Origin of the sequence: Cohnella sp. CFH 77786 (genome assembly GCF_019400745.1) — a bacterium.
Classification (GTDB): Bacteria; Bacillota; Bacilli; order Paenibacillales; family Paenibacillaceae; genus Cohnella.
Genome location: NZ_WJIB01000023.1, coordinates 1 through 57,671, shown reverse-complemented (window position 1 = coordinate 57,671; position 57,671 = coordinate 1). Strand labels below are relative to the sequence as shown.

Here is a 57,671-nt window from a genome sequence, read left to right as displayed (position 1 = left end):
GGTAATTGCGCGCGAAGAACAACTGGCTGGCGCTCAGGCTGAACATATAAAGAAGCATCGAGATTTTGATGAAGATTCCGAGAATCCAGATGGTAATGGCGATCGTCTCGAGCCTTTCCAGCGAACCGAGGATCCCGATATACTGGATAACCTTGAAGAACGCGAATTTCAAACGCGGCGTGATCGGTCCGAACACCGTTATCGTGATGATGTCGATCGTCATGACCAGCAAGACGACTCCGCCCCAGGAAACGGTCAAATGCTTTCGGATTCTATGCGGCTGCTCGTTTAAGTGGGGGAGAAACCAGCCCAAGAAAAAGAACTGGCTCATCCAGGCCGACGGTACGACCGAGCCTTTCAGGACCGGCAAGATGCCTTCCGCCAAAATCGGCGTCAAACGGGCGGGGTCCATGTCCCGCAAGGAGAGAAGGAACATGGGCACGAGCAGGAGGATGATCACGGGAAGGATGACCTCATTGCATCTGGCGATGGCTTCGACTCCGGCCAGTACGACAAAACCGCACAAAACAAGCATCGTAGCCATCGAGACGAGAGGAGGGGTATTCATCAGGAGAATGATATTGATAAAACCGGCATGCTCGTTCACGGTGCTGGAGATGAAGAAAAACAAATAATAGGTCAAGTAGAATCCGATGATCGTTCCGATCCATTTCCCGCAAATGCTGGAGGCGTATTCGATGATCGATTTGCCGGGATGGCGTTTGGACAGGGAGGTAAGCACCCAGATATTCACGATTCCCGTAAGGGAAGCAGGCAAAATGGAAAGCCAGGCGTTTTGTTTCGCGAAAGCGACCATGATTCCGGGCACGGATAAAATGAGCGTGGAAACGATAAACGTAAACAGAAGCAGGCTTAGCTGATATCCCGATATTTTTTCGTCGGCGTGCACTTTGATCACATCGTTTCTTGAACGGAGTTTGTTTTTTAATTTTGATCTTCGGCATCCGTCTTTAAACATCGACTCAAGGGAGCGGTACGGAGTTATGTTATCAGGCGGAATAATTTACAAAGCCATAACAAATTCAGGTATGGTGCTTGACGCGAGACTGATAGCTTGGATGCATAACGTAAACCACCGGATCGAGGTTGAAGCCCATGAGTCTGAGCGTTATGGAACGGCCCGTCATCACCATCCCCGAACCGCAAGATTGGCAGCAGCCGATCGCCGTCCGAGAGTGGCTAAGAAATTGTCCCGTCGTGGAGCCGAGCATGCCTTGCAGTGAACTGGTCGAGCTATTCCGCCGCAGAAGCGAACTGGAATGCGTCGTCGTCTGCGATGAGCGGCGCCGGCCGATCGGGCTTCTGATGAAGCATCGGTTCTTCCGGTCGTTAGGCTCTCATTTCGGCATGTCGCTCTTCGGAAACAAAGAAATCTCCCATTTGATGCTGCGGAACCCGTATATCGCGGAAGCGGACGTCCTCCCCCGCGAATTGATCGACGGCGCGCTGTCTAGGAGCGAGGAGACGTTCTACGACGTTGTCATCATTACCGAACGGGGCGCGCTGGCGGGCATCCTCACGGTGAGCGATTTGCTTCACCTGTCGCGGCTGCTGCAGCGGGAAGCCGCCGAACGGCAACTCCGCACCATTCGCGGGACGGAAGAAATGCTGCGTCAAATCCATCAATCTCTGGATAAAGTGACGTCCGCCACGGAAGAAGCCCGGGATTACGGCGTACGAATCTCGGAGGCGACCAATAGCGGCCGTCAGGACTTGGACCACATGTTGAAGCTGTTCCGGCAGTGGTCCGAGCATGCCCGGCTGCAGGAAGCGGCCATGCGGGAATTGACGGAGAGGGCTTCCGCGGCGAATCAGATCGTGAAGATGATCGCCGAATTGGCCGAGCAATGCAACCTGCTCGCCGTCAACGCAGCGATAGAAGCGGCCCGCGCGGGCAGCCACGGGCGCGGCTTCGGCGTGGTTGCGCAGGAAATCAGCGATCTGGCTTACGGAACGAAACGCTCCGCAGCGGAGATCCACCGGGTGCTGCTGACGATGTCCGAGGCGGTGGAACGGACGGTTCTGCTCGTGAAGGAAGGCAAGCAAAGCGCGGATCTGGGCATTGGCCAGGTGAACCGTTCCGAAGAAACGTTCTCCAGACTGTGGGATATCGCCGCCCGGAATGGGGAAGCGGCGCAACGGCTGGGACAAGCTTCCCGGGAGGCGGCAGGCACGTCCCGCCAGATCCGCGGCGAGATCGGACGGCTTATGGAGCAGATGAACGGCGGACATCCATATTAACGGAGGAAAAATTAACAAGGAAATGCTGCCCATTTTACGGTCTGCAAATAAACGGGCTCTATGATGATTCTAGTAAGCGAACCGCTCTGTACATAGAGAAGGTCACATTCCAAACAAAGGGTGAATCGTCAATGGCTCTGAAGAAGATGATGGTTGCAGCTTCTCTCGCGACTGCGGTCGCAGCAACCGCCGGTACCGTGGTATTCGCCGCGGACGCGGCAAAAACGGATTTGCTTGCGAACGTGGATCACGTGCAGTGGCTCGACATCAACCGCTTGATCGCCTCCCAAGAAACGGATGCCGGACGTGTCGACTATCTGGTCGACGTAAACAGCGGCAAATACGAAAAACTGCTGGATGCACAGAACGCATCCGAGCTTGCCGTATCTCCCGACGGAAGCAAAGCCGCTTATACCGATACCAGCGGCGCGATTTTCGTGCTTGATTTGGTTGCGAAAACTTCCAAATCGATCGCTTCCAACTCCGAAATCAAGCCGGAGCTGGTATGGTCGAGTGACGGATCGGCTCTGTACTTCCTGCAAGGCGACAAAGGCTCCTTGGTCAACAAGCTGGATCTGGCCAGCGGCGCTATCACGAAAGTGCTTGAAGACAAGAAAGATTACAAAGCCAACCTGAGCGTTTCCGCGACCGGCAAATGGGTGACCTATACGTTGACGGTTCCGCCGGTTGTCACGGCGCCCTCCGACAAAGCGGTTGAAGAGGATGCGGTAACGATCGACGATTCCTCCGCCGCCATGAACGTTTACCAATACGATACTTCTGTAAGTGACAACAAAGCGGTGCAACTTAGCAAATCGACCGATGACAAAGTGTTCGTCGGCACCGATCCTTCCGGCGCAGCCAGCTACTATATCGACATCCCTGCCGGCGATGCGAAGGCGAAGCTCGTGGCCGTCACGGCAGCGGGAGCGGAAAAAACGCTGTTCGCCGATCAAGACGTCTATCAAGCCAAATACGCAGGCGGAGTCCTGTACGCGCTCACTTCGGGTCCTGCCGGGAAAAACCAGATTTACGCTGTAAGCCCGACCGGAGCAAGCACGCTTCTGTATACGGTTGACGAGAATACGACCGGCATCGAAGTCAGCAAGAGCGGCCTTATCGCCATCGAAGCGGACGGCAAGACTTATGTGGAAAAGAACGGCCAATGGGTGCAAGTGACGCAATAATTTCAACCAAACGAGAGGGGAAACGAAAGACATGAAAAAATGGTTCAAAACACTCGGCATCGCCGCAATGGCGGTCGCACTCACCACGGCGGGAGTTTCCGCTGCCGGAGCTGCCAGCTCCCTGAGCGGCAAAATCGTCATCAACGGCTCTTCCGCGCTTCTGCCGCTTACGCTGCAGGCGGCGAACGAATTCAAGAAGCTGAACCCGAAAGTGAAAATTTCGGCATCCGCCGCCGGTTCCGTCACAGGACCGCAAGCGGTCCGCAAAGGCATCGCCGATATCGGAGCTTGCGACTGGGACGCTTCGATGGACGTACCGGGCTTCAAGAAATTCGAAGGTCAAGTGGCCAACAAAGTCGCAGTCATTCCGTTCGCGGCCGTCGTGAACAAGAACGTGAAGGTCGACAGCCTGACGAACAAGCAGCTGGCCGACATTTTCTCCGGCAAAATCACGAACTGGAAAGACGTAGGCGGAGACGATGCGGATATCGTGGTGGTCAACCGCGCATTCGGTTCCGGCACGCGCGTCAACTTCCAAATGAAAGCCTTGAACGGCGCCGATTTCATGACCAAAGGAAGCAACTATAAAGAAGTGAAATCGAGCGGCGACATGAAAACGGCCGTCGATACGACTCCGAACGCGATCGGCTACCTGGATCTCGTCTATGTGTCCGGCAGCATCAAAGCGCTCAAGATCAACGGCGTGGCGGCGACGGAAGCGAACGTCATCAACGGCACCTATAAAGTATGGGGCTACGGCTACTACATGACGAAGGGTCAACCGACGGGCGCGACGAAAGCGTTCATCGAATACGTGCAAAGCTCCAAGTTCCAGAACGGCTCCCTTAAGAAATTAAAATTCATTCCGGTTTCCGCAATGAAATAAGGTTTGTCCCTGCATGACGGGCAAGCAAAGATAACGGAAGCGGCCAGCTTCGAGCGTGCAAGACGCCGAAGCTGGTTTCTTCGATCAATCAGGTATTATGAGCATCACGGATCATCTCTGATTGATTTCGATAAAAACGACATTCTCAGTCTCAGAAAGACGACGAAGTCGTTTTTACTTATGGGGAAGGGAGTTCCGCCATGATCGACACGACATCGACCCATTCGCTCGCCGCGGCGGGCGAGCTGGGTCAGAGCATCCGGACCAGCTCCGGCCGCTGGAAGGACCGCAAGAACCGCCTTCGGTTCTACAACCGCGCTTTCCGGGTGATATGCATCGCCAGCGCGATTTTCGTCTGTATGATTCTCCTGTCCATTTTGTTTTTCATGTTCCGGACGGGAGTGCTGACTTTTGAGACGGTATCCCCGGCAACTTTCTTCTTCTCGGCGGACTGGTCCCCCGAGAACGAGTCGTACGGAGCGTTCGTCTTTATTTTCGGCACTGTCGCCCTTACGGCGCTAACGCTTCTCATTTCGGTTCCGATTTCCATTTTCGTGGCGGTTTTCCTCGCGGAGGTCGCGCCGGCATGGCTTCGGAACGCGCTTCGGCCCGTTCTCGACCTGCTCGTCGGCATTCCGTCCGTCGTATACGGATTCCTCGGGCTTACGCTCCTGATTCCGCTTCTGCGCCAAATGACCGGCTATGATTTGGCCGACGGCATCTTGGCGGCCGCGATCGTGCTGAGCATCATGGTGCTGCCTACGATCAGCCGGATCAGCGACGATTCGATCAGCGCGGTTCCCCGCAAGTTCCGGGACGCTTCTTACGCCCTTGGCGCCACGCGTTTCCAAACGGTATTCCGGGTCGTCCTTCCCTCCGCGCGCAGCGGAATTCTGTACGGCGTCATCCTCGGGATGGCCCGGGCGATCGGCGAAACGATGGCGGTCGTCATGGTTATCGGCAACACGCCGCAACTGGCCGACGCCCTGTTCAAGCCGACGTCCGTCCTGACGAGCAACATCGTCATGCAAATTCCGAACGTGCCTTTCGATTCGACGTGGAACTACGCGCTGTACATGATGGGCTTCCTGCTGCTCGTCATTTCGCTGGTCATGATCGTCGTGATCCGGGTGCTGCAGAAGAGGGGGGCCAAAGCGTGAGCCGCGTGAATCAGGTGAAAAACCGCCTTTTTACCATATCCGTTTGGGTCGTGGCCGCTTGCGTCATTCTTTTCGTATTCGGACTCCTGTTCCTGATTTTGCAGCGGGGCTTGCCTTCGCTCACTTGGGATTTCATTTTCGGGCTTCCCAGCGAAATCGAAGAGGGCGGCGGCATCGGTCCGGCGCTGTTCAACTCCTTTTATATGCTCTTTCTCTCCATGGCCATCGCGGTCCCGCTCGGCCTTGCGTCCGGCATTTACTTGGCCGAATTCGCTCCGGAGAACAAGCTGATCGGATTCGTGCGAATTTGCGTGGAAGGACTCGCTTCCGTGCCTTCCATTATTTTCGGTCTGTTCGGTATCGCGTTATTCGTCGAAATGTTCCAGCTCGGGCTTACGATTATCGGAGGAGCAGTCAGTCTGGCTTTCCTCAACCTGCCGGTGATTACCCGCGTCACCGAGGAAGCGATCCGGTCTGTGCCTGGAGAACTCAAAAACGCTTCTTTCGCGCTGGGAGCCACCCATCTGCAAACGATTCGCCGCGTGCTGATTCCCTCTTCCATCAACGGCATCGTGACCGGTATTTGCCTTGCTTCCGGCAGGGCCTTCGGCGAGAGCGCCGTTATCATCCTGACCGCCGGCGTCACGACGTCGGGCGTCATGTGGGATTTCAATCTCATGTCCCCTGGAGAAACGCTGGCCGTTCATCTCTGGTATGTCCAATCGGAAGCGATCGTTCCGGATGCCCAGCAAATCTCGCAGAAGGCGGCCGCGGTGCTGCTGTTCGTCGTGCTGGCCATCAATGTCGTGTTCCGGATTCCGCTTTGGATCCGGGAGCGCAGGTTCCGTTAACGGACATTACATTTTACACCGATTTTACAAATCGCGCATGAACGTTTTACAAATGGCGCGTATAATTCGCGGATAGGCATCGGATATTTTACGGATCATTTACTCAATCGTTCGAGCGGAGGAACCCATATGCAAGCGCTGATCGAGATCGATCGCTTGAATTTGTTTTACGGCACGTTTCACGCGCTCAAAAACGTATCCATGAATATTCCCGAGAAAGCGATCACGGCGTTCATCGGTCCTTCGGGCTGCGGCAAATCGACGCTTCTGCGCTCGTTGAACCGAATGAACGACATGATTCCCGGGACCAACATAGAAGGAACGATCCGAATTTCGGGGGCGGATATCTACGGCAAAGATATCGACGTGGAGACGCTGCGCAAAAAAGTGGGCATGGTGTTCCAGCAGCCGAATCCGTTTCCGAAATCGATTTACGATAACGTAGCGTACGGGCCCCGTCTGCACGGCATCACGAACCGCCAGAAGCTGGACGAAATCGTCGAATCCAGCTTGCGGGGCGCCGCCTTGTGGCAGGAAGTGAAGGACCATTTGAAGCGCTCGGCGCTGAGCCTTTCCGGCGGCCAGCAGCAGCGGCTCTGCATCGCGAGGGCGCTGGCGGTGGAGCCCGACATCCTGCTCATGGACGAAGCGACTTCCGCCTTGGACCCGATTTCCACGCTGAAAATCGAGGAGTTGGCGCAGGAGCTCAAGAGCCGCTACACGATCGTCATGGTGACGCACAACATGCACCAGGCCGCCCGGGTTTCAAACCAAACCGTCTTCTTCTTGAACGGCGAGGTCGTGGAATACGCGGAAACCGAGAAGCTGTTCTCCAATCCGGAAGACCAGCGCACGGAAGACTACATCAGCGGACGTTTCGGATAAAATTCCTACACTAGCATCGGATGCGGAGGAAACCGTACAAATGGTCAAACGCAGAGAGCTTGACCAAGGGCTCGAGGAAATGCAGCACCTGCTTGTCGAAATGGGAAAGCTCGTGGAGACGGCGCTGACCGATTCGATGGAAGCTTTGAGAACGCTCAATATACCGGAAGCCCGGCGCGTGATCAGCCAAGATCAGCAGCTCAACGCCCTGGAAATGCAGATCACCGAAATCGGGGCCAAGCTGATGGCGACGCAGCAGCCGGTGGCCAAGGACTTGCGCAATATATTGGCGTGTCTCAAGATCAGCGGCGATCTGGAGCGGATGGGGGATTTGGCGGTCGACATCGCCAAGGCGGCCTTGCGGCTGGAGGGCCAGCAGCTGATCAAGCCGCTCATTGACTTGCCGCGGCTGGCCGAGATGACGAGGGCCATGGTCGCGGACTCGGTCCGCTCTTACATGGAGCAGAACGTGGACCTTGCCTATAAGCTGGATCAGGATGACCACGAAGTGGACGCGCTGTACAGCCAAATCCTGTACGAGCTGTTCGCTTTGATGGCGGATAACCCCGGGACGATCTCCCAAGCGATGCTTCTCAGCTTCGTGGGCCGTTACATCGAACGGATCGGGGACCATGCCACGAATATCGGAGAGAGCACCGTGTATCTCGTCACGGGAAAACGCCCCGATTTGAATACGTAAATGAGAAAACAGCCCGAATGGGCTGTTTTTTCATTTGTAAACGGCGGGTATGAATCGGGTCGGGAATTCGAATGCGAAGAGGAAAGCGGGCGAACGCCATGAAAACGGTTTATTAACGAGAATTATAATTTACACAGAGTTTACAAAACGAATACACGAATTTGAAGGAGGGGAGATAGAATCATATCTGTAAGAAGGAGACGGGGCACAAGCCCGGCTCCCGAACACAAATAAAGAAAGCGAACAAGAGGAAGGGGAAATTACGAAACATGAAGAAATCGCTCGTCCTGGTCCTGACATTGATCGTCGCCCTGACTTTGGCAGCATGCGGCAAGAGCAACAATGAAGGCACGGCAAGCAGCCCGAGCGCTTCTGCTTCCGAATCGGCACCTGCAAGCTCCGCCGCGGGCGAAGCGCTGAGCGGAACGATTCTGGCGGCAGGTTCTACCGCTCTCCAGCCTCTCGTCGAACAAGTTGCAACGAAGTTCATGGCAGACAGCAAATATAGCGGCATCAGCGTTACCGTTCAAGGCGGCGGCAGCGGCGGCGGTTTGACGCAAGTACAAGCCGGCCAAGTCGACATTGGCAACTCCGACATTTTCGCGGAAGAGAAGTTCAAGGACGCCGACGCCGACAAGGCGAAGGAATTGGTTGACCACCAAGTAGCCGTTGTGGCGATCGCTACCGTTGCCAACCCGAAAGTGGGCGTGGACAACCTGACGAAGCAGCAGCTGGTCGACATCTTCTCCGGCAAAGTGAAGAACTGGAAAGAAGTAGGCGGCGCCGATCAGAAAATCGTCATCGTCAACCGTCCGAGCAGCTCCGGCACGCGCAAGACGTTCGAAAACCTGGCGCTGGGCGGTCCTTCCCAAGACCTTCCGGGTTCGATCCAGGAAGACTCCTCCGGCACGGTTAAGAAATTGGTCGGCGAAACGCCGGGAGCGATCGGCTATCTTGCCCTGTCCTACCTCGACGACAGCGTGAAAGCCCTGAAATATGAAGGCGCAGACGCTTCCGTAGAAAACGTCACGACGGGCAAATATCCGGTCTGGGCTTACGAGCACATGTATACCAAAGGCGAACCGACGCCGGTTGTCAAAGCGCTCATCGACTACATCCTGTCGGATGAAATCCAGAAGTCGGACGTCACCGAAATGGGTTATATCCCGATCGGCGACATGAAAGTCGCCCGCGACGTGAACGGAAACGTCACGAACAAATAGGTTTCATCTGAACGCCAAGGTTGGACAACAAACCAAGCGGAAAGGGGCTGACATTCTGTCGGCCTCTGTCTGCTGTTAAAGGAGAGGCCTTATGAATACCCCTGTCAAGGAAGATCGAACGGCAGGCGACCGATTGACCCGTTATCCTAAACATATCCGCGAAGATTGGTTCGGCAGGGTGTATGTCTATCTGTGCGTCGCCCTGATGGTCGTGACGATTTTCTCCATCGTGTGGTTTATCGCGTCGAAGGGCTTGAATCCTTTCGTATCGGGAGCGATCGGGATTCCGGACCTGCTGCTCGGCCACGTTTGGAAGCCGGAGGGCGAGCCTCCGCTCTTCGGTGCTCTGCCGTTTCTGGCCGGTTCCGCATCCGTGTCGTTCATCGCGGCGGCGATCGCGGCGCCCTTCGGCTTCTGCGCGGCCGTGTTCATGACGCAAATCGCGCCCAAACTCGGTCGGACCGTGCTCCAGCCGGCGATCGAGCTGCTTGCGGGCATTCCTTCGGTCGTTTACGGCTTCGTGGGCCTGTCCGTCATCGTGCCGTTTCTGCGCGACAACTTCCCGGGCCAGGGCTTCGGCATCCTGGCCGGCGCGATCGTCCTGTCCATTATGATCCTGCCCACGGTCACCTCGATCGCCACGGATGCGCTGAGCACGCTGCCCGCCGGATTGCGGGAAGGTTCCTTCGCGCTGGGCGCAACCCGCTGGCAAACCATTTATCGTCTGATCCTCCCGACGACGCTTCCTTCCTTGCTGACAGGGATCGTGCTCGGGATTTCCCGCGCGTTCGGGGAGGCGCTGGCCGTGCAGATGGTCATCGGCAACGCGCCTCACGTCCCGCGGTCCCTGCTGGAATCGGCGGCGACCCTGACCAGTATCATTACGCTGGAGATGGGCAATACCGTCGGAGGCTCTCTGCACAACAACGTGCTGTGGAGTCTGGCGCTCATTCTGCTGCTCATGACGTTCCTGTTCGTCTTTATCGTCCGCATGCTCGAGAGGAGGGCCAAACGATGAAAGCCAAACTGGCAGACCGCATTGCGACGGGCGCCATCATCGCCATCGCGGGTTTGATCATGGCCATTCTCGCCGGACTGATCGCCTATTTGCTGTTCCGCGGACTCAGCCACGTCAGCTGGCATTTCCTGACGTCCCCGCCCCAGTCGTTCAAGAAAGGCGGCGGCATCGGTCCGCAGCTGTTCAATTCGTTGTACCTGCTTGTCTTAACGATGATGATCACAATCCCGCTCGGCATCGGCGCGGGCATCTACATGAGCGAATATGCCAAGGCAAACCGGGTAACCGACTTTATCCGTCTCGTGGTGGAGGTGCTTTCTTCCTTCCCGTCGATCGTCATCGGGTTGTTCGGACTGCTCGTTTTCGTAAACCTCTTCCAAATGAAATACTCGCTCGCGGCGGGTGCGCTGGCGCTCACGGTATTCAACCTGCCGCTGATGGTGCGCATCACGGAGCAGGCGCTGCGCGGCGTTCCCCGCGAGCAGAAGGAAGCAGGACTTGCGCTCGGCCTGTCGAAATGGAAAACGATCTGGTCCGTCATGCTGCCCATGGCGTTTCCCGCGATCATGACGGGTACGATTCTGGCGTCGGGCCGCGTGTTCGGCGAAGCGGCCGCCCTGCTGTTCACGGCCGGCATGACCACGCCGAAGCTGGATTTCACGAACTGGAATCCGACCGACCCGCAATCGCCGCTCAACCCGTTCCGTCCGGCGGAGACGCTGGCGGTGCACATCTGGAAAATCAACAGCGAAGGGCGCGCGCCCGACGCTCCCGAAATCGCGGCCGGCGCTTCGGCCGTGCTCATCATCATCGTGCTGCTGTTCAACTTAGGTGCCCGCACGCTCGGCCGTGCGATTTACCGCAAGTTCACGGCGACGAAGTAGGGGGACACCATGGGCGAGAAAGCATTCTTTACGAAAGACTTGTCCGTCTACTATGGAGAGAAGCAAGCCATTAAGAAAATCAGCATGGACTTTCCCTCCCGGGAGGTTATCGCGCTCATCGGTCCTTCCGGCTGCGGCAAATCCACCTTCCTCCGGTCGCTGAACCGGATGAACGACGTCATCCCGGGAGCCCGCGTCGAAGGGCAAATCTGGATCGACGGCCGGGATATCAACGATCCGGCGACGGACGTCGTCCTGCTCCGGCAGAAGATCGGCATGGTGTGGCAGAAGCCGAATCCGTTCCACAAATCGATCTACGAGAATATCGCCTTCGGACCGAGATACCACGGGATTCGCGACAAGAAGAAGCTGGACGAAATCGTGGAAAGCAGCCTGCGGAAAACCGCGCTGTGGGACGAGGTGAAGGACCGGCTGCACCGTTCGGCCCTCGCGTTGTCCGGCGGCCAGCAGCAGCGGCTGTGCATCGCCCGTTCGGTCGCCGTGCAGCCCAGCATCCTGCTCATGGACGAGCCGGCTTCCGCGCTTGACCCGGTATCGACGGCCAAAGTGGAAGAGCTGATCGCGGAGCTGAAACGGGAATACTGCATCGTGATCGTCACGCATAACATGTATCAAGCCGCGCGGGTTTCCGACAAAACGGCCTTTTTCCTAATGGGCGATCTCGTCGAATACGACACGACCCAGAAGATCTTTACGAATCCGTCGCATAGGTCGACGGACGATTATATTTCCGGCCGATTCGGGTGATCGGGGCGGAAGCGACAAGGGAGGAAGCCGTTATGGTGACGCGCAGGGAATTGGACGAAGGATTGAAGCAACTGCAGGATATGTTGATCCACATGGGAGATATCGTTGAAAAAGCGCTGGAGGAGGCCATGGCTTCCCTCGTGAATTTGGACGCGGACGAAGCGAGACGCATCGTCGCGGAGGATCCCGCGCTGAACCGGATCGAGGAGCAAATTTCCGAATCGGGGGCCAGGCTCATCGCGACCCAGCAGCCCGTCGCCAAGGATCTGAGGAAGATTCTGGCGGCGCTGAAGATCGCTTCGGACCTCGAGCGCATGGGAGACCTGGCGGTCGATATCGCCAAAGCGGCCATCCGGCTGGAAGGCCAGACCTTGATCAAGCCGCTCATCGATTTGCCGCGGATGGCAGACTTGGTGAAGACGATGATTTCGGAGTCGATCCGCTCTTACGTGGAGGAGAACGTCGATTTGGCCTACAAAATGGCCAAGGACGACGATCAGGTCGATACGCTGTTCGGCGTCGTCTTCATGGATCTTGCCGCGATCATGGTAGAAAATCCGAAATCGATCAACCAGTCGATGCTGCTGTCGTTCGTGGCACGATACATCGAACGAATCGCGGACCACGCGACCAACATCGGGGAAAGCGTCGTCTATTTGGTCACGGGAAAGCGGCCGGATCTCAATTGATCCGGCGGTTGCCGCAGCCTTTGCCGCAGGCGCGAAGCGCCTGCGGCTTTTTGTATGATAATTGGATTTTTACCCAGCGTTTACACGGCATCGACATAGTACGGACAAGCTTGTGATAATTTAGTCCTATCTAGGTATATCGTACCAAATGCCGCAGAAAATTTCGGGATTTTGGTCGGAGGCGAACGGGGATGGATGAGCTCGGCAATCGGTTGGGCGAACAATTGGAGGTACGGTCGGCGATGGAGAAGGTCCAGCAGCGGAGAGGCATGTCGGCGGGCGATAGAATCGCGGTCCGGTACGCGCCCATCGTATCGCTGTCGGACGGCACGCTATACGGATACGAGGCGATCCCATTCGACGCCGAGGCGAACGCGTCATGGGATTCCAGCCTGTTCTACGCCGAATCCGAAGCGGAGGGGAATTTGTACGACAACGACAGACGGTTTCGGGAGCTGGCGATCCGCGGCGTTCCCGCGGGTCCGCGAGCGGTCAAGCTGTTTTTGCCTGTGCCGGCTCGAATCGTTTACGATCCACGCCTCTATCCCGGAAGCACGCTGGGCCGGATCGAAGCCGCCGGACTGCGGCCGGATCACGTCGTGCTCCTTCTGTCGGACGAGAGTGACGGGCACCCGGGAACGCTGCATGCCGCCATCCGCCATTACCGGACGCAAGGCTTCCGCATCGCCTTTTCCGGCCTGAAAACCGGGAGGACGGCTTTGGAGCGGATGGTGGACCTTAAGCCCGATTACGTCCGGATCGGTACGGAGTGGTTTCCCCGGACCTTACGGGATCCCGCCGGCGAAAGCCTGCTGCAGGCCATCTCCGCGCTTGCCCGCAAAGAGAAAATCGTACTGCTCGCGGACGGGTTGGAGCGGGAGGAACAAATCCGGCCGCTGATGACTTACGGAGTGGGGTACGGGGAGGGACTTTGGCTCGGCGTCCCTTCGGAAACGCCGCGGTCCGTCGACCCTTCCGTCACGGACCGGATCCGGCAGGAAATGAGGCGCCGATTCCGCGGAGCGGCCGGAGCGCTTCTCGAGCTGACGGAGCCCGCGGTTACGTTCCCCAGCTCGACGCCGGTCACGGAGATCGCACGATTCTTCGAGATCCATCGGGAGGCGCCGGGTTTCGTTATCCTCAAGGACGGGAAACCGGTCGGCATGCTGATGAAGGAGAAGCTTCATCAGACGCTGGCCAGACAGTTCGGGCTTCCCCTTTACGGCAACCGTCCCGTGTCCAAAATCATGGATGCCCAGCCCCTGATCGTGGACGAATCGACACCGGTGGAGCAGCTGTCCCAGACGGCGATGGCCCGCGAGCCGGACAAGCTTTACGATGCCGTCATCGTGACGCGCAAAGGCGAGGTGTCCGGCATCGTCTCGATCCGGGCGCTGCTGGAGTGGGTCACCACGATGCGAATGTCGAACGCCCAATGGGCCAATCCGCTCACGGGGCTGCCCGGCAACGAGCCCATTCGCCGCGAGCTGTCCCGCCGGCTGGACGAAGGAAGGCCTTTTTCGGTGCTGTACGCGGATCTCGACTATTTCAAATGGTATAACGACCAATACGGCTTCCACCGCGGAGACGACGTCATCCGGTATACGTCGGAGTCGCTGCAGGCGGCGGTGCGCAAATACAGCCCGGACGACAGCTTCGTCGGGCATATCGGAGGCGACGATTTCATCGTTATCTTCGATTACGGCAATCCGGTCCGGATCGGCGAAGAGATGCTGGCGGAATTCGAACGGGGCATCTCCTCCTTCCTCGACCGGACGCACGGTCCGGTACGGGACCGATCGGGAACGCCGGTGGAAGGGGCAAGTCTTTCGCTGTCCCTTGCGGTGCTCTCGTGCCAAGTGACGGAAGGGTGGACGCCCGAACGGCTGGCCGAATACTCGGCGCTGCTCAAGAAAGCGGCGAAAACCAGGCTCGGAAGCGCGCTGGAGTGGGAGACGCTGGAGGAGTTCCATGCGTTCGCGGAGAGAAAAGGTTTAACCGTCCGTTAACGCTCTTCGACACGGGCGTTTACAGTGAATTGATATGATGGGACGGCATTTAAGGCGGTGTCGGCGGTTCCGTCTGCCGTGATTTTGTCGAATAATGGAGGATTGGCTCCTATGAATATGTCTTCCCAAGAGTCGGGCGGCGCGGAGACGTTCGGAGGCTTTCCCTTCCGGGACCCCCGGGAAGGGCAGCAGAAGGCGGGCCCCATCGGTTTGATCGGGCTGGACTTGTCCGAAATCGGGATCGAGCGGATCGCGGTGCCGGAATCGCAGGAATCCGAACTGTGGAACGCTTGGCTGGCCCGGATTCTTCCTGGGGAATCCGTCCGCTTCGGCGACCGGATCGGGTCGCATCTGTGGATGATCGCGGACATTCCGGATTCGTGGATCGGTTCCTCCGAGCGGTATGCGGAGGGGTTGGCCAGACGGATCCGCGAGCTCATGCAGGCGGAAACGGAAGCTTTCTTCGGCTCGCATTCGGTTGCCGGGACCGGCCGGGATCATATGGGATACGGAGCCGCGGTCGTAACCGGCTCGTTAGGCCGTACATACAAAGAACAGCTGTACGAAGCGTTCCTCGCGGCCGCTTCCCGGCTGCACGGATGGGGACGTACGGAAACGGACACGAAGCAGGGGATCGAAATGGAACGGATTCTGCGCGACGGAGATATCCGCAGCGCCTACCAGCCCCTCTTCCATTTGCGCGGAGGCTGCTTGTTCGGCTACGAGGCGCTCACGCGCTGTCCGCCCGGCAGTCCGTTCGAGGGGCCCCTTCCGCTGTTCCGCTTCGCGGAGCGGGAGGGTTATGCGTTCGCGCTCGACCGGCTGGCGCGCGAGAAGGCGATCCGTTCCTGTCCTTCTCTCGGCACGGAACAGAAAATTTTCATCAACGTCAATTCCGGGATCATGAAAGACCCGCACTTCGTATCCGGCCAGACGAGGCAATGGCTCGCGGCCCGCGGCTTGAAGCCGGAGCAGGTGGTGCTGGAGCTGACGGAGCGGGATTCGATCGACGATTTCGAGGAAGCGAAGATGATGCTGGACCATTACCGGAACCAGGGATACAAAATCGCCATCGACGACGCGGGCGCCGGCTATTCTTCCCTTCAGGCGATCGTGGAGCTGAAGCCGGATTTCATCAAGTTGGACAAATCCCTCGTCCAGAACGCCGACCGCGACGAAATGAAGCTCCAAATGCTGCGAACGTTCGTCCGCTTCGCGAAACGGATGAAAATCCTCACGGTCGCGGAAGGGATCGAAACGCCGGAAGAGCTTCATCTGGTCCGGAAAATGGGGATCGATTACGGCCAGGGTTATTTGATCGGCCGTCCCAGCGAGAAACCGGTGCTTACCTATCCTTATGGCATCGGTTGATGCGGGACGCCCAACATCGCACAGGAACCGGCCCCGCCTTTGCGCGGCGGCCGGTTTTTCGCCGTCCGGATGCGGCCCGCTCCCCCGTATGGTATGATAAACCATAGGAAGCAACCAGTCGGTGAGGTGGTTACGGCTCATGGCGAATGGAACGGACAAGCTGATGCTGATCGACGGCAACAGCATCATTTATCGCGCGTTTTTCGCGATTCCGCCGCTGACGAACAGCAGCGGACTGCAGACGAACGCGGTGTACGGCTTTACGACGATGCTCCTCAAGGTGCTCGAGGAAGAGAAGCCGACCCACATCCTCGTCGCCTTCGACGCGGGCAAAACGACGTTCCGCCACGAAGGTTACGCGGAATACAAAGGCGGCCGAGAGAAAACGCCGCCCGAGCTCTCGCAGCAGTTTCCCGTGCTGAAGGAGCTCATCCGGTCGTTCTCGATTTCCCAGTACGAGCTGCCGGGATACGAGGCGGACGATATCATCGGAACGCTGTCCCGCTTGGCGGAGGAAGAGGGCCGTCAAGTGGTCGTCGTGTCCGGCGACAAGGATTTGCTGCAGCTCGCCTCGGACAAGGTGACGGTGCTCCTCACCCGCAAAGGCGTCAGCGAGGTGGAGAAGTACGCCCCGGAGGACGTAAACGAGAGATACGGCCTTACGCCGGAGCAGATCATCGATCTGAAAGGCCTCATGGGCGATCCGAGCGACAACATCCCGGGCGTGCCCGGCGTCGGCGAGAAAACCGCGGTCAAACTTCTGCAGGAATACGGCTCGGTCGAGAACGTGCTGGACAACATTCCGAATTTGAAGGGCAAGCTGCGCGAAAATATCGAAAACAACGTAGAGAACGCGAGAATGAGCAAACGTCTGGCGACGATTTTCCGGGAAGTGCCGTTGGACCGGACGGTCGACGACGTCGCCTGGAACGGTTACGATGCCGCGGCTTTGGCGGCCGCCCTTCGCAAGCTGGAGTTCAAGTCGCTGATGGAACGGCTCGATCTCGGCGGCGCGGATGGCGCCGTCCGGGACGGCCGGGAGGCGGCTGAGGTCTCCTACGAAACGGTCATCCTCGGCGACGGCGCGGACGGCTGGGACGAGTTGGCCTCGGCGCTTCCCGCCGCCGAAGCGCTGTTCGTCGAATCCTCCGGCGACAATCCGCACCAGAGCGAAGGCATCGGACTCGCGATCGCGGCGGGTTCGCGCTGCTTCGTGCTGGCTTACTCGCAACTCAAATCGCCGCAAGCCGAAGCGCTTCTCGCCTGGCTGTCCGATCCGGAGGCGCCCAAAACCGGATATGACATGCACCGCGCGGAACTCGTGCTCGCGTTTGACGGCGTCAAGCTGGGCGGCCAGTCCTTCGACGTGCAGCTCGCCGCTTATTTGCTCGACCCGACCGAGGCGGATCCTTCGCTCGGGGGATTGCTCCAGCGGCACGGGATGCCGTCCGTTCCGTCGGACGAGTCCGTCTACGGCAAAGGCGCGAAATTCCGCGTACCGCCGATGGAGGAGCTGGCCGCCCATCTCGCGGCCAAAGCGGATGCCGTCCGCCGGCTGAAGCCGCTGCTTACGGAAGAGCTGGAGAAGCTGAACATGCGCGAGCTCTATTACGAGCTGGAGCAGCCGCTCGCCAAAGTGCTCGCGGGCATGGAGCTGCAAGGGATCAAGTGCGACGCAAGCACGCTACGGGAGCTGGGCCATGATTTCCAGAACCGGATAGAAGGAATCATGGCGGACATCTACCGCCAAGCCGGAACGGAATTTAACATCGGTTCGCCCAAGCAGCTCGGGGAAATCCTGTTCGAGAAGCTCGGCTTGCCCGTCATCAAGAAGAACAAAACCGGCTATTCCACCGACGCCGAGGTGCTGGAGAAGCTGGAGCCCTATCACGAAGTCGTCCGGCTCATCCTGCACTACCGCCAGCTGGCGAAGCTGCAATCGACGTATATCGAAGGGCTGCTGAAGGAGATCCGCGAAGAGACGGGCGGCAAGATCCACACCTATTACCGTCAGACGATCGCCGCCACGGGACGCTTGTCCAGCCAATATCCGAATCTGCAGAACATCCCGATCCGCCTTGAGGAAGGCCGTCAGATCCGCAAGGCGTTCGTACCCTCGGAGCCGGGCTGGCGCATTCTGGGCGCGGACTATTCGCAGATCGAGCTTCGCGTGCTCGCGCACATTTCCGGAGACGAGAGGCTGAAGGAAGCGTTCCTGCAGGAGATGGACATCCATACGAAAACCGCGATGGACGTCTTCGGCGTGCCCAAGGATCAGGTCGACGCGAACATGCGCCGTTCCGCCAAAGCCGTTAATTTCGGCATCGTCTATGGCATCAGCGATTACGGGCTTTCCCAGAACCTGAACATCACGCGCAAGGAAGCCGCCGCCTTTATCGAGCAATATTTCAGCGTATTCCAGGGAGTCCGCAGGTACATGGACACGATCGTGGAGCAAGCCAAGCAGGACGGCTACGTGACGACCTTGCTCGGACGCCGCCGTTATCTGCCGGATATCCGCGCCTCGAACTTCAACTTGCGTTCGTTCGCGGAACGGACGGCGATGAACACGCCGATCCAGGGAACGGCCGCCGACATCATCAAGCTGGCCATGGTCCGCATGGACGAGGCGCTGCGCGAGAGAGGGCTTCGGAGCCGCATGCTGCTTCAGGTTCACGACGAATTGGTGTTCGAGGTGCCGGAGGAGGAGCTCGAGACGATGAAGGTACTCGTCCCCCGGGTGATGGAATCGGCTTTGGAGCTGGACGTTCCTCTCAAAGCGGACGTAAGCTTCGGCACGAACTGGTACGAAGCGAAATAACCCATACGCGCAAGCGATCGCCCGATCCCCGCCGTACCGGCCGCGAATCGGGCGATTTTTCTGCCGGCCTGTCGGTTACTCGATCATCGATCATACGTTTCCGTTCATTTTTTGCCAACCATGCAACCTTTGCCCATTCGTTCCCGTCAAAAAGACGTGGATTTGTACAGAAGAAGGGAGAGGTTTTCAGGGTGAAAACAAGCAAATCGTTCGGAGCGGACAAGAAACGCACGCTGCTCGCGCTGTCGGCTGCCGCCTTGCTGATGGTGTCTGCGCCTGCCGCGGCATTCGCGGAGACGTCCGCGGGCACCGCGGCGGCAGCGGAAAGCGCCTCGGGGCAAGACCCGGCGAAAGCGGTGACGGTCAATACCGCGGTAACCAAGGAGAAAGCCGAGTCGCTCGCCCGCGGTTACGTGAGCATTCCGAAGGATTTCAAGCTGCAGAACGTCAACTTGTACACGCAGCTAGACTTGACCAACCGCCGCAACGTCTGGAATTTGAACTTCAATAAGACCGTGAACGGCACGGCCAAGGGGAACATCAGCGTCAGCATCGACGCGGACAACGGGGATCTGCTCTCTTACCAAGCGTTCATCGACAACCCGAACGCCAAGCCTTCTTACCCGCTCAAAGTCAACCGGGATGCGGCGAAGCAAGCGGCACTCTCGTTCATCGGCCAAGTTTCGCCCAAGTACAAAGATCAGATCCGTTTCGACGAAGATTTCGGCGCCGACGCGAAGCCCCCGTTAACCGGACTCATTCGCCATTCCCTGCGGTTCGACCGCGTCGTCGGCGATATTGCTTACATGGACAACTACATCGATGTCGAAGTCGACAGCGAAGGGCATGTGCTGAGCTACAACGTCGTTTGGGACGGAACGATCGATTTCGGACCGCTGAAGCCCTCCTTCCCCTTGCAGGAAGCGACGGCCAAATTGCGCGCGGCCGCCGTTCCGGAGCTCGCGTACGTCGTTCCTTACCGGTCGAATTCGCCGATTCAACCTCTTCTTGTCTACACCATGAACCCCGTGACGATCGATGCCGTTTCCGGCGAGACGGTCGCTCCTCCGGTTTCGCAGAGCACGGCTGACGCTCCTCTGGCTGATCGGCCTTTATCCGCCGAGCCGGCCGGGGGGCTTAATCTGACCCGCGAAAAAGCCGAACAAGCGGTCAGGGCAGCGTTTCCGATTCCGGACAACGCGACGCTTGCGAACGCCAGCTATAACGAAAACAAGGACGAGAGGTCGGGGACGGTATCTTCTTCGTGGAACCTGGCGTGGACGCTGAAGGATGGGGATAAGGAAGTCGGAAACCTTTACGCCGCCGTCGACAGTGAAACCGGAACCGTTCGCAATTTCGGACAATACCGGTATCAACCGTTAAGCGGGCAAAACGCGGGAAGCCGGACCTCCTATTCGGATGCAAAGGCCAAAGCCGCGGACGTCGCCAAGAAGCAGCTGCCTTGGCTGGCCGACCAATGGTATGCCGTGGAGCCTGACGCGAAAGAAATCGAGCAAATGGACAAAAATCCGGATCTGAACGCCTACTCGTTCGGCTTCGTGCGCAAAGCCGGGGGAGCCCGGATCGCTTCCGACAATCTGCGCATCGACATCGACGCCCATACCGGCAACGTGCAGAATTACTGGGCGGAAGTTTCCTCCATCGACTATCCGGAGCAAACGCCCGCAGTCATCAGCAAAGAGCGCGCTCTCGACGCTTGGATGAAAGCCTACAAAACGGAATTGACCTACGTGACGGAAACGTCCTACCTCTACGGCGGCAAACCGATTCCGATCGACAAATACAAGCTGATGCTCGCTTCCGGCGAATTGTCGGGCGAAGGACAGGTGAAGACCGAGCAATCGGTGAAGCTCGTCTACCGGCTGGTGCCCAAACCGTTGGAAGAATCGCTCCTGGTTGACGCCCGGACGGGTCAATGGCTCAACGCGGAGACGGGCGAGGTTACCGAGCTCGTCAAGGCGAAGCCGACCGATATCGAAGGGCACTGGGCCCAGCGCGAGCTCGAGCTCATGGTTGCTTATCACGCCCTTGACGTCGCGGACGGCAAAGTGCGGCCGAATCAGGTGATCACGCGGGGAGAATTGATCAAAATGCTCGTGCTCGCCATCAACAGCGGTCGTCCTCCGATCGTCTTCACCTCCGGGTCCGCGTCCGCCGCTTTCGCCGACGTTGCCAAGGAATCCGCGTACTATCCGTACGTGCAGAACGCGCTCTCGCAGAACTTGATCGATATCGGCGACGGCACGTTCAATCCAAACGGTAAAGTGGATCGCGAAGAGATGGCCGAACTTATCGCGAGGGCACTGGGCTACAATTCGCTCGCCGAGCACGATAACCTGTTCAACGTGACGTTCCGCGACGCGGCCGAGACGAAGCAAAAAGGGCAAGCGGCGATTGCGGTGGGGCTCGGCATCATGACGTTAAGCGGAGGCAAATTCCAGCCTGCCCGCGAAGTGACGCGCGCGGAAGCGGCATCCGCGTTCTCCCGGTTCCTGTCCGTGCGCGCGGAGCTTCAGGAAGCGCCCCTTCGCAACGGCTGATCGCCCGCAAAACGACAATCGCGGCGGATGCTATCCGATTGGAAGTATGGATTCTGTATAACCTTTAATCTCCGAACGGCCGGGACAAGGTGGTCCCGGCCTTTGTCATCCGCTATAATGGAACCATTGCAGACTTGAGAGAAGGTGTATGACGTTGCCGGAACTGCCGGAGGTGGAAACGGTCCGCCGCACGCTGGATACGCTGATTCGCGGAAAAACGATCGAGCGGGTGACGGCGAGCCTTCCCCGCATTTTGCAAAAACCGGACGATCCCGCCGCGTTCGCGGCGATGCTGGAAGGACGGACGTTCCGTTCGGTCGAACGGCGGGGGAAATTCCTGCGCCTGCTGATGGACGGGCTGACGCTCGTCTCCCACCTCCGCATGGAAGGAAGGTATGGCTTGTATCGACGGGAAGACCCGGTGGAGCCCCACACGCACGTCATCTTCCATTTCACCGACGGTACGGAGCTGAGATACAAGGACGTCCGCCAATTCGGCACGATGCACCTGTTCGCTCCGGGAGAAGAATGGACCGCGCCGCCGCTGAATAAACTGGGACAAGAGCCGCTCTCGGACGATTTCACGCCGGAGTCGTTCGCGAAGGCAATCAGCCGCCGAACGACCAAAATCAAACCGTTGCTGCTGAACCAGGAAGTGATCGTCGGCCTCGGGAACATCTATGTGGACGAAGCTTTGCATGCCGCCGGCATCCATCCCGAACGTTCGGCGGAGTCATTGTCCCGCAAGGAGAAGGATCGGCTTTACTATGCCATCGTGGATACGCTAAGCGCGGCCGTCGAAGCGGGGGGCTCCTCCGTGAAATCGTACGTGAACGGCCAAGGCGAGATGGGCATGTTCCAGCATCGGCTGAAGGCGTACGGCCGGACGGGCGAACCTTGCCTGACTTGCGGGCGGCCCATCGAGAAATCGGCGGTGGGCGGCCGGGGCACGCATGTGTGCCCGTCGTGCCAACGCGCTCCGCGCGGCACGCGCCCCGTTCCGCAAGCGGACCGGCGGAATGCGGTCAAACGCCGTCTGGACGGACAAGGCTGAGCGCGCTTGCCGTTGTCCCCCTGGGGAGAACGGGGCATTCGCCCGATTCCCTGCATAGGATGGTTTAGAACATCATCCGGGGGGTAACGGCATGCTGGCTTCGATCTCTTCGCTGATTCTGCTTTCCTTCGCCGTCAGTCTCGACGGCTTCGGGGTCGGCATCACGTACGGCGTACGCAAAATCAGGATCCCGCTCCCGTCCGTCTGGATCATCTCGATCTGTTCCGGATTCGTCATCCTGCTCTCGATGGTGGCTGGCACGCTGCTCGCCCGATGGCTTCCGCCTCACGGGGCGTCGGCCGTCGGAGCCGTGATTCTGATCGGAATCGGCGTCTGGGCGCTGGTCCAGTTCGTCCGGGGCGGAGAATCGGACGATTCCGGGACTGACGCCTCCGGGCCGAAGACGGGGAGAACGGGGAAGACAGGGGTAGCGGAAACGCCGGAGAATAGGCAGGGTCAGGTTCCCGTACGGCGGGAGCTCTGGACGCTCGAAATCCGGCAATGGGGCATCATCATCCAGATTCTCCGCACTCCTTCGGCGGCCGATATGGACCGTTCAGGCACGATTTCCGCCGGCGAAGCTTTCCTTCTCGGCACGGCCTTGTCGCTTGACGCTTTCGGGGCGGGAATCGGCGCCGCGATGGTCGGTTTTCCTCCTCTGCTTACTGCGGCGCTCATCGCCTTTTCAAGCGGTTCCTTCCTCTGGGTCGGCACCCGTGTCGGATTCCGCGTTTCCGGTTGGAAATGGGTGCGGCAGCTGACCGTGCTGCCCGGCCTGATCTTGATCGCCATGGGACTATTCAAATTGTTATAGAGGAAGATGGACATGAACATCGGACTTACGGGAGGGATCGCCACCGGGAAGAGCACCGTGGCGAACCTGCTCGCCCGCCGGGGCGCGCTGCTCATCGATCTGGACCGGATTGCCCGGGAAATCGTGGAGCCGGGCATGCCGGCGCTGGACGCGATCGCCCGGCATTACGGACAAGCCATTCTTCAGCCAGACGGTACGCTCGACCGCAAGAAGCTGGGCGCCATCGTGTTCGCGGATCCCGCTCAGCGGAAAGCGCTCGAGCAGATCACCCATCCCGCCATCCGCGCGGTGATGAAAGAGCGGATGGATTCGAGCGAACGGCAGCATCCGGAGCGGCTGACGGTCGTCGACGTCCCCCTCCTCTACGAATCCAATCTCGTGTCTTATTTCGAGCGGGTAATGGTCGTTTACGTCCCGCGCCGCGAGCAGCTCCGGCGGCTCATGGAGCGGGACAAGCTTGCGGCCGAAGAAGCGGAGAAGAGGCTGGCTGCCCAAATGGATATCGAGGACAAGAAGGTTCGCGCGGATTACGTCATCGACAACAGCGGCAGCTTGGAGGAAACGGAGCGTCAAGTCGACCGGTTTTGGCGGGAAATGGGGCTCGCATGAGCAAGCGGAAGAAATCGGTTTGGAATCGCAAACGCTTGTTTCTGCTTGGCCTGATTGTCGTGCTGGCCGCTTTGTTCATCCGTTCGGAATGGATCGGCCGGTTGATTTACCCGGTGTCGTACGCCGAAGAGATCCGGCAGAATGCGCGGCTTTACGGGCTCGATCCGCTGCTGATCGCCGCGATCATCCGCGTGGAGTCGAATTACAAGGAAAACGCGGTTTCGCCGAAAGGCGCGATCGGGATCATGCAGCTCATGCCCGATACGGCGGCCTGGATCCTGAAGCAGGATCGGTTCGGGGATTTGACGGTGGCGGATGCGGGAAGCCGCGCCGATGCAGGCATCCGGCTGGGCTCTTGGTACGTGAAGGAGCTGAGGCGACAGTTCGGGGACAACCTCCCCGCCGTGCTGGCCGCTTACAACGCGGGTCCCAACCGCGTCAGAAAGTGGATGGAGGACAAGGTATGGGACGGCAACGAAAGCACCGTGCAGAACATTCCTTACGGAGAGACTAGACATTACGTCCAGCGTGTGATGTATTATTATAGGAAATACCAAGAGATCTACGATGAATGGGACCGAACGGACTAAGCGCCGTTCTTTTCGGACGGATAGACGTTTCATGGAATGGTCGGAGATAAACTTCTGCCGAGGCCTCTCGGGGACAAACGAAGAGGAAGCCTTGAAGCGGCAGGCTCCAAAGCTTCCCTTTATCTAAGCCTTATAGCAAGCGTTAGCGGTTGGCACCGAATTGACCGGCAAGTTGCTGCTCCGCGATTTGGACCAATTGGCGGGTGATGTTACCCCCGATTCGGCCAGCGTCTTTCGTTAAGATGTTTCCGTAGTAGCCATCCTGAGATAGCGTGACGCCGAGGGATTGCGCCACTTCATACTTCAGTTGGTCCAGCGCTTGGTTTGCCTGCGGCACAACCAGCTGGTTATTGCGGCGGTTCGACATGTCTCTTCACCTCCTTGCGGTTGGTAGTCGTATTGTGTCCGTTTCCGCAAGTTTCATGATAGGAGAGAACTGGTAACCCAAAATATTTTTCTTATGCATGCAAGCTTTGCGAAAGGAGTTCCTTCCATCCATGAAATGTCCTTACTGCGATTACAGCGGAACCAAAGTGCTCGATTCCCGGCCGGCCAACGACAACAAGTCGATCCGCCGGCGCCGCGAGTGCGAGAAATGCAGCCGCCGCTTCACCACGTTCGAGACGGTGGAGGAAACCCCCTTGGTCGTCATCAAGAAGGACGGAAGCCGGGAGGAATTCAGCCGGGACAAAATCCTGCGCGGCTTGCTTCGGGCCTGCGAAAAAAGGCCCGTTTCCGTCGGACAGTTGGAGGTCATCGTCTCCGACGTGGAGCGGGAGGTGCGCAATACCGCCTTGGCGGAGGTGGAAAGCCGGGTGATCGGGGAGCTCGTCATGGAGATGCTCTATCCGGTCGATGAGGTCGCCTATGTACGCTTTGCCTCCGTGTACCGGCAATTCAAGGACATCAACATGTTCCTGAAGGAACTGAACGGACTCATCAACAAACACGGCATGTGAATTCCGCACGTTTAGAATAACCGGTGTTTGTTGCGTTCATGCATGTGCCACGGCCGTTTCCGCGAGGGAACGGCTTTTTTCAATGAATAACGGGAACCTTGTTGCAGCGACGCGCCGTCGACGAAACCCGTAAGGAAAAAATTACGAACAAGAAAACGCTTGCAAGACAGGATTCGACATGCTATATTGGCATCAGAAACCGATTTCTTTTTTTTCGATGATTCAGAAACCGGTTTCTGCAACTGAGATTGAAGGTGAATTCATGAAGCCGACGATTATGCAGGTGGCGGAGCGGGCGCAGGTGTCCAAAGCGACAGTATCCCGCGTGCTCAACCGCAATCCCCAGGTGAAGGAGGACATCAAGGAGAGGGTCCTGAAAGCGATCGAGGAGCTGGGTTACCGGCCCAGTGCCATTGCGAGAAATTTGGCGACCAGCAGGTCCAATATGATCGGCCTCATTCTTCCCGATATCACCAACCCCTACTTCCCGGTTCTCGCCAGGGGGATCGAGGATGCTGCGCATCGGCTCGGCTACGCCCTTTTCATCAGCAACACCGACAACGATCCGAAGCTGGAGCTGGAGTACATCCACAAAATGGTGGAGCAGCAAGTCGGCGGCATTGTGCTCATTTCCGCAAGTTTGGATGAAGAGGCCGTACACGATTTGACCAGCTTGAAGACGCCCATCGTCCTTTGCGACCGGTTGATCGATGGCGCGCCTTTCGACGCGGTACTCATCGACGACTACAGAGCCGCATACGAGGCTGTACGCTTCCTATCGTCACAAGGGCATGTCCGGATCGCCCATATGGCCGGACCGAAGAACATCCAATCGGCTGAAAACCGTAAACGGGGTTACCTGGATGCGATGAGGGATGCCGGGCTGGAGCCTTTCGTCAGCGCGGGTTCGTTCCATTACGAATCCGGCTTGCACCAAATGGACGCGGTCATCGAAGAATACAGGCCGACGGCGCTGTTCGCGGCGAACGACCTGGTCGCGCTAGGGGCGATTCAACAAGCCCAGCGAAGAGGATTGCGGGTGCCGGACGATATCGCGGTAATCGGATGCGACGACATTCCGTTCGGCCAGATGTCGAGTCCCGCGCTAAGTACGATTTCCATTCCCGTTTACCAGATCGGCGTTACCGCGGTACAACTGCTGGAGGACAGAATGAAGGGGGGGAAGCCCGGCACGAGAAACGTGATATTGGAACATAGGCTCATACACAGAGAATCGTGTGGCGGGGTGGAGCGAAAATGAGTGCTGAGATCGTAGTGGTGGGCAGCTTAAATATGGATATGGTGGTCAGCCTGGACCGCCGACCGGAACGCGGAGAGACCGTTCTGGGTTCCGATTTCTTCATGAACGCAGGCGGCAAAGGGGCCAATCAGGCGGTTGCCGCACGGAAGCTGGGCGCGACCGTGGCCATGATCGGCAAAGTCGGCTCCGATGTGTTCGCGGATCAGCTTTTGGCCGGCTTGGAATCGACGGGCGTCGACTGCAGCCAGATCGAGAAGGTGCCTGGAGCAGCGACGGGCGTGGCTTTCGTCACGCTGGATCCGGAAGGAGACAACAGCATCGTCGTCGCGCCGGGCGCCAACCGCTTGCTTAAGCCGGAGGATATCCGCGCGCGGGAGGAAATTATCCGGCAGGCCAAGGTGCTCATGGTTCAGCTGGAGGTTCCGCTTGAGACGGTCAAAGAAGCGATCGTCATCGCCAAGCGGCACGGCGTGCTGGTCCTGCTGGATCCCGCGCCGGCGCAGCCGCTCCCAGCCGAGCTCCTCGGCATGGTCGATTATATCGTGCCGAACGAGAAGGAAATCGTCCAGCTGACCGGCGTACGCGTGACCGATCAAGTCACGGCGAAAATCGCGGCCGTGGAGCTGCTGAGGAAAGGCGTTTCGACGGTCTTCGCCAAACTCGGGGAGAAGGGAGTCGTCGTCGTTGGCGCGAACCGGACCTTCTTCGTCGAGCCCTACGAAGTGGAGGCGGTAGATTCCACCGCGGCGGGCGACGCGTTTGCCGGCGCTGTGGGAACCGCGATTGCCGGCGGCAAGGACGTTTGGTCGGCGGCGAAATTCGCTTCGGCGATCGGCGCGATCACGGTCACGCGCAAAGGAGCGCAAGCTTCCATGCCGGACTTGGCGGAAGCCGAGCTTTTTATGAAGAAGCAAGCGCATCATCAAGGATAAATCAGAGGAGGACTTTGCCATGTCAACCAAAAAGCTCAGCGTATTCGGGATTCTCATGCTCTCCATTGCCTTGATTCTTGCCGCTTGCGGCAAATCCGGCGACTCCGGCAAATCCGGCGGTTCCGGCAATTCAAGCGATATCAGCGCGCTATATTACGTGAATGGCACGCTCGGCGACAAAGGCTTCTTCGACTCGGCCGAAGCCGGTGTCCAGAAGGCCGTCAAGGAGCTCGGCATCCAGGCCAAAACCGTCGAGGGCGGCAACAATCAAGCCGATTGGGCGTCGGGACTGGAATCGCTGGTTGCCAGCAAGAAATACAATGTCGTCGTCGTAGGTACGAGCCAAATGGTCGATATCGTGAAGGATTTGGCTAAACGTTATCCCGACGTGAAATTCATTTTCTTCGACGACACGATCAAGGACGTACCGAACGTTTACTCCATGTTGTATTCCCAGAGCGAGGGCTCGTTCCTTGCGGGCGCATTCGCCGCCTTGGTCACGACCAGCACGGAGCTTAAAGGCGCGAATCCGGACAAAGTGATCGGTTTCGTGGGCGGCATGGATATCCCGATCATCAACGACTTCAAGGCCGGCTATGAGCAAGGCGCCCAATACGTAGATAAGGATGTCAAGGTTGTCGCTTCCTACGTCGGCGATTTCGCCAATGCGCCGAAAGCGAAGGAACTGACGCTGGCCCAGATCAATTCGCAGAAAGTGGACATCTCGTTCAACGTGGCCGGAGGCGCCGGTTTGGGCCTGCTTGAAGCGGCCAACGAGAAGGGCGTCTATTCCATCGGGGTCGACATGAACCAGAACCCCCTCTATCCGGGCAGCGTGCTCACTTCGATGCTGAAGAACGTCGACGTTTCCATCTTCCGCGCCTTCGATCTGATGAAGAAGGGCGAATTGAAGTTCGGAACCACCGAAGTGCTCGGCCTTAAGGAAGGCGGCGTCGGTTTGGCCAAGGACGACCTCTATCAGAAATACGTTCCGAAATCGATCCAAGACAAAATGAAAGAAATCGAGGACAAGCTGTCGAGCGGCGAGATCAAAGTCAAATCGATCCTGTAAACAACCGGCAGAGGGGCGGGGCCAACCTCGCCCCTTTTAGCCCGAAAAGTTTGAATGGGGGCTCCCCCAAAAGTAATCGGAATCAACGCCGGAGCATCACGTCACTTTTGGGGGGAATAGGAAAAGTCACTTTTCGGGGAATATCTCAATTTTTTCCGCGGCAGGGGGGATGGATATGCCGATATTGCTAGAGATGAAAGACATCCACAAAGTGTATCCCAATGGAACCGCAGCCAACCGGGGAGTCGATTTAACCGTTCACGAAGGCGAAATCCATGCCTTGGTAGGCGAGAACGGGGCCGGCAAATCCACTTTGATGAAAATCTTGTTCGGGCTCGAAGCTCCGACGAGCGGAACGATCGAATACAAAGGAAAACCGATGGTCTTTAACGGGCCGAGGGATGCCATCAAGCAAGGGATGGGCATGGTTCACCAGCATTTCATGCTGGCGCCTTCCCTGACCGTGTCGGAAAACATCGTGCTCGGCGAAGAGCCGAAGAAGGGCCCGTTGTCGCTCTTCCGGGACCGGGTGAAGGAACGCGCGGAGGTTGACCGCCTGATTCAGGCATACGGCCTGAAGGTCGATCCGCATGCGAAAGTCGAGACGATCCCGGTCGGGCAGAAGCAGAGGGTCGAAATCCTGAAAGTGCTGTACCGGGGAGCCAAGCTCATCATTCTCGACGAGCCGACGGCCGTCCTTACGCGAGGGACATACCATCATCTTCATTACGCATAAGCTGCGCGAGGTCATGGAAATTTCCAACCGCGTGACCGTGCTGCGCGCCGGGAAGTCAATCGCTACGCTGCTCACGAAGGAGACGAACCGGGAAGAGATCTCCAGGCTGATGGTCGGCCGGGACGTTCTGTTCCGCGTGGACAAGCGGCCGGCGGAGCCCGGGGAGACCGTGCTCTCCGTGCGGGGTCTTCGCGCGGCGGACGATAAAGGCTCGCCCGCTCTGAAGGGGGTTTCCTTCGAAATCAGGGCGGGAGAAGTGCTCGGCATCGCCGGCGTCGAAGGCAACGGCCAGACGGAGCTGGTCGAGACGCTGACCGGACTCCGGAAGGCGGATTCGGGAGAAATCCGATACCTGGGCGGGGATTTGATCGGCCGAAGCGTGGCGCAAATCCGCCGCATGCAAATCGGACATGTCCCGGAAGACCGGCAAACCTCGGGGGCTTGTCTCACGTCCACGATCGCGGAAAACCTGATTTTGGACCATTATCGGAATCCCGATTTTAGGTGGGGACCCTTTCTTCATAAAAAGAAAATCAAGAAGTTCGCCCAAACGATGATGGCAACGTTCGACGTCCGGGCGCAGAGCGAGGAGACGCTCGCCGGCGCCTTGTCCGGGGGCAACCTGCAGAAGGTCGTCGTGGCGCGCGAGCTGTCGAAAAACCCGAAGCTGCTCATCGCCTCGCAGCCGACCCGCGGGGTCGACATCGGCGCGATCGAGTTCATCCACCGCGAAGTGATCAAACGCCGGGACGCAGGAGCGGCCGTGCTGGTCGTCTCCGCGGAGTTGTCCGAGGTGATGGCGCTCAGCGACCGGATCGCCGTTTTCTACAACGGGGAAATCGCCGCCGTCCTGGACAATACGCCCGACCTGACGGAACAGGAGATCGGCTATTACATGCTCGGCATTAAGAAACAAGGGCAGGAGGCGGCAGCGCAGTGAAAACGTCCAAGGCACTGTATTTGGAAGTGGGAGGCATCGTCGCTGCCGTTGCGGCGGCGCTCGTCTGCGGGTTCATCGTCATTCTGCTGACCAGCAGCGAACCGTTTGCGGCCATCGGCTCTTTCCTGATCGATCCGTTGTCGAACCCGTTCAATATCGGAACCATTCTGAACAAAGCGGTTCCCCTCATCTTGACCGGCCTTTCGATGTCCGTCGTTTTCCAATCCGGAGTGTTCAGCATGGGGGCGGAAGGACAGCTGTACGTCGGAGCGTTCGTCGGCTCGCTCGCGGCCGTGTATTTGCCGGGTCTGAATCCTTGGATCCACCTCCCGCTCGTTCTCGTCTGCGCGATTCTGGGGGGAGCGTTGTTCGCGGCGATTCCGGGACTTATGAAAGCCTACCTGAACGCAAACGAAATCGTCACCACGCTGATGCTGAATTTCGTGGCGATCCTGACCACTTCGTATTTGGTCAACAACCCTTTCAAATCGCCGGACGGCGGAGGCTACGCGAGAATGGAGCTGATCGGCAAGGACATCCTGCTGGGCAAATTCATTCCGGGCATGCCGGTGCACGCCGGTTTCCTGATCGCGCTTGCTGCCGTTGCCGCGGTATTCGTCCTGATGTACAAAACGCCGCTCGGCTACGAGCTGAGGCTGGTCGGGAAGAACGGCCAATTCGCCCGGTACGGCGGCATCGCGACCCGCAAAATCGTCGTGCTGACGATCATGATCAGCGGAGCCTTGGCGGGCCTTGCCGGCATCGTCGAAATTCTCGGCATTCATCAGACGTATAAGGACAATTTCTCGGCCGGCCTCGGCTTCGACGGGATCATCATCGCGCTGCTCGCCCGCAACCATCCGATCGGGGTGCTGATCTCGGCTCTGTTGTACGCCTACATCCAGGTAGGCGCGCAAACGATGCAGGCAGGCAGCGACATGCCGAGGGAAGTGGCGGTCATCATCCAGGTCATGCTGGTGCTGCTCGTGACCGCGCAGGCGATTTTCGCTTACATCAGACAAAGATACGCGCATTCCGGAACGAAGGCGGTGAAGTAGATGGTATGGCAGACCGTTTGGAACCAGATAGCGGACCTTTCGCTCATAGCGGTGCTTCTCCGCTTGATGACGCCGATCTTGCTGTCCGCATTGGGTGGATTGATCTCGGATATCGGGGGCGTCATCAACATCGGCCTGGAGGGGCTGATGCTGCTGTCCGCATTCACCTCGATCGCCGTCGGCGCGGGGACGGGCAGTTGGGTGCTCGGCGTGTTGGCCGGCGTAGGGGTGTCCGTGCTCGTCAGCTACGGAATGGGCTTCTTTTCCTTGAAGCTGAAGGTCGATATCATCATTGCCGGCTTCGCGGTAAACATTTTCGGATCGGGCTTTACCATCTTTCTGATGAGCAAGCTATACGGTTTGACGGGCAACTACACGCCGATCGGCGCGCCGAAAATCCCGGTGATCGACATTCCGGTATTGGAAGGCGTCCCGGTGCTTGGTCCCTTGCTGAGCGGTCATAGTCTGATGGTATGGATCGCGCTGCTGTCCGTTGTCTTCTGCGTTATCCTCATCTACCGCACGCCTTACGGAGTCCATCTCCGCTCGGTGGGCGAGGCGCCCTATGCCGCCCAGTCGCTCGGCATCCCGGTCAAACGCGTGCAATATTCCGCGCTGGCTTGGAGCGGCGCGTTCGCCGGCCTGGCGGGAGCGTTCCTGTCTAACGGTCTCACGAACATGTTCGTCAAAGACATGACCGCAGGCACCGGTTTCCTGGCCCTGGCCGTCGTGCTGCTCGGCAACCGGAATCCGGTGGGCATTCTCATCGGGTCGCTCATTTTCGGTCTGGCCAGCGCGCTGTCCACGATCGTGCAGACGGTACCGGATTCGCCGGTTCCGAGCCAGTTCATTCAAATGATCCCCTACGTGGTGACGATTGCCGCGCTTGTCTTTTTCGCCTGGAGGAACAAACGTAAATTCGCTGCAACGGTATAGGTGACGGGGAGGAAACGTTAGCATGGGGACGGATGACAGAAGGAAAATCATCATCGATTGCGATCCGGGACACGACGACGCCATCGCGATCCTGCTGGCCGTCGCCAGTCCCAAGATCGAGCTGGTCGGCATCACGACCGTGGCTGGGAACGCCGAAGTGGACAAAACGACGATGAACGCGCTCAAAGTATGCGAAATCGCCGGATTGCGGGATGTGCCCGTGGCGAAGGGCGCGGGGCAGCCGCTGGTCAGGAGGCGGGAAACGGCCTCCGATATCCATGGCGATACGGGAATGGACGGTCCCGAGCTGCCGGCTCCGACGAAGACGGCCGTCAGCGAACACGCCGTCGATTTTCTCATCCGGGAGCTTCTGGCTTCGGACGGGGATATCACGCTCGTACCGGTCGGGCCGCTGACCAATATCGCGATGGCGATGCGCAAGGAGCCGGCCATTCTGCCTAAAATCCGGGAAGTCGTCATTATGGGCGGGGGGACGTTCGGGAATTGGACGCCCGCTGCGGAGTTCAACATCTACGTCGACGCCGAGGCCGCCAAAATCGTGTTCGAAAGCGGGGTTCCGATCACGATGTTCGGTCTAGACCTGACCCATCAGGCGCTCGCCACGGAAGAGGTGCAGGCTCGGATCAAAGGAATCGGGAACCGGGTATCGGATTTCGTCGTCGAGCTGCTGCAGTTTTTCATGCAGACGTACAAAGAAGTGTTCGGTTTTGACGGAGCACCGATCCATGATGCTTGCTGCGTCGCTTATTGCATCGATCCGACCTTGTTCGGCTGCCGCAAGCTCCGCGTCGATATCGAGACGAAGGGCGAGTTTTCATACGGAATGACCGTCGTGGACATGCTTGGCGTCACGGGCAAGGAACCGAACGCGAACGTCGCTCTGCAACTGGATAGGGACAGGTTCTGGACGATGATGGTGGACACGCTGAACAACTATGCGAAGAAGGTGTGAAGATGGCTGCCGCCAAAATGATTCTCGACGTGGACACCGGTATTGACGATGCGCTGGCTCTGCTGTTCGCCCTTAAATCGGACGAGATCGGCCTGGAAGGCATTACGACCGTATTCGGCAACGTAAGCGCGGAGCAAGCCACCCGAAATACGCTGGCGGTCCTGGAATTGTCCGGAGCGGCGGAGGATATTCCGGTCGCCATGGGCGCCGCCGGTCCCCTCTTCGGGGAATGGGGCGGCACCGTGGAATCGATCCACGATCGCAACGGGATCGGGGGCTACGAGCTCCCGGAGCCGAAGAAGCAAGCGATCGCCGAGTTCGCGCCGGACTTCATCGTCCGCAAGCTGAACGAGCAGCCCGGCGAAATTACGCTCGTGTTCGTTGGCCGGCTGACGAATCTCGCGATCGCCCTGGCGAAGGATCCGACGATCGCTTCGAAAGCGAAACGCCTCGTCCTCATGGGCGGAGCGCTCTACGCGCCGGGCAACGTCACCCCGGTAGCGGAGGCCAACATCTGGGGCGACCCGGAAGCCGCGCACCGGGTGTTCGAATCCGGCATCCCGATCACGATGGTCGGTCTGGACGTGACGATGGAGGCCGTCCTGCGGGACGAGGACGTCAGGAGATTCAAGGAACTGGCGGCCGGTCCCGGGCAGGAGCCGCTCGTCCGGTTCGTCGATGCGATCTTGAAGTACTACTTCGAGGCTTACGAGCAATATAACGGCTGCGTAGGCCGGATTCCGATGCACGATCCGCTTGCCGTGGCGGTCGCCGAGGATCCGAGTCTGGTCGATACGGAGCCGCATTACATCGCGATCGAAACGAAGGGCCGTCTATCGGCGGGCGCTACTTTAAGCGACCGCAGGAAGGCAAGCGCCTTTACCGAGATCAACGCTTCCGTATGCGTGCGTGTCGATCGGGACAGGTTCGTGGACCGATTGTTGAAGGTGCTGGCAGCACAGCCATTATCCGCGCAGATGAGGGGGACCGATTGATGAAACCGATTATTCTGGATGTCGATACCGGGGTCGACGATTCGCTCGCCATCGCGTATGCCGCACATTCGCCGGAGCTTCGGCTGCTCGGCCTCACAACCTGCTTCGGGAACGTCTCCGTAGAGGAAGCCACCCGCAACTCCTTGTACGTGCTGGAGCAGTTGGGACGCGAAGACGTTCCCGTCCATGCGGGCGCCGGCAAGCCGTTTTTCCGCCACAACTTCAAGGGCTATGCCAAGCATGTCCATGGCGAAGACGGATTGGGCGGCGCGCTTGGAGACGCCATGCCGAAAGGAAAGGCAGCCCCGCTTGGCGCGTCCCGCTTCATGGTGGAGCAAGCGAGGCAGTTGCCGGGGGAATTGACCATCATCGCTGTCGGTCCGTTGACCAACCTGGCGCTGGCGGTCATGATGGACCCGGATTTCGCGAGTTTGGTGGGCCGGGTCGTGATCATGGGCGGTGCCGTCACGGTGCCGGGCAACGTGACCGGCCAGGCGGAAGCCAACATCCTCAGCGATCCGGAGGCGGCAGAATTCGTATTCCGCTCCGGCCTTCCGATCACGATGGTCGGGCTCGACGTGACGATGAAGACGCTGCTGCCGCGGAGCCGGCTGCGGGAGTGGCGGGATAAGGACACCAAGCTTTCCCGTTTCCTCGCGGACGCCGCGGATTTCTACATCGACTTCTACGAGCGCGCCAATCCCGGCATCGGCGGCTGTGCCTTGCATGATCCGCTGGCGGTCGGCGTCGTCATCGACCCCACGTTCTGCCGGACGGAAGAGATGCATGTGCAGGTGGACACGGAAGGGCTGCTGTCGACCGGCAGGACGATCGCAGACCGGCGGGCCAAACCGGCCCATCCTCCGAACGCGAAAGTGTGCCTTGAAGTCGACGCGGATCGGTTCCTGGCGCATTTTATGAGCCGAGTCGTATAGGCGTAGGCCGATTTAGAATAAAACGCAGTCAGCATCCCTGGATGCCGGCTGTTTTTTATTTGCGATCCGCCGGACGGAAAGAGCGATTCCGATTGCGTGAAACCGGAGGTAGGGATGGACGGACAAGCCCCGCTTCACCGATGCGTTCGAGAAAGTGGAAGAAGCGAGATGGAAGCTGCACCGGCTGGACGTCCGCCAATGGGAGGCGGACGCGCTTCATTCATGGCAATGGTGGCTGCTTATCGGGCTCACGATCGTTCCCTTGATCGTATGGTGGATCTTCCTCGATAAGAAGAGGGCTTATGAAATCGCCTTGTCTGGCTGCCTGCTCCCGACGGCTGTCCATTTGTGGTATCCTTTTGACAGATGGAATGAGGCCCGTCTTTCGGGTCGGTCGGGAGGCGGCTCATGCTTTTTCGGATGGAAGGGGCGAAGGACGCCGAGTACCACCCGCGCGTCTACGCTTACTATTTCAAGCAATGGAACGGGTTCCGCATGTCGTTTCACCGGCATGATTATACGGAGATCATGTATGTCATCAGCGGCACGTGCCGCGTCGAAACGGAAGCGGAATCGATCGCGCTCAAAAAAGGAGAGTTCATCGTCGTCGGTTACGGAGTCGCTCACCGGCTGCTTGTGGACGATTCCTGCAGGATGCTGAACGTGGAGTTCGGTTTCGTTCCCGGGACGGGAGAGTTTCCGTCGTTGACGGAGCTGGGCGCGGGAGAACGGGCTTTGGGTTCTCTGCTCGCTTCCGCGTCTCCGTATCTGGTGCTCAAAGATCCTGACGAGGTATACCATTCGCTCAGGAGTCTCGTGCTGGAGCTGGACAGCCGGGGCAAGCAGGGCAGTCCCCTGGCGCGGATTCTACTGGCCCAGCTGCTGATCCGGATCGCCAGGCTGCGGGAGGAAACGGCGGCCAGCGGCCTCCAGGCGGATGATCGGTACGTCAGGAAAAGCCTGGAATTTCTGAGGCAAAACTACGATCGCGACATTCGGGTCGGAGACGTTGCCGCGGCGGTGAATTTGCACCCGGGGTATTTGCAGCGGCTATTCAAATCGGCAACCGGGCGAACGCTGGTGGATATGCTGACGTCGATCCGGATGGACAAAGCGAAAATGCTGCTCAAGCAAACCGATATCCCCGTGACGGACGTGTACGAATACGTGGGCATCGGCAGCCGGCAATATTTTCATGCCCTGTTCAAGAAGCATACGGGTCTTACGCCGCTCGAATACCGGGAATCGCCGGAAGCGGAGCTGTGGAATTTCGAATAAGTGAGGATTTTTGACAGCTTGCCGGACAGGAAGTCAGGTTTTTGATAACGCTTCCCCCTTTTCCGCTGTTACAATGGATCTGCAAGCGTGATTGCGGACAGTTAAGGGAAATGGAGGATGGAACATGTCATTCAAAATCGCTTTTATCGGTGCGGGCAGCATCGGGTTTACCCGAGGGCTTCTCCGTGATTTGCTCAGCGTACCGGAATTCCATGGCATCGAAGTTGCTTTTACGGACATCAATGCGCATAACCTGGAAATGGTGACGGAGCTGTGTCGGCGGGACATCCGCGAGAACGGGCTTTCGGTGCCCATTACGGCGACCACGGACCGCCGCGAAGCGCTGCAGGGGGCCAAGTACGTCATTTGCACGATCCGGGTCGGCGGCTTGGAAGCTTTTGCGACGGACGTGGACATTCCGCTGCAATACGGAGTGGACCAATGCGTGGGGGATACGCTCTCCGCAGGCGGCATCATGTACGGCCAGCGGGGCATCGCCGCGATGCTCGACATTTGCAAGGACATCCGCGAGGTCGCGCGGGAGGACGTGCTGCTTCTGAACTACGCGAATCCGATGGCCATGCTGACCTGGGCTTGCAACAAGTACGGCGGCGTCCGCACGGTGGGCTTGTGCCACGGGGTGCAGCACGGGCATGAGCAAATCGCCGAAGTTTACGGTTTGAAGAAAGAAGAAGTCGACATCATTTGCGCGGGGATCAACCACCAAACGTGGTACGTGCAAATCCGCCATAACGGCCGGGATTTGACGGACGGCTTGCTCGAGGCATTCGAACGCCATCCGGATTTCAGCCGGACGGAGAAGGTGCGCATCGACATGCTGCGCCGGTTCGGCTATTACAGCACGGAATCGAACGGCCATTTGAGCGAATACGTGCCGTGGTACCGCAAGCGGCCCGACGAAATCCAAGACTGGATCGACCTCGGAAGCTGGATCAACGGGGAGACCGGCGGATACCTCCGCGTTTGCACGGAAGGACGCAACTGGTTCGAGACCGATTTCCCGAACTGGATGAAGGACCCGGCCCTCAAATACGAGGCAAGCGAGCGCAGCCACGAGCACGGCTCCTATATTATCGAAGGTTTGGAAACCGGACGGGTGTACCGGGGGCATTTCAACACGGTGAACAACGGCGTCATCACCAACCTGCCGAACGACGCGATCATCGAAGCGCCGGGGTACGCCGACCGCAACGGGATTTCGATGCCGGTCGTCGGCGACCTTCCGCTCGGACCGGCCGCGGTGTGCAACGTCAGCATCAGCGTGCAGCGGCTGGCCGTTGAGGCGGCCGTGCGAGGGGACGACTTCCTGCTGCGCCAGGCGTTCATGATGGATCCGCTCGTCGGGGCCGTCTGCAACCCGAAGGAAATTTGGCAGATGGTCGACGACATGCTGATCGCCCAAGAGCGCTGGCTGCCCCAGTACGGCGACGCGATCGCCGCCGCGAAGAAACGCCAGGCCGAAGGGTCGCGTTTGCCGACGCGCGAAGGTTACCGGGGCGCCGCGCGGCTAGCCGTCAAGACGGTGGAAGAAATGCAGCTTGACCGGGAAGCTTCGAACAAAAACGCGGGCGAAGCCGACAAAGGCAAAGAACGCGCGAAGGTTTGACGGGGTTGAAGTGATGTGAAGAAGGCCGGTCCGGCGGAAATTCCGTCGGTACCGGCCTTCTTGGTGCGTTGGCGCGCCTACGGCGAACAGCCAACGCGCAACCTCGCAACCTCGCATGCGCACAACCGCGCAACCTCGCATGCGCACAACCGGGCAACCTCGCATGCGCACAACCGGGCAACCTCGCAACGCAAACCCGCAAACCCCCGCAAACCCGCAAACCCGCAAACCCGCAAAGGTCAAGTCCAATATTGTGTGTAAAATCCCCGGCGGGTTGTCTAACGGATAGATACAACCTTGCTGGTTTGTTTTTCCTTAGCTCTCTTTTGTTCGTAGTAGTCGTTCATTTCAATGTACTTCTTCTGAGAAGCCCACTTCTCGTCCATATCCATCAGTAGAGCTCCGAATAGTCGAAACACCGATGCTCGGTTAGGAAAAATACGGACGACACGTTCTCTACGACGAAGCTCGGCATTCAACCGCTCAACGGCGTTGGTCGTTCTTGTGCGCTTTCGGCAAACAGCGGGCAGCGCCAATACCGCTGTCGCGTCTTCAAAGCCTTCCTCAAGCACTTTCCGAGGATTTTGACTATGGCTCTCCTATTTCTCACCATAGCTTTTTACACAAGTATACGGACTCAACTATTTTTTGGGGTAGATGGAGAGTTATTAATTGTATTTTGGCCTTTAGTTCATGAAAATGAAGCGTATTTGAAAGAAATAACTGTATTTTTGCATTTCGTGCGGCCGAGGCAACATTACTCACCAATCTATCGCGAATAACCCACCACTCACCGACCACCACCGACCAACCACCGACCAACCACCGACCAACGCCGACCAACCACACACCAACGAACGCCCCTTGCTTCTGCATCCCGCGGTATGCGCCGCAACGCCCTTCACCGCGGAGCTTTCCGCTCTTCCCGCTTGTAGGCGGCGGGGGTGACGCCGGTGAGCGACTTAAATACGCGGTGGAAGTGGGGCAGGCTCTCGAAGCCGCATCGCTCGGCGATCAGTCCGACGCTGTCCTCCGTCTCGAGCAGCAGTTCCTTGGCGAGGACGATCCGCTTGGCATTCACGTAATCGGTCACGTTCATGCCCGTCAGCCGCTTGAATACCCTCGAAAAATGCGGAGGACTCACGGAAGCGCGTTCCGCCAGCTCGGACAGGCCGATTCCCCGGCCGGGGAACTCGTCGATTTCCCGCAACGCGAGCTGCATCCAGGCCGGCCCGATCCGGCGGTCGCCGGCGTCTCCCGGTATGGCCGACGCCGCGTAGCGGTTCACCTGCAAGAGCAGCTGCTGAAGCAGGAGACGAACCGCATGGCGGTAACCGTTCCGCTGCAGCCGGAGCTCCTCTTCCATCCCGTCCAGCACCGTTTCCAACGGCTTCCGCAGCTCGTCCGGCAGTTCGATTTTGAAGCTTTTTCGATTGCGCGCGAGCTCGAAACACCGAAGGCCGGAGTAGCCCTCGTCGAACGTCCCGGCCTGCGCCAATGCCGGCGCGAAGAACACGGCAGTGGACACGATCGGATCGTCAGGATCGGGAAACGAACGGTGGATCGTGTTGCCGGGAATGACGAACAAGTCGCCCGGCGTTTTCTCGTAGAACGTCTTGTCTATGAAAAAGGTGCCTTTGCCTGCATACACGTACACGAGCTCGAACCGGTCGTGGAGGTGGTCGGGAAGCTCCTGCTGCGGGCTCTTGATATCCTTGTAATTGATGTCGAACGGAAACAGCGGATCTCCGAAAAACGGCTTGCGGTAAGGGGTCATGGAATACACTCCCTGGTCTGAAGATGATATCGCTTTCAGAATATCAAAAAAAGCTACATTTCGGCAATCATGCGGTATTTGAATATCGTTTCGCGCCGTTACAATGAAAGTAATGACAATCGAAAAGGAGGGCAAGCCCCTATGCGGATTGACGCCCACCAGCACTATTGGAAAATCAGCCGGGGCGATTACGGCTGGATCACGCCGGAGATTCCGGTGTTGTACCGGGATTTTCTGCCCCGCGACCTGGTGCCGAATCTCAAAAGACACCGGTTGGACGGCAGCATTGTCGTGCAGGCAGCGCCCACGTGGGAAGAGACGGATTACCTGCTGTCGCTTGCCGAAAGGGAGGAGACGATTTTCGGCGTCGTGGGATTTCTGGATCCGTTCGATCCGCGGCACCGCGAACATTACGAAAGGTTCCGCGAACATCCGAAGTTCGCCGGCTTCCGCGTCATGATCCAGGAAATGCAGGATGCGGAAAGGATTTTGGAGCCCGACTATGTAAGCGCTTTGCGGGAGTACGCCGAGGAAGGCGTGCCGATGGACCTGCTCGTACGGAGTCATCAACTTGAGCCTCTGGCCAGGCTTCTGGACCGTTTGCCGGATTTGCGGGGCGTCATCGACCATATCGGCAAACCCCGCATCGCGGACGGAGAATGGGAGCCATGGAGCGGCCTTATGAAGGAAATCGCCGGGCACCGCAATATCTATTGCAAGCTGTCCGGCATGGTGACGGAAGCCGCGCCTGACCTATGGAAGCCTGAAGATTTCGCCGTCTATATCGAACATATCCTCGAATGGTTCGGGCCGGACCGGGTGATGTTCGGCAGCGATTGGCCGGTCTGCCTGCTGGCCGCGGAGTACGAACAGGTGGTGGACGTGCTGGAGCGCTCGCTGCCCCCCGAATGGAACGAGAGCGAGCGGGCCAGGTTGTTCGGGTTAAACGCGAAGGAGTTCTACCGCCTATGAAAACGTTGAATCGAGGAGTGCTGCAAGAGGCGGAGAGACGGCAGCTGGATGCCGCGTTAAGCAGTCCCGTGAAAATCCTGCAAATCGGCGAAGGGAACTTTCTCCGCGGGTTCGCGGATTGGATGGTCCAGGTCTGCCGTAATCGGGGGTTGTTCGACGGCAGCGTCGCGGTGACCCAGCCGCGTCCTTCCGGCCGGGGGAACATCGTTAAGCTGGCCGCCCAGGAAGGGATCTATACGCTCGTCACCCGCGGGCTGGAGAACGGGGCGCCGGTGGAGCGGAAGGAAATCGTGTCCGTTTTCTCCGAGGTGTTCGATCCGTACTCGGAATGGGAGAGGTTGGTCTCCATCGCCCTGAGCGCCGATTTGAGGTTCGTGATCTCGAACACGACGGAGGCGGGCCTCGCTTACGTCCCCGAGCCGCTGACGGGCGGCCCGATCGCCTCGTTCCCCGGCAAAATCGCTTACCTGCTGCATCGTCGATTTACGGCCCGCGAAGGAGCATCCGGCGGCGGATTGATTTTCCTGCCGTGCGAGCTGCTGGAGCGCAACGGCGACGCGCTTCGGGACGCCGTTCTCCGGTACGCCTCCGACTGGGGCTTCGGTGAGGCATTCGAAACTTGGGTGGTGGAGCATAACCGATTCCTCAATTCGCTGGTGGACAGGATCGTGACGGGATATCCGGACGAAGCGCAGGCAGAGGCTTGGTTCGCCGAATGGGGTTACCGCGACGCCATGCTCAATACGGCGGAACCGTACCATCTGTGGGCGATCGAGGGGGAGCCGGAGCTGGACGCACTGCTCCCGTTCCGCCAGGCCGGGCTTAACGTCGTCTGGACGGACGACCTGACGCCTTATCAGCGGCGCAAGGTGAGGATTCTGAACGGAGCCCATACATGGATGGCACCGCTCGGCCTGCTGCACGGCGTGGAGCATGTCCGGGAGCTGCTGGAGCATGCCGAGCTGGGACCGAAGGTGCGGGAGACGGTGTTTGGGGAGATCGTCCCGACGCTTCCGGATTCCAGGCAGGAAATGGAGGCATACGCGGCGACCGTCTTCGAACGTTTCGGGAACCCGTATATCCGCCACCGGCTCGCGGACATCGCGATGAACAGCCTCAGCAAGTTCCGGACGCGGCTGCTTCCGACTTTCGCCTCCTACGCGGAACGCGGCGAAGCGATCCCCGCGAGGCTGGCGCTCGGGCTTTCCGGGCTGCTGCGCTATTACCGAGTGGAGCGGGACGAATCCGGCCGCTACTCCGGTGTCACTCTCCGCGGCGAACGTTACGCGGTCCGGGACGATGCCGCGTCGCTGGATAGAATCGCCGGCGTCTGGGAGGAAGCGGGCCGATCCGGAGAGACGATCGCATGGGCGGTCCGGAAGCTTCTGTCGGACGAACGGTTGTGGGGACGGGAGTTGTCCGCTTGGAACGGGCTCGCGGAAGCCGTGGCCGAGCAATTGGCCGAATGGGAAAGGGGAGCTGGCAAGTGAGCGATTGGATCCGGTTATCGGCGAACGATCAGGTAATCGTCGCGCTTCGGCCTTTCGCGGCCGGTGAACTGCTGACGTTGGAAGACGGCGAGCGGCTGACGGTGGCGGACGAGGTTCCGCGAGGGCACAAAATATTGACCCGTCCCGTCGCTCGGGGCCAAGACATCCTCAAGTTCGGCTATTCGATCGGCAAAGCGACGGAAGATCTGAAGCCCGGTGTTTGGGTGCATACGCACAATCTCGCGACGGGACTCAGCGGCCTGCTGGATTACCGTTACGAGCCGGAGCCCGGATTGCCGTTTGCCGCAGAGAAGCATCAGGAAACCCGCACGTTCCAAGGATACGTCCGCACGGACGGGGAAGTCGGTATCCGCAACGAAATCTGGATCATCAACACCGTCGGCTGCATCAACAAAACTTGCGAAATCTTGGCCAAACGGGCCAGCGATATCCATTCCGGGAGGGTGGACGGCGTTTATCATTTCGCCCATCCGTTCGGCTGCTCGCAGCTCGGCGACGACTTGTCGCATACGCAGAAGCTGCTCGCCTCCCTCGTCCGCCATCCGAACGCGGCAGGCGTTCTGGTCGTGGGTCTGGGCTGCGAGAACAACCAAATCGAGTCGTTCCGCCAGGCAATCGGCGATGTCGATCCCAGACGGGTCAAGTTCATGAAAGCCCAAGACGAGGACGACGAGCTGGAAGCCGGCCTCGCCCTGATCGAAGAACTCGCAGCCTATGCCGAGACGTTCGAACGCGTACCCGTTCCCGTGTCGAAGCTCAAGCTCGGCCTCAAGTGCGGCGGGTCGGACGGCTTGTCCGGCATTACGGCCAATCCGCTCGTCGGAGCGGTGTCCGACCGCTTGATCGCGTCCGGAGGAACGGCGATCCTGACCGAGGTGCCCGAAATGTTCGGGGCCGAGACGATCCTGATGAACCGAGCGGATAGCGAGCGGGTGTTCGGACAAATCGTGGACCTGATCAACGGATTCAAGGAATACTTCATCCGTCACGGCCAGGATATCTACGAGAATCCGTCTCCGGGCAACAAAGCGGGCGGCATCACGACGCTCGAGGAGAAGTCGCTGGGCTGTACTCAGAAAGGCGGGCATGCGGCCGTGACCGACGTCGTGCCCTATGGCGGCAGGGTCAGCCGCATCGGTCTGAACCTGCTCGAAGCGCCGGGCAACGACCTCGTGTCCGTTACGGCACTGGCGGCGGGGGGCGCTCATATCGTCCTGTTTACGACGGGACGCGGCACGCCTTTCGGCGGACCGGTTCCGACGGTGAAAATTTCGACGAACTCGGATCTGGCCGCGCGCAAGAAAAATTGGATCGATTTCAACGCGGGGCGCCTTCTGGAAGGACGGACGATGCAAGAGCTCGCGGACGAACTCTGGGACGATCTGATCGCGCTCGCTTCCGGGGAAACCCGGACTCGGAGCGAAACGAACGGGTTCCGCGAGATCGCCATTTTCAAGGATGGAGTGATTCTGTAATGAAATACCGCAAACTGGGCCGTACGGGGCTCGACGTCTCGATCCTCGGCTTCGGCGCTTCCTCCCTCGGGTCGGTGTTCCGCGAGACGGACGATCGCGAAGGGATCCGCGCCGTCCATGCCGCTCTGGACGCCGGCATCAATTACATCGACGTTTCGCCCTACTATGGTCTGACCAAAGCCGAAACCGTGCTCGGAGAAGCGCTCCGTCAGTTGCCGCGAGACAAATTCCTGTTATCCACCAAGGCGGGGCGGTATGGAGCGGATTCGTTCGACTTCACCGCCAAACGGATCGAGAGCAGCCTGGAGGAAAGCTTGGCGCGGCTCCATACGGATTACTTGGACATTCTGTTTCTGCACGATATCGAATTCGTTCCCGCCGCCATTATCCTTGAAGAAGCCATCCCCGCGCTTAACCGGTTGAAGGAGCAAGGAAAAATCCGGTTCGGCGGCATTTGCGGGCTACCTCTGCAGTTGTTCGAGATTCTGCTCCCTCAGGTAGATGTGGACGCCATCATCTCGTATTGCCATTATTCGTTGAACGACACGACGCTGATGCGGCTGCTCCCGATGCTTGAATCGAGAGGCATCGGGCTCGTGAACGCATCACCGCTGTCGATGGGGCTGCTGAGCACGCGCGGCACGCCGGATTGGCATCCGGCCAGCCCGACGCTTAAGGCGGCCTGCAAGCAAGCCGCGGACTACTGCGCGTCCGTCGGCGCCGATATCGCCAAGCTGGCCGTGCAGTTCTCCACCGCGGAAGAACGGATTCCGACGACGCTCGTCAGCACGGCGAATCCGGACAACATCGTCAAAAATGCCAAATGGACGGAGGAGCCGATCGACGAAGCGCTGCTGCAAGAAGTGCTGAGCCTTCTCGCTCCGGTTCTGGACGAGACCTGGGTGAGCGGAAGGCCGGAATATAACGAAAACATCCATCGGTCGGGAAGCGGGTGGTCCGAATGAAAGGCATCGTGTGCGAAACCGTCGAATCGTTCCGTTACCGCGCGGATTTGCCGGAACCGGAGATGGGACCGGGCGAGGCGATCGTCGGCATCCGCAGGATCGGCATCTGCGGTACCGATCTGCACGCTTACAAGGGCAACCAGCCTTTTTTCGAATATCCGCGCATTCTCGGCCATGAGCTGGCTGGCGTCATCGAGCGGATCAGCCCGAACGCCGCGGGACTCCAAGCGGGGGACCAGGTCGGCATCGTGCCGTACTTGCACTGCGGGAGCTGCATCGCCTGCCGGAACGGCAAAACGAATTGCTGCACGTCCATGAAGGTACTCGGCGTCCACGTCGACGGCGGCATGCGAGAGCGGATCGCGGTGCCGGTCACCCATTTGATCCGGACGGAAGGGTTGTCGCTCGATGAAGCCGCGATGCTGGAGCCGCTGGCGATCGGCGCCCATGCGGTTCGCCGGTCGGACATCCGGCCGGGAGAGACGGCGCTTGTCATCGGAGGCGGTCCGATCGGGCTCGGCGTGATGGCCTTCGCCAAACACCGGGGCGCCAAAGTGATCGCCATGGATCTGAACGAGGAGCGGCTCGAGTTCTGCCGTTCGTGGGCGGGCGCGGATCTGAAGGTGAACGCGGCGGAGGATCCGATGGGGACCCTGTTGGCCGGCAACGGCTCCGAGCTTCCGTCGGTCGTGTTCGATGCGACCGGCAGCGCCCGCTCGATGGCGCAGGCTTTCGACTATGTCTCCCATGGCGGCAAGCTGGTGTACGTCGGGCTGGTCAAAGCGGATATTACGTTTCACGACCCGGATTTTCACAAGAAAGAAATGACGCTCATGGGGAGCCGGAATGCCGTCCGGGAAGATTTCGAAAACGTCATGGCCTTGGTGCGGGCGGGAGGGGTCGACATCAACCGCTACATCACCCACCGCGCAACGCTGGACCAAATGATCGGCCGATTCGCCGATTGGCTGATGCCGGAATCGAAGGTCATCAAGGCGATGGTGGAGCTGGCGTAAGGCTTAGGTCGACCGCGCCCTTCTTTCCTGACGGTAGAGGCTTAATTCAATAGGAAAATAGATCAAAAAGCCCCGCTGCCGATTCGGCGTGACAGCGGGGCGAACGCGTTACAGGATCCTTTGCGACAACTCCAGCTCGATTACCGTATCGCGCGGATCCGGGAGCGGGTAGGATAGATGCTCCGGGCGAGCGAAGCTCACGCAGGCGTCATCCGGAAACATGGCCGCGTTCCAGGGACGGGACAGGAACAATTCGGAGCCGTCCGCCAGCAAGCGCGCTTTGCGCACCTTGCCCGCCAGTCCGGGCAGGAGGATCGGGCCGACGTTTTCTTCGAAAACATGCGCGTAAAGCGTTTTGCCATTCTGGGTATACCGTCCCCATTCGCTTCGGGAACTCCGTTTGACCGGACGAAGGTGGAAGGATTCCGCTTGTAAGCTTCGTTGTCGCGCATCGGGTGGATCTTGTCCCCGTAAGCCGGATAATCATCGTGGTCGCGGATACGAATCACTTCGCGAAAGCGTTCCGCCGCGAAACCGGCTTCAGCCCGTCCGCGTTCCGGATGAACGTGGCGCCGCGAACGTCTTTTTCTGAGGAATCGGATTGACGAACGGTTAAGTAACTGATATGGTACGGATAGACAGGCATCGCCCATAACCGAATATCCCGCTGAAATGGCAAACTTGTTGAAAAACAAGGACGCAAAGCTATGGGTCTAAGGTTCGCCGGAACTATGACTGCCAAGCTGCCAAGGGGTTCGCGCTAACCCTCATTGGCTTAATGGAGGGTTTTTACCGTGCAACTGATCGGAAACAAGAACACGGATGCCTTGCACGTCAGCGTCCGCCGCGACATCCCGGCTGTCACGGACCGCGATTTGGAACGGTTGGTCCGCGACACCTTGGAGAAGATGAAGGATAGAGACATTCGGGAACTGTGCCGGGCGCTCGAAATCATTTGCTGTTACCGCAATCCGACGATCTACCATTAATCGTTGGCCGGTTTTGGATGCATGAACGGACAGGCATGGAGCTCAAGGCTCCATGCCTGTTTTCGTCAAGTGATTCAGAAAGTATTCAATTCGTTACTTGCCTGAACGGTACTCGCGCGGCGTCAGCCCGGTCGTTCTCTTGAACAGCTCCAGAAAATGCTTCTTGTCCTGATAACCGACGGCTTCGGCGATTTCCTGAACCGACAGGCGCGTACCCGTCAGCAGCTCGCGGCTTTTCTCGATCCGAAGCTTCTGCAGGAATTCCGAAAACGTGCTCCCGGTTTCCCGGACAAACAAGCGGTGAAAATGTCTCGTGCTGACCCCGGCTTCCGCAGCCGCTTGCCGGGCCGTGATCCGGTCCGCATAGGAGCTTTCGACGAAGGCCATCGCTTGCGCCCACCCGGAGCGTTCCGCGCGGGCGTCGGACGATTCGGCGCGCAGCGTTCTTTCGATCTCCGCGATCAGAGACAGAAACAGTCCATAGACGCGGGGAATGAAGCCGGTTTGGCGGCGATGCAGCTCCCGGTGCGCTTGCTCGAAGAAGGAGCGGAACGCCCCGGCCCGGTCGCGGAGCTTGCGCCAGGTCGGCCGGCCGGGAGCCAGATTCAGAAGACCCAGCGTTTCCGGCATCTCTTCCAGGAACGGGACGTGTCGGATCGCGTCCGCCACCCGGTCGGGGACGAAAATGAAATTGTAGATCACGAGCGGGTCCCGGGCATCCGCAGAGCGCGGCCGATACACGTGAGAGGTGCCGAGCGGCAGGATGAACAGTTCTCCTTGGGTGACGGACACGGTTTCGTCGCCGACATAGTGGAAACCGGTCCCTTCGGCGACATAGTTGATTTCGGTGAATTCATGATCATGGTAATGGAGCTCGAACGATTCCTCGACCCGGTTCGCGTAGAACGGAAGGCTATCGTCGAAGAACAGGCGTGCCGCCGTCGTTTCCTTCGCTTTGCGTGCCACTCGACCGCTCTCCTCCTTTCATTTGATGTCATCATACCCCCCTATAATGGCAGGATCAACCCTTTTATGGCGGAAACGTTCCCTTACAATGAGAATAGAAATACCGATTTGAAGGGGGAACGGGAATGGATCGGAAATGGAGCTCTTCCTGGATTTGGGGAGGAACGGCGGAAAGTCCGCGCAACGAGTGGCGGTGTTTCCGCGGGCGTTTCGATTGTCGGGCGGACGAAGCGGAAGGGGTGAACCTCCATATCTCGGCGGACTCCAGGTACGTGCTGTACGTCAACGGGGTTTACGTCGGGCGCGGACCGGTGCGTTCCTGGCCGAAGGAGCAATCTTACGACACCTACGCGATCGGCCATCTGCTGCGTCCCGACGGGGACAACACCGTAGCCGCGCTCGTCATGCATTTCGGCGTAAGCAACTTCTATTACTTGCGCGGACGAGGCGGGCTGCTGGCGGAAATCGAACGGAACGGGGAGGTGCTGGGCGGGACGGGAACCGGGTGGAAAACCGCCAAACACGAAGCCCTGCAGGCGAATTCGCCCCGCATGTCCTGCCAGCAGGGCTTCGCGGAAGTGTACGACGCCAGGATGTGGGATGACCGTTGGCTCGAGCCTTCGTTCGACGATGCCGGCTGGCAGGACGCTTCCGTCATCGGGAAGGCAGGCTGTATGCCTTGGACGAATTTACGGGCCCGCGATATTCCCTTTCTCACGGAGGAGAAACGCTACCCCGCGAGCATTGCCGCCCTCTCCCGGGTGACAACGCCCCGCTATTCGGCCGTCATCGATTTGCGTCCCCAGATGATCCCGGGCAGCGTGAACCACGCCAATCCCGTCGGCTTCACGGGTTATTTGGCCACGGTGCTCATTCTGCAGGATGATGGCGACGTCACGATCGGATTTCCCGGCGGGGTCCATGCGGACGGCCTCTGGGTGGACGGCCTTCCTTGCGGCCCGTGGACCGGCGAACCTCCCGAACGGTATGGCCGGCTGCGATTAACGAAGGGCGAGCATTTGGTCCTGATCGACGTTACGACGCCGAGCATGCACGGCTGGGGCTTCCATCTGGGCATCGATGGCGCCGTTCCGTTCACCATGCGCTCCCCGCTCGAGTCCGGGGACGGTAACGGCAAAGTTCCGTTCGTCGCCGTCGGACCGTTCGACACCCGGGAAGATTCGCTGGATGACGCGAAGAGCAGGAAGCTGCGCACGGAGGATCCCGAATTCGTCCGCGCCGCCGGCATGTCGTCGGCGGAACAACTGCTGACGCTGGAGGATTGGATCCGTCCGGTGGATCCGGTGCTGTATACGGAAGACGACGTATTCGGCGCGAACGTATGGAAAACGTCGGCGGAAAGGCGGGCGGTACCGCCCGCTTACCGGAATGCGATTCTGCCCGTTCCGGAGCCGGCGGTGATCTCGGCTTTCGAGGAAGGAGGAGACCTTGAGCTGGTCATCGACCTCGGCGCGGAAAGTTCGGGTTTCGTCGGTTTCGAAGTCGAGGCGGAGGAAGGCACGGTGCTTGACGTATACGGGGTGGAATACTGGCGGAAGGATTACGTCCAGCATACCTTCGGCTTGGACAACACGATCCGCTATGTTTGCCGCGAGGGCCGGCAGCGGTACGAGTCTCCGGTCAGGCGCGGGCTGCGGTATTTGATCCTCACGATCCGGAATATCCGGGAGCCTGTCCGGATCCAAGAGATCTATTTCCGCCAGAGCACGTACCCCGTGACGGACGACGGTTCGTTCCGCTGTTCGGATCCGCTGCTCGGCGACATTTGGGAGATCAGCCGGCATACGACGCGCCTCTGCATGGAGGATACGTTCGTCGATTGCCCGGCTTACGAGCAGGTTTTCTGGGTGGGCGACAGCCGCAACGAAGCTTTGGTCAATTACTACGTATTCGGGGCGACGGAAATCGTCAAACGGTGCCTGAAGCTCGTTCCCGGTTCCGGGGACGTCACTCCGCTGTATCTGGACCAGGTGCCGAGCGCCTGGAGCAGCGTCATCCCGAACTGGACGTTCTTCTGGGCGATCGCCTGCGAGGAATTCGCGTCCCATACGGGAGACGCCGCTTTCGCGGCCGAGATTTGGCCCTCGGTCCGGCATACGTTGACCCATTACCTGCGCTATCTCGACGAATCGGGGCTGCTGAACATCAAGGCCTGGAACCTGCTCGACTGGGCGCCGATGGACCAGCCCGACGAGGGAATCGTCACCCACCAGAACCTGTTCCTGGTTCAGGCACTCCGCAAGGCGGCTCTGCTGGCCGCGGCCGCCGGCCATGCCGAGGAGGGAAGCCTGTTCCTGGCCGCGGCGAACCGGCTCAAAGACGCGATCAATCGTCATCTATGGGATGAAGAGCGTCAGGCTTATCTGGATTGCATCCACCGGGACGGAAGGCGTTCGGAGATCTTCAGCATGCAGACCCAGGTCGTCGCGTATTTGTGCGGCGCGGCGGAAGGAGAGAGGAGGCAGGTGCTGGAAGCGTATCTCGCGTATCCGCCTGCCGGCTTCGTTCCGATCGGAAGTCCGTTCATGTCCTTCTTCTACTACGAAGCGTTGAAGATGGCGGGACAGTATGACTTGATGCTGGACGACATCCGGAAGAACTACGGACGGATGATCGACCACGGTGCGACGACCTGCTGGGAGATGTACCCGAATTTCGCGGAAAACCGCGCCAATCCGAACATGCTGACGAGGAGCCATTGCCATGCCTGGTCGGCCGCACCGGGTTATTTTCTGGCGGAGAGCATTCTGGGCGTGAAGATGGAGAAGCCGGGATGGGAGGAAGCGATCATCGCGCCTCAGCCTTGCGGTCTGGCGTGGGCGAACGGCCGAGTGCCGCTCCCGCATGGAGGGCATATCGAAGTCGAGTGGACCGTGAAGGACGGACGGATCCGAATCCGCGCCGAAGCGCCCGACGATGTCCGGCTGAATGTCCGGATTCCCGAAGGTTGGACGGGGGAAGTCGTCACCGCCGCTTATCGCAGATGAAGCCTCGAACGAATATGGCGTTCGATTGCCGGAAGATTTTCCGGTGATCGGGCGCCGTTTGATTTTCGTTTTTCCGTCATCGATAACCCTTGAACCTGGCGCGGCTTCGGAAACAAGTACGCATCATGCCGGCGGAGAACACGGAGCGGGTGCGAACCGTGTGCAGCCGGCCGGAACCGACAAACAACCGGCTTTGTTTTGGATTTCTTCGTTCCGCTGGACTTCAATGCGATTGTAGTCGATAATGATGACAACAATTGTCATAAACCCGACAAAAACGAGGGATCCGCTTGTCCAAATCGAAACGGCTGATGGAGCTGATGATGACCGTCAACCGCAAACGCAGGTTCAAAGTCCGGGAGCTTGCGCACGAGTTCGGCGTGTCGGAGAGAACGATTCTGCGGGATTTGCAGGAGTTAAGCGAGCTCGGCGTTCCGCTCTATTCGGAAGTCGGTCCCCACGGAGGGTACCAGGTGCTGAACGAAAGGGTGCTGCCTCCCATCGCGTTCACGGAGGAGGAGGCGGCGGCGATGTTCTTCGCGAGCCACGCGTTGCGCCATTACGCGGATTTGCCGTTCGAAACCGAAATATCGTCGGCGCTGGGGAAGTTTTACCGCTATATGCCGGGGGACGTCCGCGACCGCATCGACCAAATGAAAAACCGGGTCGACTTCGAAACGCCGGTCCGGCACGTGCACTCGCCGTATTTGCCGGTCCTGCTCGACGCGGCCGTCCATCAGAAAGTGCTGCTCATCGAATACGAGTCGGGCGAAGGAACGTCGAAGCGGGAAATCCAGCCGATCGGAATCTACGCCAACAACGGATTGTGGTATTGCCCGGCCTATTGCTTCCTGCGGGGAGATTACCGATTGTTCCGCTGCGACCGGATCCAATCCGCCGTTCATGGTCAAGGCGGATCGGAACCGAAGGATCTCCGGCACATCCATCTCGGAAATCGGGTGGCTCTGGCGCAGGAAGAGCAGGAGCTTGTCCGGATTCAAGCGGAGCTGAGCAGGCAAGGGGTTCGCAGGTGCGAGACGGAGCTATGGCACTGCGTCTCGAGCTTTCAGGATTGCGCGGGCCCGGCGCTGGTCGTTAGGGAGGATGGCACGGGGCGTCTGGACGGCAGCGTTCCGAGACGCGAAATTCCGTACTTCGTCCGGTTTTTCATCGGATTGGGGCCGGAGGCGACCGTGCAAGGGCCGCCGGTATTGCTGTCGGAGATGAGAAGGACGCTTGAGGAGATGCTGGGGAAATACCGTCCTTAACGGAACAAAGGGGCAGTCATTCGGCCGGGAGACCGATAGACTGCCCCTTCTTCACGAGTTGCACGGTGCTAGAAGAACCTGCGGTTCCATCCAGCCAGTTTCGCAACGGCCTCGAGATAGAAGTAATCGCCGTAAATCAACGAAACATGGATGTTTTTGTTTTCCGGAACATGGCCGGTGCCCTCGGTCAACAAGGCGAAGAGGTCTTTGCGGTCCAGGGCGGAATGCCGTTCCGTCAATGCCGATAAAATCCTCTCGGCGGCCGTCCGGAACGTGCGGCCTACTGGAGCGGAACAGGACTCGGCCAATTCCAGCAGTCCGGATGCCGCAATGGCGGCCGCGGACGTGTCCCGGGGCTGCCCCTCCAGCTCAGGCAAGCGGAAATCCCAGTAAGGGATCAGGTCTTCCGATCTTTGGGCCGCTTCGAGATAACGGACCTCTCCGGTATGCTTGTAAATGTTGGCCATGCCGTATAGCGCCCAAGCCTGCCCGCGACTCCAGGCGGAATCGGGGCCGAAGCCTTGCCCTCCGTCCGCCCGGAGCATGTCCCCGGACTGAGGATCAAAGCGGATCGAGATATCCGAACGCGAACACGAATCTGATGCGGTCCCGCACGGTCATTCCCACGGTGACGGCAAGCTTGAACCCGGGGGTTGGCTGGTTGGCGACTGCCGTATACGGGCAGCCCGGTTCCGATCGCGAAGCGTGGAATCGGCCGCCCCGAATCGAATCGACAGGTGACCGGCTGGTTTTCTATTCGGACAGCTCCGATCGCGTACTGCTTCGCGTCGATCTGGAATGATGAGATCCGTTTGGCGAAGGAAGCATCAGGGAGGCATTTGGCGTTCGAGGCAAACGATGTGGAAGACGCCGTGAAACGATTGCGGGATCGGAACGTGGAGACGGAGCCGATCCGAGGATTTGCCGATCGAGATGAACGAGAAATAAGCGTTCACTTGCATATGCCGGCCCAAACGTCGACAGCCTGTTGAGGATTTCCCAACAGGCTGTCGGCTCATGCCGCTTGTTTTCCGTCCAGCTACCGATGCCGGCCGTCGTTATCGTTAATGGTGATCTCCGCGGTATTGCGGGCCTCCCGTGCGAAATCGCCGCCCGCGAAACTAGCATTCCAGATCCGAACTTGAAAGGTCTCTTTCCGCTCCTGTTTTGAGTCTTCTTTTATCTGGATTTCGATTGTTTTCACCGTTTCTCCGTCGGCAAAAGCAAGCGTTCCCTCCGCCGCGGTGTAGTCCTCACCCGCGATCGCGCTCCCGTCAGCGGTCTCATACCGAATTTTCAGGATCCCGGCGCTTCCGCCTTTGCGGATAACGGTAACGGTTACGATGCCGCTATTTTCCTCCGTTTTCACGATACGATCAACGAAAACCGCTCGTCCTTCCGGCTCCACGTAAGGATCGTTGTCCGTGATGGTGACGACCGCGCTCGTGATTGTCCCCAGCGAGGCACCGCCTGTCGCGTTAAACAGCGATACCGTGAAATTCTCATTACCCTCGTATTCGGCGTCATCGAGAATCGGCACCTCGATCGTCTTCCACGTTTCTCCTTCCGCGAACGTGAGTGACCCTGAGGTGCCGGTGAAATCCGAGCCCTCCGACGCGCTGCCGCCCCCGACGCCGTAGTCGACCGTCACCGTGCCGCCCGCTCCGCTCGTGCGCGTCACCAACAGGGAGACGAAGCTGCCGCCCTCATCGACCGTGGCCGATGCCGTATCCAACTGCAGCTGTCCCGGCGGATCCGGAATCCAGGTGTCGTCGTCCACGATCGAGACGTTCGAGCCGGTGATCGTTCCAAGCGTCGCCCCGTTCGTCGGATTGCCGAGCGTGACCGTGAAACTCTCGTCGCCTTCCGTGTCGGTATCATTGTAGATCGGTACCGAGATCGTCTTCGACGTTTCGCCCGCCGCGAACGTGAGCGTGCCGCCGGCCGTCTCATAGTCGCTGCCGCCGCTTGCCGTGCCGTCGCTTGTGGTGTAATCGACGGCAACTTCGCCGTCGGAGCCGTTGTACCTGATGACTGACAGGTAAACATAGCCTTCGTTTTCCGACACGGCATAGGAATCATACTCCAGTCCGATCTCTCCCGGGGCGGGGTTGGCGTGCGCAGTCTGCTGGAGAGCAGGATACATCAGAACGAAGGACAGCAGCGCTGCTGCCAATCTGCGCGCGGATCTCCTGCTACTGCCTGGTAAACCCGACATTTCATCAATCCTCCTTACAAATGAATGCAATGAGAAGTTTAAAGGATACAATTTGTATCACCTAATTACCAATTTACGGCAACCGAGGGTGGGTTAACAAGTGAGTCCTGTCATATGACTGGTCATGAAATTTCATGCCCCGTGTCACTTGAATACATGACAAGGGACGATGAGTGCGCCAAGATGAGGCATCTCGAGCCATTTAGAACGCCAAAAAACACGCCTGACTCGGCGTGTTTATCATTCAAGTATGGTGGAGCCAAGGGGGATAACAAAATCTTGATCAAATTGCTGACGAAGCGGATTCGATGAAGAAGATCGCAGCGGTAGATTTCGATGCCGTGCTCGTCCGTTGAAGTTATGCGATGAAGCTTTTCAGCACTCCCTCCGCGCGGAACGTCCCCCTATCCAAGGGTTCGCTCCCCCTTGGCAGTCCACCAAAACAGAAAAACCACTTCAGAATGAAGCGGTTTGAATTATGGTTTTGGTGGAGCCAAGGGGGATAACGAAATCTTGATCAAATTTGCTGACGAAGCGGATTCGATGAAGAAGATCGCAGCGGTAGATTTCGATGCCGTGCTCGTCCGTTGAAGTTATTCAATGAAGCTTTTCAGCACTCCCTCCGCGCGGAACGTCCCCCTATCCTGGGGTTCGCTCCCCCTTGGCAGTCCACCAAAACAGAAAAACCACTTCAGAACGAAGTGGTTTGAATTATCGTTTTGGTGGAGCCAAGGGGGATCGAACCCCTGACCTCATCGCTGCCAGCGATGCGCTCTCCCAGCTGAGCTATGGCCCCGTATCGGACGACAAAAATGATATTAGCATAGCGGATTGAACGCTGTCAATGCCATTCTTCTGAGAAATCAAGGGATTTGCGAAATCGTGCATACCGACTCGGTTTCGGCGAAGGATAAGAGCACACTGGGTTTGGAAAATGGGGTTGGGCGGATTGGTGAGCAAACGGGACGGGAAAGGTTTTTTCTGGCGTTGGGGCTATGCCATGCATCGTTACCGATGGGTCGTCGTTGCGGTTTGCGCCGCGCTTTTCATCGGTTTGGGTACGTATGCAAAACAGTTGCCGGACCTGCTCAAAGATAATGGCTTTGCCCCCCGGGGAAGCGAGTCCGACCGCGGCTTTAGCTTGCTGCAGGACCGGTTAGGGGTGGCCCCCTCCGCCGTGACCGTGGTGTACACGAGCGACAAGCTGGATTTGACGGAACCGCGCGCGATCTCCGACATTTTGACCTCATTGGATCCGCTTCGGAGGCTGCCTTACGTCAGAAGGATTTCGGTCAACGAGACGCCGCGCACCTCCAATCGGACGGGCGTGCAGTCCGTCCATGTCGAAATGTCTTTGGACACTTTCGCCGCGGTCGACAAGTATCCGTCGGTGCGGAATCTGATTCATCCGCCGAAGGATATGAAGGTGTTCGTCGACGGGGCCACGGCTACCCTGTATGACATTCAACAAGCGACGAAAAAGGATTTGTCGAAGTCGGAAATGCTGGGTCTGCCGATTGCCCTGGTCGTGCTGCTGCTCATATTCGGCACGGTGGGAGCGGCCATTCTCCCGTTGATCGTCGGAGTCATGAGCGTCTCGTGCACGCTCGGAGCTTCTTATTTTATCGCCGAAAAATATTCCTTGTCCAATTTCATGCCGAACATGGTGACGATGGTGGGACTTGCGGTCGGCATCGATTATGCTTTGTTCGTCGTCAGCCGTTACCGCGAGGAGCTCGTTCGGCAGCGGGCGGTCAGCACGGCCGTGGCAAGGACTTGCCAGATGGCGGGCAAATCGATTTTTTTCTCGGGTTTTGCCGTGTTGATCGGCATGCTCGGGATGCTGTTCATCGACTTGCCGGTCATGCGCTCCCTGAGCTTGGGCGGGGTTCTCGTCGTGCTGACGTCGGTGCTTTTTTCCAATACGCTGTTGCTGGCGCTTCTCGGGATCATCGGCCATGGGATCAACCGGTTTCCCCTTTTTCCCGCCCTTCAGCGCAGACGCCAGACGTCCCAAACATGGGAACGCATCGCTTTTACGGTGATGAAAAGGCCGGTCGTTCTCGCCTCGCTGATGAGCGGCGGGCTGATCCTTCTCATGTTGCCGGTTGGCGGCATGAAGCTCGGCGTTCCGAACGCGGAGGTGCTGCCTCCTTCGTACGAATCGAGGCAAGGCTCCGATTTGTTGAAGGAAACGTACGACGTTCGGGAAGCGGCCCCCATCCAAATCGTGCTGGAAAGTCCGGCTTCCGTATGGGACGTTCGGACGATTCGAGACATTCAGGCGTATACCGAGCGGATTCGGTCGCTCCACGGCGTGGATAAAGTCAGAAGCTATGCGACCTTGCTCGGGAACCTTTCTCCGGAGAAGACCGGAGCTTTGTTACAGGATGCGGCGGCAAGAAAACGGTTTGAGGATCAAGGGCTGGCCAGGGGCCGCTCCGCGCTTCTTACGGTTGTGCCCCATTGGGACTTCGAATCGGCCGAAACCGAAAGCTTAGTCCGAAGGCTGCGCGGGGAGGACGCCGGCAACTTGAAGGCGCACGTAACGGGTATGGCGGCTAACCGGGTCGACATTATCGACCGGATCAACAAGGGACTTCCTTCCATGGTCGGTTTCGTGATGGCGATCACTTATCTGGTTCTGTTCGCGGCGTTCCGTTCCCTGCTTCTGCCGCTGAAAGCCGTTCTGATGAACGTGCTGAGCCTTGGGGCCAGCTTGGGCATCGTCGTGATCGTGTTCCAGGAAGGGCACTTGGCCCATTTGCTGCACATCACTTCGATCGGATACGTAAGCGTCGTTTTGCCCGTCACCATTTTCTGCGTCGTGTTCGGTATCTCGATGGATTACGAGGTGTTCTTGATCTCCCGGATCAAAGAGGAATACGAGAAAACGGGGGACAACGAGAAGAGCACGGCCGCCGGACTGACGAAAACGGGCGGGCTCATCACGAGCGCCGCGTTCATCCTGATCGTCGTCGTCGGCTCCTTCGTCTTTACGGACATCGAGATCACGAAGGCGCTCGGCGTCGGCTTGTTCAGCGCGATTTTCATCGACGCCACGTTTATTCGGGTGATCGTCGTGCCTGCTTTAATGAAGCTCCTCGGACGGGCGAACTGGTGGGCCCCGGCTTTGGGCAGGTAGCATATCCGTGGAAGAAATTTCCGGTTGCATAGCAATCGTGTTCGAGGTATGATGTAATTCCTGCGTCGGTCGAAACGGTGCAGTCGAGCAACGGGGAATGCGATCTGGAAGAAATTGAGGGTTGCAAACGAGTTGCCGAAGCGTTATGATGTAATTCCTGCTTCGCTTTCGGCGAGGCGGACAAGCACAACGAATTGCTCCTTGAAAACTGAACATCGAGCGTAATACGGATTCGGACTTCGGTTCGAAAAACCAGCTTTAACTTTTGAGCCATCACGGCTCTTCAATAAGGTTTTACCTTTATGGAGAGTTTGATC

The 57,671-nt window shown here is 58.7% G+C and carries 48 protein-coding genes, 1 tRNA gene, 2 pseudogenes and 1 riboswitch (1 of these 52 running past the window's edge); of the genes and pseudogenes, 42 read left to right on the top strand and 9 right to left on the bottom strand.

Features of this window, described 5'->3' with window-relative positions; all coding sequences use genetic code 11:
* Positions 1-910 carry the 5' portion of a GerAB/ArcD/ProY family transporter gene (locus GE107_RS24275; protein ID WP_219644063.1) on the bottom strand. The gene continues 191 nt to the left of window position 1, outside the view, so the window shows 910 of its 1,101 coding nt (coding positions 1-910); its start codon is at positions 908-910; the stop codon falls past the left edge of the window.
* Positions 911-1,116: 206 nt separating this feature from the next.
* Here GE107_RS24275 and GE107_RS24270 point away from each other — a divergent pair, with 206 nt between their 5' ends.
* The 20 genes from GE107_RS24270 to GE107_RS24175 all read left to right on the top strand — a co-directional run bounded on the left by GE107_RS24270 (position 1,117) and on the right by GE107_RS24175 (position 24,342).
* The gene (locus tag GE107_RS24270; protein WP_219644061.1) at positions 1,117-2,262 is read left to right on the top strand and encodes a methyl-accepting chemotaxis protein; all 1,146 of its coding nucleotides are present in this window, start codon (positions 1,117-1,119) and stop codon (positions 2,260-2,262) included.
* Between the two features lie 131 nt (positions 2,263-2,393).
* Entirely contained in the window at positions 2,394-3,449 is a 1,056-nt protein-coding gene (locus tag GE107_RS24265; RefSeq protein WP_219644060.1) for a TolB family protein, read from the top strand.
* A 31-nt stretch (positions 3,450-3,480) separates the two neighbouring features.
* Positions 3,481-4,335 carry a phosphate ABC transporter substrate-binding protein gene (locus GE107_RS24260; protein ID WP_219644058.1) on the top strand — a complete coding sequence of 285 codons (855 nt, stop codon included), beginning with the start codon at positions 3,481-3,483 and terminating at the stop codon, positions 4,333-4,335.
* A gap of 200 nt (positions 4,336-4,535) precedes the next feature.
* Complete coding sequence (gene pstC, locus GE107_RS24255; RefSeq protein ID WP_219644056.1) at positions 4,536-5,495, top strand: phosphate ABC transporter permease subunit PstC; 960 nt, start codon at positions 4,536-4,538, stop codon at positions 5,493-5,495.
* Positions 5,492-6,346, top strand: coding sequence for a phosphate ABC transporter permease PstA (pstA, locus tag GE107_RS24250; protein WP_219644054.1), 855 nt, complete (start codon positions 5,492-5,494; stop codon positions 6,344-6,346). The genes pstC (GE107_RS24255) and pstA (GE107_RS24250) overlap by 4 nt, the downstream gene beginning before the upstream one ends.
* Positions 6,347-6,475: 129 nt before the next feature.
* A complete protein-coding gene (gene pstB, locus GE107_RS24245; protein WP_219644052.1) occupies positions 6,476-7,231 on the top strand; it encodes a phosphate ABC transporter ATP-binding protein PstB in 756 nt (251 codons plus the stop codon).
* A 40-nt stretch (positions 7,232-7,271) separates the two neighbouring features.
* A complete protein-coding gene (gene phoU / locus GE107_RS24240; RefSeq protein WP_219644049.1) occupies positions 7,272-7,931 on the top strand; it encodes a phosphate signaling complex protein PhoU in 660 nt (219 codons plus the stop codon).
* A gap of 269 nt (positions 7,932-8,200) precedes the next feature.
* The gene (locus GE107_RS24235) at positions 8,201-9,154 is read left to right on the top strand and encodes a phosphate ABC transporter substrate-binding protein PstS family protein (RefSeq protein ID WP_219644047.1); all 954 of its coding nucleotides are present in this window, start codon (positions 8,201-8,203) and stop codon (positions 9,152-9,154) included.
* Positions 9,155-9,245: 91 nt separating this feature from the next.
* On the top strand, positions 9,246-10,172 hold the full coding sequence (gene pstC, locus GE107_RS24230) for a phosphate ABC transporter permease subunit PstC (protein WP_219644045.1): 927 nt from the start codon (positions 9,246-9,248) through the stop codon (positions 10,170-10,172).
* Positions 10,169-11,056 carry a phosphate ABC transporter permease PstA gene (gene pstA, locus GE107_RS24225; RefSeq protein WP_219644042.1) on the top strand — a complete coding sequence of 296 codons (888 nt, stop codon included), beginning with the start codon at positions 10,169-10,171 and terminating at the stop codon, positions 11,054-11,056. The genes pstC (GE107_RS24230) and pstA (GE107_RS24225) overlap by 4 nt, the downstream gene beginning before the upstream one ends.
* A gap of 9 nt (positions 11,057-11,065) precedes the next feature.
* Entirely contained in the window at positions 11,066-11,824 is a 759-nt protein-coding gene (pstB, locus tag GE107_RS24220) for a phosphate ABC transporter ATP-binding protein PstB (protein WP_219644040.1), read from the top strand.
* 32 nt (positions 11,825-11,856) lie between these two features.
* Positions 11,857-12,513, top strand: a complete 657-nt coding sequence (phoU, locus tag GE107_RS24215; protein WP_219644038.1) for a phosphate signaling complex protein PhoU — start codon at positions 11,857-11,859, stop codon at positions 12,511-12,513.
* Positions 12,514-12,704: 191 nt separating this feature from the next.
* Entirely contained in the window at positions 12,705-14,522 is a 1,818-nt protein-coding gene (locus tag GE107_RS24210; RefSeq protein WP_219644036.1) for an EAL domain-containing protein, read from the top strand.
* 111 nt (positions 14,523-14,633) lie between these two features.
* Positions 14,634-15,893, top strand: a complete 1,260-nt coding sequence (locus tag GE107_RS24205; protein ID WP_219644033.1) for an EAL domain-containing protein — start codon at positions 14,634-14,636, stop codon at positions 15,891-15,893.
* Positions 15,894-16,032: 139 nt separating this feature from the next.
* On the top strand, positions 16,033-18,714 hold the full coding sequence (polA, locus tag GE107_RS24200) for a DNA polymerase I (protein ID WP_219644032.1): 2,682 nt from the start codon (positions 16,033-16,035) through the stop codon (positions 18,712-18,714).
* A gap of 191 nt (positions 18,715-18,905) precedes the next feature.
* The gene (locus tag GE107_RS27325; RefSeq protein WP_219644029.1) at positions 18,906-21,275 is read left to right on the top strand and encodes an S-layer homology domain-containing protein; all 2,370 of its coding nucleotides are present in this window, start codon (positions 18,906-18,908) and stop codon (positions 21,273-21,275) included.
* A gap of 154 nt (positions 21,276-21,429) precedes the next feature.
* Complete coding sequence (gene mutM / locus GE107_RS24190; RefSeq protein WP_219644027.1) at positions 21,430-22,329, top strand: DNA-formamidopyrimidine glycosylase; 900 nt, start codon at positions 21,430-21,432, stop codon at positions 22,327-22,329.
* 91 nt (positions 22,330-22,420) lie between these two features.
* Positions 22,421-23,143 carry an MntP/YtaF family protein gene (locus GE107_RS24185; RefSeq protein WP_219644024.1) on the top strand — a complete coding sequence of 241 codons (723 nt, stop codon included), beginning with the start codon at positions 22,421-22,423 and terminating at the stop codon, positions 23,141-23,143.
* 12 nt (positions 23,144-23,155) lie between these two features.
* Positions 23,156-23,752: a dephospho-CoA kinase gene (gene coaE / locus GE107_RS24180; protein WP_219644022.1), complete on the top strand. Its 597-nt coding sequence runs from the start codon at positions 23,156-23,158 to the stop codon at positions 23,750-23,752.
* Complete coding sequence (locus GE107_RS24175; protein WP_219644020.1) at positions 23,749-24,342, top strand: lytic transglycosylase domain-containing protein; 594 nt, start codon at positions 23,749-23,751, stop codon at positions 24,340-24,342. The genes coaE and GE107_RS24175 overlap by 4 nt, the downstream gene beginning before the upstream one ends.
* Before the next feature lie 142 nt (positions 24,343-24,484).
* On the opposite strand, the gene GE107_RS24170 is transcribed toward GE107_RS24175, so the two are convergent.
* On the bottom strand, positions 24,485-24,709 hold the full coding sequence (locus tag GE107_RS24170) for an alpha/beta-type small acid-soluble spore protein (protein WP_219644018.1): 225 nt from the start codon (positions 24,707-24,709) through the stop codon (positions 24,485-24,487).
* A 130-nt stretch (positions 24,710-24,839) separates the two neighbouring features.
* Between GE107_RS24170 and nrdR the strand changes: the two genes are divergently transcribed.
* The 12 genes and pseudogenes from nrdR (at position 24,840) to melA (ending at position 38,044) form a co-directional block, all read left to right on the top strand.
* Positions 24,840-25,301: a transcriptional regulator NrdR gene (gene nrdR / locus GE107_RS24165; RefSeq protein ID WP_219644016.1), complete on the top strand. Its 462-nt coding sequence runs from the start codon at positions 24,840-24,842 to the stop codon at positions 25,299-25,301.
* Between the two features lie 262 nt (positions 25,302-25,563).
* Positions 25,564-26,562 carry a LacI family DNA-binding transcriptional regulator gene (locus GE107_RS24160; RefSeq protein WP_219644014.1) on the top strand — a complete coding sequence of 333 codons (999 nt, stop codon included), beginning with the start codon at positions 25,564-25,566 and terminating at the stop codon, positions 26,560-26,562.
* Entirely contained in the window at positions 26,559-27,494 is a 936-nt protein-coding gene (gene rbsK, locus GE107_RS24155; protein WP_219644012.1) for a ribokinase, read from the top strand. Before GE107_RS24160 ends, rbsK begins: the two co-directional genes overlap by 4 nt.
* Positions 27,495-27,513: 19 nt before the next feature.
* Entirely contained in the window at positions 27,514-28,566 is a 1,053-nt protein-coding gene (locus GE107_RS24150) for a BMP family lipoprotein (RefSeq protein WP_219644010.1), read from the top strand.
* 175 nt (positions 28,567-28,741) lie between these two features.
* Positions 28,742-30,242 (top strand): annotated as a pseudogene (locus GE107_RS24145) (ABC transporter ATP-binding protein).
* The gene (locus tag GE107_RS24140; RefSeq protein WP_219644008.1) at positions 30,239-31,300 is read left to right on the top strand and encodes an ABC transporter permease; all 1,062 of its coding nucleotides are present in this window, start codon (positions 30,239-30,241) and stop codon (positions 31,298-31,300) included. Before GE107_RS24145 ends, GE107_RS24140 begins: the two are co-directional and overlap by 4 nt.
* A complete protein-coding gene (locus tag GE107_RS24135) occupies positions 31,301-32,236 on the top strand; it encodes an ABC transporter permease (protein WP_219644007.1) in 936 nt (311 codons plus the stop codon). It begins immediately after the preceding gene.
* A 22-nt stretch (positions 32,237-32,258) separates the two neighbouring features.
* Positions 32,259-33,209, top strand: coding sequence for a nucleoside hydrolase (locus tag GE107_RS24130; protein WP_219644005.1), 951 nt, complete (start codon positions 32,259-32,261; stop codon positions 33,207-33,209).
* 2 nt (positions 33,210-33,211) lie between these two features.
* Positions 33,212-34,204 (top strand): nucleoside hydrolase, encoded by a 993-nt coding sequence (locus GE107_RS24125; protein ID WP_219644004.1) that lies wholly within the window; start codon positions 33,212-33,214, stop codon positions 34,202-34,204.
* Positions 34,204-35,139 (top strand): nucleoside hydrolase, encoded by a 936-nt coding sequence (locus tag GE107_RS24120; RefSeq protein ID WP_219644003.1) that lies wholly within the window; start codon positions 34,204-34,206, stop codon positions 35,137-35,139. The genes GE107_RS24125 and GE107_RS24120 overlap by 1 nt, the downstream gene beginning before the upstream one ends.
* A 408-nt stretch (positions 35,140-35,547) precedes the next feature.
* Positions 35,548-36,417, top strand: coding sequence for an AraC family transcriptional regulator (locus GE107_RS24115; protein ID WP_219644002.1), 870 nt, complete (start codon positions 35,548-35,550; stop codon positions 36,415-36,417).
* A gap of 124 nt (positions 36,418-36,541) precedes the next feature.
* Positions 36,542-38,044 (top strand): alpha-glucosidase/alpha-galactosidase, encoded by a 1,503-nt coding sequence (gene melA / locus GE107_RS24110; RefSeq protein WP_219644000.1) that lies wholly within the window; start codon positions 36,542-36,544, stop codon positions 38,042-38,044.
* A gap of 278 nt (positions 38,045-38,322) precedes the next feature.
* Here melA and GE107_RS24105 read toward each other — a convergent pair.
* Positions 38,323-38,619: pseudogene (locus tag GE107_RS24105) on the bottom strand (transposase); the annotation flags it as partial.
* A 326-nt stretch (positions 38,620-38,945) separates the two neighbouring features.
* Positions 38,946-39,821 carry an AraC family transcriptional regulator gene (locus GE107_RS24100; RefSeq protein WP_219643996.1) on the bottom strand — a complete coding sequence of 292 codons (876 nt, stop codon included), beginning with the start codon at positions 39,819-39,821 and terminating at the stop codon, positions 38,946-38,948.
* Positions 39,822-39,962: 141 nt separating this feature from the next.
* Here GE107_RS24100 and GE107_RS24095 point away from each other — a divergent pair, with 141 nt between their 5' ends.
* From GE107_RS24095 to GE107_RS24075, 5 genes are read left to right on the top strand one after another with little or no spacing between them, the layout of a single operon-like run.
* Positions 39,963-40,793, top strand: a complete 831-nt coding sequence (locus tag GE107_RS24095; RefSeq protein ID WP_219643994.1) for an amidohydrolase family protein — start codon at positions 39,963-39,965, stop codon at positions 40,791-40,793.
* Positions 40,790-42,283 carry a tagaturonate reductase gene (locus GE107_RS24090; protein ID WP_219643992.1) on the top strand — a complete coding sequence of 498 codons (1,494 nt, stop codon included), beginning with the start codon at positions 40,790-40,792 and terminating at the stop codon, positions 42,281-42,283. Before GE107_RS24095 ends, GE107_RS24090 begins: the two co-directional genes overlap by 4 nt.
* Entirely contained in the window at positions 42,280-43,779 is a 1,500-nt protein-coding gene (locus tag GE107_RS24085) for a UxaA family hydrolase (RefSeq protein WP_370636519.1), read from the top strand. Before GE107_RS24090 ends, GE107_RS24085 begins: the two co-directional genes overlap by 4 nt.
* Positions 43,779-44,744, top strand: coding sequence for an aldo/keto reductase (locus GE107_RS24080; RefSeq protein ID WP_219643989.1), 966 nt, complete (start codon positions 43,779-43,781; stop codon positions 44,742-44,744). The genes GE107_RS24085 and GE107_RS24080 overlap by 1 nt, the downstream gene beginning before the upstream one ends.
* Positions 44,741-45,760: a zinc-binding alcohol dehydrogenase family protein gene (locus tag GE107_RS24075; RefSeq protein WP_219643988.1), complete on the top strand. Its 1,020-nt coding sequence runs from the start codon at positions 44,741-44,743 to the stop codon at positions 45,758-45,760. The genes GE107_RS24080 and GE107_RS24075 overlap by 4 nt, the downstream gene beginning before the upstream one ends.
* Before the next feature lie 108 nt (positions 45,761-45,868).
* Here the strand turns inward: GE107_RS24075 and GE107_RS26830 are convergent, their stop codons facing one another.
* Positions 45,869-46,048 (bottom strand): hypothetical protein, encoded by a 180-nt coding sequence (locus tag GE107_RS26830; protein ID WP_255570831.1) that lies wholly within the window; start codon positions 46,046-46,048, stop codon positions 45,869-45,871.
* A 376-nt stretch (positions 46,049-46,424) separates the two neighbouring features.
* Positions 46,425-46,511, top strand: a riboswitch (cyclic di-GMP riboswitch).
* A gap of 43 nt (positions 46,512-46,554) precedes the next feature.
* Here GE107_RS26830 and GE107_RS24065 point away from each other — a divergent pair.
* Positions 46,555-46,749 (top strand): hypothetical protein, encoded by a 195-nt coding sequence (locus GE107_RS24065; RefSeq protein WP_219643986.1) that lies wholly within the window; start codon positions 46,555-46,557, stop codon positions 46,747-46,749.
* 93 nt (positions 46,750-46,842) lie between these two features.
* Here the strand turns inward: GE107_RS24065 and GE107_RS24060 are convergent, their stop codons facing one another.
* Positions 46,843-47,715: an AraC family transcriptional regulator gene (locus GE107_RS24060; RefSeq protein ID WP_219643984.1), complete on the bottom strand. Its 873-nt coding sequence runs from the start codon at positions 47,713-47,715 to the stop codon at positions 46,843-46,845.
* Positions 47,716-47,840: 125 nt separating this feature from the next.
* On the opposite strand from GE107_RS24060, the gene GE107_RS24055 reads away from it, so the two are divergent.
* Entirely contained in the window at positions 47,841-50,723 is a 2,883-nt protein-coding gene (locus GE107_RS24055; RefSeq protein ID WP_219643982.1) for a family 78 glycoside hydrolase catalytic domain, read from the top strand.
* Between the two features lie 290 nt (positions 50,724-51,013).
* Positions 51,014-51,991, top strand: a complete 978-nt coding sequence (locus GE107_RS24050) for a helix-turn-helix transcriptional regulator (RefSeq protein ID WP_219643980.1) — start codon at positions 51,014-51,016, stop codon at positions 51,989-51,991.
* A 68-nt stretch (positions 51,992-52,059) separates the two neighbouring features.
* On the opposite strand, the gene GE107_RS24045 is transcribed toward GE107_RS24050, so the two are convergent.
* The gene (locus tag GE107_RS24045; RefSeq protein WP_219644095.1) at positions 52,060-52,536 is read right to left on the bottom strand and encodes a glycoside hydrolase family 88 protein; all 477 of its coding nucleotides are present in this window, start codon (positions 52,534-52,536) and stop codon (positions 52,060-52,062) included.
* Here GE107_RS24045 and GE107_RS27320 point away from each other — a divergent pair.
* The gene (locus tag GE107_RS27320) at positions 52,464-52,793 is read left to right on the top strand and encodes a DUF2264 C-terminal domain-containing protein (RefSeq protein WP_370636523.1); all 330 of its coding nucleotides are present in this window, start codon (positions 52,464-52,466) and stop codon (positions 52,791-52,793) included. The genes GE107_RS24045 and GE107_RS27320 overlap by 73 nt on opposite strands.
* Before the next feature lie 237 nt (positions 52,794-53,030).
* On the opposite strand, the gene GE107_RS24035 is transcribed toward GE107_RS27320, so the two are convergent.
* Complete coding sequence (locus GE107_RS24035; RefSeq protein WP_219643978.1) at positions 53,031-54,167, bottom strand: Calx-beta domain-containing protein; 1,137 nt, start codon at positions 54,165-54,167, stop codon at positions 53,031-53,033.
* 762 nt (positions 54,168-54,929) lie between these two features.
* Positions 54,930-55,005: transfer RNA gene (locus GE107_RS24030), tRNA-Ala, on the bottom strand.
* A gap of 156 nt (positions 55,006-55,161) precedes the next feature.
* Here GE107_RS24030 and GE107_RS24025 point away from each other — a divergent pair.
* Positions 55,162-57,354, top strand: coding sequence for an MMPL family transporter (locus tag GE107_RS24025; RefSeq protein WP_370636522.1), 2,193 nt, complete (start codon positions 55,162-55,164; stop codon positions 57,352-57,354).
* Positions 57,355-57,671: the final 317 nt, after the last annotated feature.

Bases quoted from the DNA above. Each gene is read 5' to 3' on its own strand.
- GE107_RS24270 (WP_219644061.1), top strand. From the start codon at position 1,117: ATGAGTCTGAGCGTTATGGAACGGCCCGTCATCACCATCCCCGAACCG.
- GE107_RS24265 (WP_219644060.1), top strand. From the start codon at position 2,394: ATGGCTCTGAAGAAGATGATGGTTGCAGCTTCTCTCGCGACTGCGGTC.
- GE107_RS24260 (WP_219644058.1), top strand. From the start codon at position 3,481: ATGAAAAAATGGTTCAAAACACTCGGCATCGCCGCAATGGCGGTCGCA.
- pstC (WP_219644056.1), top strand. From the start codon at position 4,536: ATGATCGACACGACATCGACCCATTCGCTCGCCGCGGCGGGCGAGCTG.
- pstB (WP_219644052.1), top strand. From the start codon at position 6,476: ATGCAAGCGCTGATCGAGATCGATCGCTTGAATTTGTTTTACGGCACG.
- phoU (WP_219644049.1), top strand. From the start codon at position 7,272: ATGGTCAAACGCAGAGAGCTTGACCAAGGGCTCGAGGAAATGCAGCAC.
- GE107_RS24235 (WP_219644047.1), top strand. From the start codon at position 8,201: ATGAAGAAATCGCTCGTCCTGGTCCTGACATTGATCGTCGCCCTGACT.
- pstC (WP_219644045.1), top strand. From the start codon at position 9,246: ATGAATACCCCTGTCAAGGAAGATCGAACGGCAGGCGACCGATTGACC.
- pstA (WP_219644042.1), top strand. From the start codon at position 10,169: ATGAAAGCCAAACTGGCAGACCGCATTGCGACGGGCGCCATCATCGCC.
- pstB (WP_219644040.1), top strand. From the start codon at position 11,066: ATGGGCGAGAAAGCATTCTTTACGAAAGACTTGTCCGTCTACTATGGA.
- phoU (WP_219644038.1), top strand. From the start codon at position 11,857: ATGGTGACGCGCAGGGAATTGGACGAAGGATTGAAGCAACTGCAGGAT.
- GE107_RS24210 (WP_219644036.1), top strand. From the start codon at position 12,705: ATGGATGAGCTCGGCAATCGGTTGGGCGAACAATTGGAGGTACGGTCG.
- GE107_RS24205 (WP_219644033.1), top strand. From the start codon at position 14,634: ATGAATATGTCTTCCCAAGAGTCGGGCGGCGCGGAGACGTTCGGAGGC.
- polA (WP_219644032.1), top strand. From the start codon at position 16,033: ATGGCGAATGGAACGGACAAGCTGATGCTGATCGACGGCAACAGCATC.
- GE107_RS24185 (WP_219644024.1), top strand. From the start codon at position 22,421: ATGCTGGCTTCGATCTCTTCGCTGATTCTGCTTTCCTTCGCCGTCAGT.
- coaE (WP_219644022.1), top strand. From the start codon at position 23,156: ATGAACATCGGACTTACGGGAGGGATCGCCACCGGGAAGAGCACCGTG.
- GE107_RS24175 (WP_219644020.1), top strand. From the start codon at position 23,749: ATGAGCAAGCGGAAGAAATCGGTTTGGAATCGCAAACGCTTGTTTCTG.
- GE107_RS24170 (WP_219644018.1), bottom strand. From the start codon at position 24,709: ATGTCGAACCGCCGCAATAACCAGCTGGTTGTGCCGCAGGCAAACCAA.
- nrdR (WP_219644016.1), top strand. From the start codon at position 24,840: ATGAAATGTCCTTACTGCGATTACAGCGGAACCAAAGTGCTCGATTCC.
- GE107_RS24160 (WP_219644014.1), top strand. From the start codon at position 25,564: ATGAAGCCGACGATTATGCAGGTGGCGGAGCGGGCGCAGGTGTCCAAA.
- rbsK (WP_219644012.1), top strand. From the start codon at position 26,559: ATGAGTGCTGAGATCGTAGTGGTGGGCAGCTTAAATATGGATATGGTG.
- GE107_RS24150 (WP_219644010.1), top strand. From the start codon at position 27,514: ATGTCAACCAAAAAGCTCAGCGTATTCGGGATTCTCATGCTCTCCATT.
- GE107_RS24135 (WP_219644007.1), top strand. From the start codon at position 31,301: ATGGTATGGCAGACCGTTTGGAACCAGATAGCGGACCTTTCGCTCATA.
- GE107_RS24130 (WP_219644005.1), top strand. From the start codon at position 32,259: ATGGGGACGGATGACAGAAGGAAAATCATCATCGATTGCGATCCGGGA.
- GE107_RS24125 (WP_219644004.1), top strand. From the start codon at position 33,212: ATGGCTGCCGCCAAAATGATTCTCGACGTGGACACCGGTATTGACGAT.
- GE107_RS24120 (WP_219644003.1), top strand. From the start codon at position 34,204: ATGAAACCGATTATTCTGGATGTCGATACCGGGGTCGACGATTCGCTC.
- GE107_RS24115 (WP_219644002.1), top strand. From the start codon at position 35,548: ATGCTTTTTCGGATGGAAGGGGCGAAGGACGCCGAGTACCACCCGCGC.
- melA (WP_219644000.1), top strand. From the start codon at position 36,542: ATGTCATTCAAAATCGCTTTTATCGGTGCGGGCAGCATCGGGTTTACC.
- GE107_RS24100 (WP_219643996.1), bottom strand. From the start codon at position 39,821: ATGACCCCTTACCGCAAGCCGTTTTTCGGAGATCCGCTGTTTCCGTTC.
- GE107_RS24095 (WP_219643994.1), top strand. From the start codon at position 39,963: ATGCGGATTGACGCCCACCAGCACTATTGGAAAATCAGCCGGGGCGAT.
- GE107_RS24090 (WP_219643992.1), top strand. From the start codon at position 40,790: ATGAAAACGTTGAATCGAGGAGTGCTGCAAGAGGCGGAGAGACGGCAG.
- GE107_RS24080 (WP_219643989.1), top strand. From the start codon at position 43,779: ATGAAATACCGCAAACTGGGCCGTACGGGGCTCGACGTCTCGATCCTC.
- GE107_RS24075 (WP_219643988.1), top strand. From the start codon at position 44,741: ATGAAAGGCATCGTGTGCGAAACCGTCGAATCGTTCCGTTACCGCGCG.
- GE107_RS24055 (WP_219643982.1), top strand. From the start codon at position 47,841: ATGGATCGGAAATGGAGCTCTTCCTGGATTTGGGGAGGAACGGCGGAA.
- GE107_RS24045 (WP_219644095.1), bottom strand. From the start codon at position 52,536: ATGCTCCGGGCGGACGGAGGGCAAGGCTTCGGCCCCGATTCCGCCTGG.